Here is a 57,331-nt window from a genome sequence, read left to right on the forward strand (position 1 = left end):
GCCCTGGCCCTGGTCGGAGGGGCCGGTTTCTACCTGGTGACCAACGCGTCGAACCTCCTGGGGTTCGAGAACCCCTTCAGCGCCTCGGACTACGAGGGGCAGGGCACGGACCCGGTCGAGGTGACGATCGACCAGGGCTCGACCGGGACGGACATGGGTCAGGTGCTCCTCGACGCGGGGGTCGTGAAGTCGGTCAACGCGTTCGTCGAGGCCTACAAGGCGACTCCTGAGGCGAGCTCGATCCAGCCGGGAAACTACACGCTGCTCACCGAGATGAAGGCTTCGGCCGCGGTCTCGCTCCTGCTCTCCAAGGAGGCGAAGAACGAGCTCAAGCTGACGATCCCCGAGGGGTTCACCAAGGCGCAGGTCATCGACCGCGCCGTGTCGGTGACCGGCAAGCCCAAGGAAGAGTTCGACGCAGCGATGGCGGACCCTGCGGCGCTGGGCCTGCCGGCCGAGGCCGGAGGCAACTTCGAAGGCTGGCTCGCTCCGAGTACCTACATCCTCGAGCCGAGCGACACCGCGGAGACCATCCTGGCAAACATGGTGGTGACGACCATCAGCAACCTCGACTCGTTGGGCGTCGCACCGGCTGACCGTCAGACGGTCATCATCAAGGGGTCGCTGGTGGAGCGCGAGGGCATCTCGCTCGAGCAGTTCGGCAAGGTTGCCCGCGTGATCGAGAACCGCCTGGCGGTCGGCGAGCCACTGAGTCTCGACGCGATCGACTCCTACGGCCGGGGGAAGAAGTCCTCGGAGATCACGACCCAGGAGTTCCAGGACAAGTCCTTCCCGTACGCGTCTCGTGTCAACAAGGGGCTCCCGCCCACCCCGATCGGGAGCCCGGGGATCGCTGCGTTGACCGCGGTCGTCAGTCCCACCGAAGGTGACTGGCTGTGGTACGTCACCGTCAACCTCGACACGGGCGAGACGAAGTTCACGAACAACTACAACGAGTTCGTGAGGTTCAAGAGAGAGTTCAAGGCTTGGGAAGCGGAGCAGGACGGATGACGCCTCGGCGCGCCGCCGTCCTCGGCCACCCCGTGGCCCACTCGCTCTCACCCGTCCTGCACTCCGCGGCGTACCGCGCGCTGGGGCTGGACGGGTGGGAGTACACGGCGGTCGACGTGACCGAGGAGCAGCTGGGCGGCTTCGTCGAGGGCCTCGACGAGAGCTGGGCCGGGTTGAGCCTGACCATGCCGCTCAAGCAGGTCGTGCTCGACCTGCTCGACCACGTCGAGCCGCTCGCCGGCGTCGTGGGGGCGGTCAACACGGTCCTGCTCCAACCCACGGGCTCCGGACGGACCCTGGTCGGGGCCAACACGGACGTCCACGGTCTGGTCGCGGCGCTGCGCGAGGGACTGGGCAGCGGTCCGGGGGAGCGGCCCGTCGGGTCGGCGCTCGTGCTGGGAGCGGGTGCGACGGCGGCCTCGACCCTGGCCGCGCTCGCCGAGCTCGGCTGCGCCTCCCCGACCGTCCTGGTGCGTTCGCTCGCGCGCACGGGCGGCCTGCAGCGGGCCGCGCACCGCATGGGCGTCACCCCGCGCTTCGAGATCCTGGACCCGGCCTCGCCCCTCGTGGCGCAGGTCGACGTCGTCGTCTCGACCTTGCCGTCGCGGGCGGCGGACCCGGTCGCGGATGCGCTCGCCGGGCAGGCCGCGGCCGGGGCCGCGGCGCCCCGTGGTGTCCTGCTCGACGTGGTCTACGACCCGCGCCCCACCGCGTTGTCCCGTACCTGGTCGCAGGCAGGAGGGACGGTCGTGGGCGGTGAACGCATGCTGCTGCACCAGGCCGCCGAGCAGGTGCGCCTCATGACGGGGCAGGTCGCGCCCCTGGCGGCCATGGCCGAGGCCCTCGAGGCGGCCCTCCTGCCCAGCGTCACCCGGTCCTGAGCGCGGAGTGCCGAGGGCCCTGACCCGGGACGCACGTCGTCCCGGGTCAGCCCAGCAGCAGCGCCTCGCCGAGCACACCGGGCCCGTGCACGGCGCCGACCAGCGCCCCCACGAGCATGAACGGCCCGAACGGGATCGCCGTGCGGCGATCCGCCCGCCTCGTCGCGAGCAGCGCGACGGCGGCCGTCCCGCCGAGCACGAACGCCGCGAACGTCCCCACGGCGAGCTCTGGCCACCCGCACCACCCCAGGTAGGCACCCAGCAGCCCTGCGAGCTTGACGTCGCCGAACCCGAGACCGGCCGGGACGAGGGCCATCGCGAAGTACGCGCAGCAGAGCGTCAGCCCGCCGACCAGGGCACGGACGAGCGCGCCGGCGTCGGGTGCGAGGAAGCTCGCAGCGCCCAGCAGGAGCGCGAGGACCGGGTACGACGGCAGGACGAGCGCGTCGGGCAGGCGGTGCGTGCGCGCGTCGATCACCGCGAGCGCCGAACCCACGACCGCGAGGTGGACGGTCGCGGGCGCGAGGCCGACCGGCAGGCCCGCCGCCAGCGTCCCCGCGACCGCCACGGGCACGGCCACCGACGTCACGGCGAGGACTGTGCGTCGGTGCGGCCCGACCTCGGCCCGGGCGCGCGACCAGGCCCGTCCCGCGCGACCGCCCGACCGCCCGCCGGCACGCACACCGCGCGCCGCGTCCTCGTCCGCCGCCGTCCACCGGTCCCCGCCCCCTGCGCTCGTCACGGCGCGAACGTAGCGCAGCGGGCGCTGCGGCCGGGCGTCGTCCACAGAGCTGGACGGCCTGGAGGGGCGACGGGCTCGGTCACCGGCCCGCGGTGCCGGTCCGCACTGCGGTCGGGTTCGGGGACGCGCCGGGCGGCGTGGGAGGATTCTCCTCATGCTTCGTTGGTTGACATCGGGTGAGTCGCACGGTCCGGCGCTGGTCGGCATCCTGGAAGGGCTGCCCGCAGGGGTCGAGCTCGTGACGAAGGACGTGCAGGACGCGCTCGCGCGCCGCCGCCTCGGCTACGGGCGAGGCGCGCGCATGAAGTTCGAGCAGGACGAGGTCCGCATCCTCGCGGGTCTGCGCCTGGGCCTGACCCAGGGCGGCCCGCTCGCGATCGAGATCGGCAACACCGAGTGGCCCAAGTGGGTCGACGTCATGAGCGCGGACCCCGTGCCCGCCGAGGCGCTGCAGGTCGACGCCGGGACGGGGGACGTCCGCGAGATCGCCCGCAACCGCCCGCTCACGCGCCCACGTCCCGGGCACGCGGACCTGATCGGGATGCGCAAGTACGCGTTCGACGACGCCCGCCCCGTCCTGGAGCGTGCCTCGGCGCGCGAGACCGCGACCCGCGTCGCGCTCGGCGTGGCCGCGGCGAAGTTCCTCGAGCAGGCCGTCGGGATCCGCCTGGTCTCGCACGTCGTGGGCATCGGCACGGTCGACGTCCCCGAGGACGCGGCGCTCCCGGCGCCCGACGACGTCGCGCGCCTCGACGCGGACCCGGTGCGCTGCTTCGACCCCGCGAGCTCCGCGGCGATGGTCGCCGAGATCGACGAGTGCCACAAGGACGGCGACACCCTGGGCGGTGTGGTCGAGGTCCTGGCCTACGGAGTCCCGTCCGGGCTCGGCACCTACGTGCAGTCCGACCGCCGCCTCGACGCGCGGCTCGCGGCCGTGCTCATGGGGATCCAGGCCATCAAGGGCGTCGAGGTCGGCGACGGCTTCCGCACCGCGCGCCGCCGCGGCTCGCAGGCGCACGACGAGATCGTGCGCGGCGAGGACGGTCACCTGCACCGCCTGAGCAACCGTGCGGGCGGCATCGAGGGTGGCATGTCCAACGGCGAGGTGCTGCGCGTGCGCGCAGCCATGAAGCCCATCTCGACCGTGCCCCGCGCGCTCGCGACGGTCGACGTCGCGACGGGCGAGCCCGCCAAGGCCCAGCACCAGCGCTCGGACGTGTGCGCCGTTCCGCCCGCGGCCGTCGTCGCCGAGGCCATGGTCGCCCTGGTCCTCGCCGAGGCCGTCCTGGAGAAGTTCGGCGGCGACTCGGTCTCCGAGGTCCGCCGCAACGTCGAGGGCTACCTGGCCTCGGTGCCCGAGCTGCTGCGCTGAGATGACCACGAGCACCGGCCCCCGCGTCGTCCTCATCGGCCCTCCCGGCAGCGGCAAGTCCACCGTCGCGAGCGTCCTGTCCCACCGCCTCGGCCTGGTCGCCCGCGACACCGACACCGACGTGGAGGTCCTCGCGGGCAAGTCCGTCGCGGACGTCTTCCTCGAGGACGGCGAGCCGCACTTCCGGGACCTGGAGCGTGAGGCCGTGACGCAGGCGCTCGCGGTCCACGAGGGGGTGCTCGCCCTGGGAGGCGGCGCCGTCCTCGACGAGCACTCCCAGACCGCGCTGGAGGCGTACTCGGCCGCGGGGGGCGTCGTGGTGTTCCTCGACGTCTCCCTGGCGCACGCCGGCCCGCGGGTCGGGTTCAACCAGGCGCGTCCCCTCCTGCTGGGGAACCCCCGGGCCAAGTGGCAGGCGCTCATGGAGCAGCGCCGTCCCGTCTACGAGCGGCTCGCCACGGTGCGGGTCCTGACGGACGCGCGCACGCCCGGCCAGGTGGCGCACGAGATCGAAGCAGCACTCGGCGGCGCGTCCACGGACGTCCCGGCCGACCAGACGAGGAGCGAGCAGTGAACGACCAGCAGACGACCGCGACCGACGGGCCGTCGGCCGGCAGCGCCGGTGCCCACGGACCGGCGAAGGCCCGGCCCGCGACCCAGGCGCGGGTGCGTGTCGAGGGTGCGCAGCCCTACGACGTCCTGATCGGGCGCCACCTCCTCGGCGAGCTGCCGTCGCTGCTCGGCCCGGACGTGCGCCGGGTCCTCGTCATCCACCCGGCCGCGCTCGCAGCCTCGGCCGACACGGTCCGCGAGGACCTCCTCGCGGTCGGCTACGAGGCGTACATCGCGGAGGTCCCCGACGCCGAGGAGGCCAAGACCGCCCAGGTGGCCGCGTTCCTGTGGCAGGTCCTCGGGCAGGCGGACTTCACGCGCAGCGACGCGATCGTGTCGGTGGGCGGGGGCGCCACGACCGACCTCGCGGGCTTCGTCGCCGCGACGTGGCTGCGGGGCATCAAGGTCGTGCACGTCCCGACGACGCTGCTCGCCATGGTCGACGCCGCGGTGGGCGGCAAGACCGGCATCAACACGGCCGAGGGCAAGAACCTCGTGGGTGCGTTCCACCCGCCCGCGGGCGTGCTGTGCGACGTCGCGGCCCTCGAGTCGCTGCCCAGGTTCGACTTCGTCGCGGGGCTCGCGGAGATCGTCAAGACGGGCTTCATCGCGGACCCGCGCATCCTCGAGCTCGTCGAGGACAACACCGAGGAGCTCAAGAGCTGGGGCGGCGCGGAGGTCCCCGCGTCGACGTGGGCCGTGGTGGTCGAGCTCATCGAGCGCTCGGTCGCGGTCAAGGCACGCGTCGTGGGCGAGGACCTCAAGGAGGCCGGGCTGCGCGAGATCCTCAACTACGGCCACACCCTGGGCCACGCGGTCGAGCTCACCGAGCGGTACGCGTGGCGCCACGGTGCCGCCGTGTCCGTGGGGATGGTGTTCGCGGCCGAGCTCTCGCGCCTCGCGGGGCGCCTCGACGACGAGACCGTGGACCGGCACCGCGAGATCCTCGGCGGACTCGGCCTGCCGCTGACCTACCGCGGCGACCGCTGGGAGCAGCTCCTGTCCGCGATGCGTCGCGACAAGAAGTCGCGCGGCGACATGCTGCGTTTCGTGGTGCTCGACGGCCTGGCCAAGCCCGGCCGGCTCGAGGGCCCGGACCCGGCGCTGCTCGCGGCCGCGTACGCCGAGATCTCGATCGACGCGCCCCGTGGTGGGCCGATCGCGCTCTGACGCGCCGCCGTCGGGCATCCTGCGATGCCACGGCCCGCCCCCACCGACCGGTGAGGGCGGGCCGTCCGCGTGCGAGGGACGTGGGGCTCAGCCCCAGCGACCGCGCGCGACCAGGACGTCCCGCAGCAGGTCCGCACGGTCGGTCACGACCCCGTCGACGCCCAGGTCGAGCAGGCGGCCCATCTCCACCGGGTCGTTGATCGTCCACACGTGCACCTGCCGTCCCGCGGCGTGCGCGGCGGCGACGGTCCGGGCGTCCACGACCTGCACGCGCCCCTGGGCCACGGGCACCTGCAGGCAGTCCGCCCCGCGCAGCGCCCACGCCGCGAGCGCCCCGAACGGGGCGCGGGGCGCGCCCGCCCGGGCAGCGAGCAGGAACGCCGCGACCTCGCCCGTCCCCGTCGAGGTCGCCACGGGTCGGGTCAGGAGAGCGACCGTGCGCCGACGACGCGCCGGGGAGAAGGACGCGACGCACACCCGCTCGTGCGCGCGCGTCCGCTCGATCGCCTCCGCGACCGGCCCGACCGCGGAGTCCGCCTTGACGTCGACGTTGACCCGCAGGTCGGGCCAGGTGCCCAGGACGTCCTCGAGGAGCGGCACGGGCTCGACACCCCCGATCCGGGCGGCCCGCACCCGCTCCCACGGCTGGTCCGCGACCAGGCCCGTGCCGTCGGTCGTGCGGTCGAGGCTCGCGTCGTGCAGGGCGACCGCGACGCCGTCGGACGTCGCGTGCGCGTCGGTCTCGACGTACCGGAAGCCCAGGTCGCGGGCAGCGGCGAACGCCGCGAGCGAGTTCTCGAGGCCGTCGCGCGAGAACCCGCGGTGCGCGAGCGCCACGAACCCCGTGGGGGAGTCCAGGTACGGGTGCCGCCAGTCGCCGGGCCGCCCGCCGCGCGGGTCGGTGGCGCTCATCGGCCGGCCGCGGGCGACGTCGCGGGACGCCCGAGGCGCCCGTCGAGCCAGCCCAGGACCTCGTCCAGGTACGCCTGGCGCGGCCCGTCCGCGGACAGCGTCAGGTCGTGCACCCCGCCCTCGACCGCACGCACGCTCACCTCGGCGCCGATGCGCGGGGCCAGCCGCGCGATCTGCGCGACGTCCAGGACCGTGTCCTCCTCGTCGAGCAGCGGGTTCGCGGGGTCGTCGGGCCCCGAGCGCGCCGAGTGCGCGACCAGGATCGGGCACGCCACGGCGAGCCCGCGCGCCAGGCGCGCCTGTCCCTGGCGCACCGCTCGCAGCCACCCCGCCCGCACGGGCACCCCCTCGGGGCGCTTGAGCGTGGGGTCGAAGTCCCACCGCCCGCCGTTGGCGGCGAGCAGGTGCGCCGCGTACGCCGACGGGGCGGCGCTGAGCACCGCGAGAGGAGACCACGGCCCGACGGCGTCGAGCACCCGCGTCGCGATCGTCCGGTTGAGCCAGCTCGAGTTGAGGTCGAGGAACGGCGAGTCCAGCACGAGCGCGTCGACGAGCCGCTGGTGGCGGTGCGCGTGCGCCCACAGGGGAGCGACCAGACCACCTGTCGAGTGGGCGTGCACCACGAGCGGCAGACCCGGGTGCAGCCCTCGGACCGCCGCCACCGCGACCGACAGGTCCGTCGCCGGCTCCCGCAGGTCCTCGACGAAGTGCGGCACCTGCCCCGGGCGGAGCGAGCGGCCCGCCGCACGCAGGTCCACCGCGAAGAACGCGAACCCGGCGTCCTCGACCGCCCGCGCCAGGTGCTCCTGGAAGAAGTAGTCGTTGTACCCGTGGACGTGCAGGACGACGCCGCGCGGGTCGTCCTGCGGGGCGCTGCCGGGCGGCGTCCCCCGCTCCCGACGCACGAGGGTCGCCACGGGCGCGGGCACCGGCTCCGGGTCCGGGTCCGGTTCGAGACCAGGGTCCGCGTCGTGCGCCGACGCGGCGCTCGCGGCCCGGTGCGGCAGGGGAGGGACGAGGGCGAGCAGGCCGTTGCGGGCGGCGGGCGGCGGCCCGCCCGTGGCCAGGGTCGCGGCCTCGAAGCCCGGCAGGAGGCGGTCCGGCTCCCAGGAGAGGGTCGGCGCGCCGGGCAGGGGCGCCGAGGCGCCGCCCGCCGCTCGGGCTCGTGCCGCCGCGACCGGTTCCGTCATGCGCCGTCCTCCTTGCTCGTCGAGCCCGCAGCCCCCGCTCGGGCGGGCGCGAGGTCCTTGCTCCCGTCGATGCCCTCCCCGGTGGGGAAGCGCACGAACAGCATGAGCACGAGACCCACGAGGATCACGGCCACGAGCCCCAGGATGCCCCAGTACTGCTCGCCCGACACGGCGACCATGGTCGCGAACGCCATGGGGGCGAGGAAGCTGGCGGCGCGTCCCGTGGTCGCGTACAGGCCGAACGCCTCGGCCTCGCGCCCCTCGTCGCTGATCCGTCCGAGCAGCCCACGGCTCGCGGCCTGGGCCGGGCCGACGAACGCGCACAGCAGCAGCCCCCAGATCCAGAAGACGCTCGTGCCGCCGTCGTGCTGGACGAACACGGCCGTGCCCGCGACCACGAGCCCCACGAGCGACCCCACGATCACGCGACGCGGGCCGATCCTGTCGTCGAGCCAGCCGGCTGCGATCGTGGACAGGCCCGCGACGACGTTGGCCGCGATCGCGAACACGATGACCTCGCTCGCGCTGAACCCGAACGTGCCCGACGCGATCACGGCGCCGAACGTGAAGATGCCCGCGAGGCCGTCGCGGTAGACGGCGCTCGCGACGAGGTACCCGAGCGTCGAGCGGCGGGTGCGCCACAGGTGCACCAGGTCGCGGCCGAGCTTGCGGTACGCGCTCACCACGCCGATCGGTGCGGACCCGCCCGGGCGTGGCGACTCGGGGACCGCGAGGAGCACGGGGATCGCGAAGGCCGCGAACCACACGGCCGACAGCAGCACGCTGACACGGACGTCCATGCCGCCCTCGCCCGTGACCCCGAACCAGCCCACGTCGGGGTTGATGAAGCCCACGAACAGCACGAGCAGCAGCACGATCCCGCCCACGTACCCGGCACCCCACCCGATGCCGCTGATGCGCCCGATCGTCCGGGGCGTCGAGATGTCGAGGAGCAGGGCGTTGTACGCCACCGAGGCCAGCTCGAAGAAGACGTTGCCCGCCGAGAGGAGCACGACGCCCAGGATCACGGCGTCGGACAGCGAGCCGGGGGTCGGCTGCACGAAGAACATCGCGACCATCGCCCCGACGGTCGCGGCGGTGTTGACGCCGAGCCACACCTTGCGGCGCCCCGAGGCGTCCGCGAGCGCGCCGAGGGCGGGGGCGAGCAGTGCGATGAGGGCGCCGGCGATCGTCAGCCCCCACCCGAGCCACGCGGTGTGGTCGGCCATGACGGCCTGCGGATCTGCCGCGCCGGCCTCGACGAACGCGTCGCTCGTGATCCAGCGCGTGAAGACGAACGTCGTGACGACGGCGTTGAACGCGGCGGACCCCCAGTCCCACAGGGACCATGCGAGGACCTGGCGCCTGCCGACGGCGGGCGCGGAGACTCGCACGGTGCTGCCCTCCGGTCCCGCGTCGGGGGCGTAGGGGGAACGCCGGTCGGGTGTGGCGGGGGTCACGTCCTGGTGTTCTGGCACGCGCGCATCGTAGACCGCCTGGCGGGCGGGGTGGTGAACACGTGGCGACGTGCGTGCCGAGCGTGCAGCCCGGGCTGTCGTGCGGGGTGTGCCGACAGCCCGAACCGCACGCTGGGCGGGTGCCCGTGCCCCGGAGGTTCGCTCGTCCGGCCCGGACGGTCGCCGCGGGGCGGGCCGGGGCCCCGCTAGGCTCTGCGCATGACTCGCGTCCTCATCCTCAACGGTCCCAACCTCGGTCGCCTGGGCGTCCGCGAGCCCGACGTCTACGGGGCGGCGTCCTACGCCGACCTGGTCGCGGCGGGGGAGCGGTGGGGGGCGGAGAACGACCTCGAGGTGCAGGTGCGCCAGACGGACGACGAGTCGGAGCTCGTCGGGTGGTTGCACGGCGCGGTCGACGACGGCGCGCACGTGGTCCTCAACCCGGCGGCGTTCACGCACTACTCGTACGCGTTGCGGGACGCGGCGGCGCAGGTGACCAAGGCCGGCCTGCTGCTGGTCGAGGTCCACCTGAGCAACCCGGCGGCGCGCGAGGAGTTCCGGCACAACTCGGTCATCGGTGGTGTCGCGACGGGGACGGTGGCCGGGTTCGGGTTCGACTCGTACCGGCTGGCGGTCCTGGCGATCGTCGCGAAGCTCGCCGCCTAGATCCTCGGCACTCAAGGCACAGAGCTTGATTCTTTCTCATCAAGCCTGAGCCCTTGATGGTGCGCCATCAAGCGGCTACCCTGGACAGATGTTCGTCCTGACCGTGGACCAGAGGGCCAGCACCCGCCGGGGAGACCTCGTGCCGGAGCTGCTGGCCGACCTCGCGCCCTTCGGGGCGCGGGACGGGATCGTCATCGGCTTCGACCGCACGGTCGGTGACGAGGTCCAGGCCGTGCTCGACGACGCCGCGCTCGTCGTGGAGATCGTCCTCGCCATCGGGCGGTGGGGCGGCTGGAGCACGGGCCTGGGGATCGGGTCCGTGCTGACCGGCCCGGGCGGTCGGCTCCCGGCGGTCTCGCGGGAGGCGTCAGGTCCGGCGTTCGTGCACGCCCGGGAGGCCGTCGAGCGGGCCAAGACCCGGGGGGCGCCCGTCCCGTGCGCGGTCGACGGCCCGGACCCGGTGGCAGCAGGGGAGGTCGAGGCGCTCCTGCGGCTGCTGCTCGCGGTCGGCGGGCGGCGCACGCCCGCGGGGTGGGAGGTCGTGGACGCGCTGGCGCGTACCGGCGGTACCCAGAAGGATGTGGCCCGGGTCCTCGGGATCAGCGAGCAGGCGGTGAGCCAGCGGCTGCGCGCGAGCCTGTGGCCCGAGGAAGCGGCCGTCCGGCCGGTCGTGACGAGACTTCTCCAGGAGGCAGACGCGTGAGCTTCGCAACAGGGACGGCGGTCGCAGGGGTGGTGGTCGCGACGCTCGTGCTGAGCGTCCTGGGCGGCATGCTCGTGACACCGTGGGTCCTGCGGGCAGCCGCGCGCCGCTCGGCTGCCGAGGGGGAGGTGCCCCCCGTCCGGGACCCCGGTCCCGTCCCGCCGCCTCCCGGGCGGACCAGCCCCGCGACGGGGCCGGGAGCGGCGACCGCGACGCGGGTCCCGGTGCCGCCGCCGCCCGCACCCGACCCGGCTGCCGGTGCGGCGCCGTCGGGACCGGGCGACCCGCTCGCGACCGAGGCGGTCCAGACGCTGCGCGGCGGGACCTGGATCGGGATCCTCGAACGCCTCGCGATCACGGGCTGCCTGCTCGCGGGGTACCCCGCCGGGATCGCGTTCGTGGTGGCGATCAAGGGCCTCGGGCGCTACCCCGAGCTGCGGGAGCACCCGGTCGGCGCCGAGCGCTTCATGATCGGCACGCTCGCCTCGATGATCTGGGCCGGAGCGACCGGACTGCTGGGCGCAGCGATCCTGGGACTCCTCCGGTAGACTGGGCCGGGCCTTTCGCGGCCCCCGAGGACCTCGTCGCGCCCGAGCGTGCGCAGCGAGCCACGGGGAGCCCGCCAGGGAAGGCCGGCTACCGCCAGGGCGCGCACCCGAACGTGTGCGCATCAGTGGCTCACCCGTGGCTCCCACGGCGAGACACCCCGTCGGCAGCACCATGACAACGCGACAGGAAGACCGAACGTGGCGACGACCAACGACATCAAGAACGGCACCGTGCTCAAGCTCGACGGCCAGCTGTGGACCATCATCGAGTTCCAGCACGTCAAGCCCGGCAAGGGTGGCGCCTTCGTTCGCACCAAGATGAAGAACGTCCTGTCCGGCAAGACCGTCGACAAGACCTTCAACGCCGGCCTCAAGATCGAGACCGCGAACGTCGACAAGCGCGACATGCAGTACCTGTACAAGGACGGCGAGGACTTCGTCTTCATGGACACGTCCACGTACGACCAGATCACGGTCCCGGCCGCGACCGTCGGCGACGCCGCGGACTACATGCTCGAGAGCCAGAGCGCGCTCGTCGCGACCAACGAGGGTGTCCCGCTCTACGTCGAGCTGCCCCCGTCGGTCGTCCTCGAGATCACCTACACCGAGCCGGGCCTGCAGGGCGACCGCTCCACGGGCGGCACCAAGCCCGCCACCCTCGAGACCGGCGCCCAGATCCAGGTCCCGCTCTTCCTCGAGCAGGGCACCAAGGTCAAGGTCGACACCCGCGACGGCTCCTACCTGGGGCGCGTGAACGACTGACGTGGGTGCACGAACCAAGGCACGCAAGCGCGCGCTCGACGTCCTCTTCGAGGCCGAGCAGCGCCAGCTGGACCCGCAGACCCTCCTCGCCGACCGCATCGTCGACTCGGGCACGCAGACGCCCCTGCCGCAGTACTCCGTGGACCTCGTCGAGGGTGTCCTGACGCACCGCGAGCGGATCGACGAGCTGCTCGAGACCTACTCGCACGGGTGGACCCTCGAGCGCATGCCCGCGGTCGACCGCGCGCTCCTGCGCATCGGCAGCTGGGAGATCCTCTACAACGACGACGTCCCCGACGCCGTCGCGATCGACGAGGCCGTCGACCTGGCCCGGGAGCTGTCCACGGACGACTCGCCGAGCTTCGTCAACGGGCTGCTGGCCCGCATCGAGGAGATGAAGCCGACGATCCTGGCCTGAGCCAGGTCGTGCTCCACGGGCACTTCGCCCCGTGGAGCGATGCGTGCGTCGTGTGCCGGCCCCGCCCTCGTGGCGGGGCCGGCGCACGTGCTCCACGCCGCGTGCGGGACGTGCCGGCGCACTGTGACCAACGACGCCTGCCCAGCCCGTGAGAAGCCCCGGACCCCGGTCCGGGCGGGCGGTAGGGTGAGAACGTCCGATTTCCTTTAAGGCCCGTCCAGTGAGGCGGGGAAGGAGGTCACCAGAATGAGTTCTGGGCCTGCTGTGCCGTCTTCCGAACCACCCGTCACCCCCGAGGACCCCTCGGACGGCGTGACCACCGTTCTCGGTGAAGCCGAGATCGCGCGGGCACTGACCCGCATCGCCCACGAGGTCGTCGAGCGCAACAAGGGCGCGCACGACGTGGTCCTCCTGGGCATCCCGACCCGCGGCGTGCCCCTCGCGGCCCGTCTCGCGGAGCGTCTCGCGTCGATCGAGCCCGGCCTCGTGGCCGCCGACGTCGTCGGGGAGCTCGACGTCACGATGTACCGCGACGACCTCCACAAGCACCCCGTGCGGACCATCGGTGCCACGCACCTGCCCGCGTCCGGGATCGACGGCAAGGTCGTCGTGCTCGTCGACGACGTGCTGTTCTCCGGGCGCACGATCCGCGCCGCGCTCGACGCGATCAGCGACATCGGCCGCCCGCGCGCGGTCCAGCTCGCGGCCCTGGTCGACCGCGGCCACCGCGAGCTGCCGATCCGCCCCGACTACGTGGGCAAGAACCTTCCCACGTCCCTCTCGGAGCGCGTGAGCGTACGGCTCGTGGAGACCGACGGCGCCGCGTCGTCGGGCGAGCCCGTGACCGACGCGGTGCTCATCAGCCAGCGGCCCACCACCCCGAGCGAGGCCACCCGATGAAGCACCTGCTGTCCACCGCGGACCTCTCGCGCGCCGACGCGATCCGCATCCTCGACACGGCCGCCCAGATGGCCGCCACGCAGTCGCGCGAGATCAAGAAGCTCCCGACGCTGCGCGGGCGCACGGTCGTCAACCTGTTCTTCGAGGACTCGACGCGCACCCGCATCTCGTTCGAGACCGCGGCCAAGCGGCTGTCGGCCGACGTCATCAACTTCTCCGCCAAGGGGTCGAGCGTCTCCAAGGGCGAGTCGCTCAAGGACACCGCGCTCACGCTCCAGGCCATGGGTGCCGACGCGGTCGTGATCCGTCACCAGGCCTCGGGCGCGCCGCACACGCTCGCGCACGCCGGCTGGGTCGACTCCGCCGTCGTCAACGCGGGCGACGGCATGCACCAGCACCCGACGCAGGCCCTGCTCGACGCGTTCACGATGCGTCGCCACCTCGTGGCGCGCGGCGCGGCCGGGGCCGGGGGAACCCGGGTCGCGGGCGACCCGACGGGCCAGGACCTCGCGGGGCTCAAGGTCGCGGTCGTGGGCGACGTGCTGCACTCGCGCGTGGCCCGGTCCAACGTGCACCTGCTGCACACCCTCGGCGCGCACGTGACCCTCGTGGCGCCGCCCACGCTCGTGCCGGTGGGCGTCGAGACCTGGCCGTGCGACGTGTCGTACCACCTGGACGAGGTCCTCGCGGAGACCGCCCCCGACGCCGTGATGATGCTCCGCGTCCAGCGCGAGCGCATGAGCGGCTCGGGTGCGGGCGGGGGAGCGTTCTTCCCGAACCCGCTCGAGTACACGCGCAACTACGGGCTCGACGGGCGTCGTCTGGCGCTCCTGCCGGACCACACCATCGTCATGCACCCCGGCCCCATGAACCGCGGCCTGGAGATCTCCGCGGAGGCCGCCGACTCACCGCGCGCGGTCATCGTCGAGCAGGTCGCCAACGGTGTCGCGGTCCGCATGGCCGTCCTCTACCTGCTCCTCGCGGGCGAAGCATCCACGGAAAGGGCTGGACTCGAATGAGCGAGCAGACCACCACCCCCACCTACGTCCTGCGGGGCGCGGCACCGCTGGGCGCCGACCCGGTCGACCTGGTCCTCGCGGGCGGCGTCATCACCGAGGTCCGCGCGGCGAACAGCCCCGTGGCCGAGGACGAGACGGTCGTCGACGCGACGGGCCTGGTCGCCCTGCCGGGCCTCGTCGACCTGCACACGCACCTGCGCGAGCCGGGCCGCGAGGACGCCGAGACCATCGTCTCGGGGACGCGCGCAGCGGCCGTGGGCGGATTCACGGCCGTGCACGCCATGGCCAACACGACCCCGGTCGCGGACACCGCGGGCGTCGTCGAGCAGGTGTGGCGCATCGGGCGCGACGCGGGCTGGGTCGACGTCCACCCCGTGGGCGCGGTCAGCGTGGGTCTCGAGGGCACCCAGCTCGCGGAGATCGGCGCCATGGCCGCCTCGGCCGCTCGGGTGCGCGTCTTCTCGGACGACGGCAAGTGCGTCTGGGACCCCATCCTCATGCGCCGCGCCCTGGAGTACGTCAAGGCGTTCGACGGCGTCGTGGCCCAGCACGCGCAGGAGCCGCGCCTCACGGAGGGCGCCCAGATGAACGAGGGCGTCGTCTCGGCCGAGCTCGGCCTGGCGGGCTGGCCCGCGGTCGCCGAGGAGGCGATCATCGCGCGCGACGTGCTGCTCGCCGAGCACGTGGGCTCGCGCCTGCACGTGTGCCACCTGTCGACCGCGGGGTCGGTCGAGATCATCCGCTGGGCCAAGGGCCGGGGGATCGACGTCACGGCCGAGGTCACGCCGCACCACCTGGTCCTGACCGACGAGCTCGCGCGGGACTACGACCCGACGTTCAAGGTCAACCCGCCGCTGCGCACCGCGGCCGACGTCGAGGCCGTGCGCCAGGGCCTGGCCGACGGCACGATCGACATCGTCGCGACCGACCACGCCCCGCACACGCGCGAGGACAAGGACTGCGAGTGGGCCGCGGCCGCGTTCGGCATGACGGGCCTGGAGACGGCCCTGAGCGTCGTGCAGCAGACCATGGTCGACCCGGGCCGCATGACGTGGGCCGACGTGGCGCGCGTCCTGTCGGCCGCGCCCGCGCGCATCGGCCGCATCGACGAGGGCCCGACGGCGCAGGGTCGCCCGCTCGAGGTCGGCGAGCCCGCCAACGTGGTGCTCGTGGACCCGGCGGCCCGCCGCGTGGTCGACGGCCGCACGCAGTCCACCGCGAGCACCAACACGCCCTTCCACGGCCGCGAGCTGCCGGGCCGGGTCGTCGCGACGTTCCTGCGCGGGCGCGCGACGGTCCTGGACGGCGCACCCGTCGAGCAGGTCGCGGGGGTGCGCTCGTGAACCTCCCCCTTCCCGTCGCGGTCGGCATCTGGGTCGTCATCGGCCTCGTGCTGCTCACGGTCGTCTTCGTGGGCCTCAAGCGACTGACGACCCGCACGGCCCACACCGTCCCGGGCCCGCCGCCCGTCCCGGACGGGGACCTCGGTGAGGTCCTCGCCGGTCCCGTCACCGCGGTCTACGTGTCCAGCACGCTCGCGGGGGACTGGCTCGAGCGGGTCGGTGCGCACCGCCTCGGCTTCCGGTCCAACGCGGCCGTGACGGTCCACCGCTCGGGCGTCCTGATCGCCCGGCAGGGCGCTCCTGACCTCTTCGTGCCCGCGAGCGCCCTGGAGGCCGTCTCGCTGGCTCCGGGGATGGCGGGCAAGTTCGTCGGTCAGGACGGCCTGGTCGTCCTGACCTGGACGGTCCCCGCGGCCGGCGACGCCCCCGAGACCCGCTTGGACACCGGGCTGCGGACCCCGATCGCCCCGGACCGTGCCACCCTCCTGAACGCCGCGCGCGAGCTTCTTCCCGCCGCCGACGGCGCACCGAACGACGACTCGAAGGAGCCGCAGCAGTGAGCATCTCGACCCCCAGCACGGACGCCCTGGACACCGACCGGACCGCCGTCCTGGTCCTCGAGGACGGGACGACCCTCACGGGGCGCCCGTACGGGGCCCTGGGCACGACGTTCGGCGAGATCGTCTTCAACACCGGGATGACCGGCTACCAGGAGACGTTGACGGACCCGTCCTACCACCGGCAGATCGTCGTCATGACGGCGCCGCACATCGGGAACACCGGGGTCAACGACGACGACCCCGAGTCCCGCAAGATCTGGGTCAGCGGCTTCGTAGTGCGCGACCCTGCGCGGCGCGCGTCCAACTGGCGCTCGGTCGGCTCGCTGACGGACGAGCTCGTCGAGCAGGGCGTCGTCGGGATCAGCGACGTCGACACGCGTGCCCTGACGCGCCACCTGCGCGACCGTGGCGTGATGCGTGCGGGCGTGTTCTCGGGTGACGCGCTGGTGCGCGACGGCTACCCGCGCCCGACCGAGGAGCTCGTGGAGCTCGTGCGGTCGGCGCCCGCGATGGCGGGGGCGGACCTGGCCCGCGAGGTCAGCACGCCCACGGCCTACGTCGTGGAGCCCTCGGGGGACTTCGCGGGTCGTGAGCCCCTCAAGACGGTCGTGGCGGTGGACCTCGGCATCAAGTCGATGACCCCCCAGCGCCTGTCGGAGCGCGGGATCCGCGTGCACGTGGTGCCCTCGTGGTCGACCATCGAGGACATCCTGGCCCTCGACCCGGACGGCGTGTTCTTCTCGAACGGCCCGGGTGACCCGAGCGCCGCGACGCACGAGGTCGAGCTGCTGCGCGAGGTCCTGGACCGCCGCCTGCCGTACTTCGGCATCTGCTTCGGCAACCAGATCCTGGGCCGCGCGCTGGGCTTCGGCACGTACAAGCTCGCGTACGGTCACCGCGGCATCAACCAGCCCGTGATGGACCTCGCGACGCGCAAGGTCGAGATCACGTCCCAGAACCACGGCTTCGCGGTCGACGCCCCCATCGGGGAGCAGGCGACCGCCCCGCACGACGGCGGCCGCTACGGCCGTGTCGTCGTCTCGCACGTCGGGCTCAACGACGACGTGGTGGAGGGGCTCGAGTGCCTCGACATCCCCGCGTTCTCGGTCCAGTACCACCCGGAGGCAGCTGCCGGCCCGCACGACGCCGCCTACCTCTTCGACCGCTTCCTCGACCTCATGACGTCCGGCGCGGCCTCTGCCGCCGGCCTCTCGGCCGCCACGCCGTCGACGTCCGCAAAGGAGAACTGACCAGTGCCTCGCAGAACTGACATCAACAGCGTCCTGGTCATCGGGTCCGGCCCGATCGTCATCGGCCAGGCCTGCGAGTTCGACTACTCGGGCACCCAGGCCATCCGGGCACTCAAGGAGGAGGGCCTGCGGGTCGTCCTGGTGAACTCGAACCCGGCCACGATCATGACGGACCCGGAGTTCGCGGACGCGACGTACGTCGAGCCGCTGACGACCGAGGTCCTGACGACCATCATCGCGAAGGAGCGCCCGGACGCGGTGCTCGCGACCCTGGGCGGGCAGACGGCGCTGAACGCCGCGATCGCGCTCGACGAGGCCGGCGTGCTCGAGAAGTACGGCGTCGAGCTCATCGGGGCGAACATCGCCGCGATCGAGAAGGGTGAGGACCGCCAGCAGTTCAAGGACGTCGTCGAGAAGTGCGGCGGCGAGTCGGCACGCTCCGAGATCATCCACACGGTCGAGGAGGCCGTCGCGGCGGCCGAGTCCCTGGGCTACCCCATGGTCGTGCGCCCGTCGTTCACGATGGGCGGTCTCGGCAGCGGCATCGCGTACGACGAGCAGGACCTGCGCCGCATCGTCGGCCAGGGCCTGCACTACTCGCCCACGACCGAGGTCCTGCTCGAGGAGTCGATCCTGGGCTGGAAGGAGTACGAGCTCGAGCTCATGCGGGACACGGCGGACAACGTCGTCGTGATCTGCTCGATCGAGAACGTCGACCCGGTCGGGGTGCACACCGGTGACTCGATCACGGTCGCTCCCGCGCTCACGCTCACGGACCGCGAGTTCCAGAAGCTGCGCGACATCGGCATCGCGGTCATCCGCGAGGTCGGCGTCGACACGGGCGGCTGCAACATCCAGTACGCGGTGCACCCGGAGACCGGGCGCGTCATCGTCATCGAGATGAACCCGCGCGTGTCGCGCTCGTCGGCGCTGGCGTCCAAGGCCACGGGCTTCCCGATCGCGAAGATCGCCGCGAAGCTCGCGATCGGCTACACGCTCGACGAGATCCCCAACGACATCACGGGCTCGACGCCCGCGTCGTTCGAGCCGACGCTCGACTACGTCGTGGTCAAGGTCCCGCGCTTCGCGTTCGAGAAGTTCCCCGCGGCGGACGACACCCTCACGACGACCATGAAGTCGGTCGGCGAGGCCATGGCCATGGGCCGCAACTTCACCGAGGCCCTGGGCAAGGCGCTGCGCTCGATCGACAAGGGCGGGGCGGTCTTCCACTGGGACGGCGAGCCCGCCTCCGGTGAGGAGCTCGACGCGCTCCTGGCGGAGATCTCGCGCCCGACCGAGGGCCGCCTGGTCGCGACCCAGCAGGCGCTGCGCGCGGGGGCGAGCATCGAGCAGGTCTTCGAGGCGACCAAGATCGACCCGTGGTACCTCGACCAGATCCAGCTCGTCAACGAGGTCGCGGCCGCGGTCGCCGACGCCGACGCGCTGACGCGCGACGTGCTGGTCCAGGCCAAGCGCCACGGCCTGTCGGACGCGCAGATCGCGAAGCTGCGCGGCATGGGGGCGGCGGGGGAGTCGACGGTCCGCGAGGTCCGCTACGCCCTGGACGTGCGCCCGGTCTACAAGACGGTCGACACGTGCGCGGCCGAGTTCGAGGCCAAGACCCCGTACCACTACTCGACGTACGACCTCGAGACCGAGGTCTCGCCGCGCGAGCGCCCGGCCGTCCTCATCCTGGGCTCGGGCCCCAACCGCATCGGCCAGGGCATCGAGTTCGACTACTCGTGCGTGCACGCGACGCTCGCCCTCAAGGGCGAGTACGAGACCGTGATGGTCAACTGCAACCCGGAGACGGTCTCGACCGACTACGACACCTCGGACCGCCTGTACTTCGAGCCGCTCACGTTCGAGGACGTGCTCGAGGTCTACCAGGCCGAGCTCGCCGCGGGCCCGGTCGCGGGCGTGATCGTGCAGCTCGGCGGCCAGACGCCGCTGAGCCTCGCGCAGCGGCTCGCGGACGCGGGGCTGCCCATCCTGGGCACGTCGCCCGAGGCGATCGACGCCGCGGAGGACCGTGGGGTCTTCGGCCGCGTGCTGGCCGACGCGGGTCTGCCTGCCCCGGCGTTCGGCACGGCCACGTCGCTGGCCCAGGCCCGCGAGGTCGCCGAGGGCATCGGCTACCCGGTCCTGGTGCGCCCGTCGTACGTGCTCGGTGGGCGCGGCATGGAGATCGTGTACTCGGCCGAGCAGCTCACGGGGTACGTGGAGCGTGCGCTGCACGCCGCCGCGACGGACGACCGCACCACGACGGGCTCGCTGCCCGCGCCGTTGCTCATCGACCGCTTCCTCGACGACGCCATGGAGATCGACGTCGACGCGCTCTACGACGGCACCGAGCTGTACCTGGGTGGCGTCATGGAGCACATCGAGGAGGCCGGGATCCACTCGGGCGACTCGGCGTGCGTGCTGCCCCCCGTCTCGCTGAGCGAGGCCGAGATCGAGCGCATCCGCCGCTCGACCGAGGCCATCGCGAAGGGCGTGGGCGTGCGCGGCCTGCTCAACGTGCAGTACGCGCTGGTCTCGGACGTGCTGTACGTCCTCGAGGCGAACCCGCGCGCGTCGCGCACCGTGCCGTTCGTCTCGAAGGCGACGGGCGTGTCCCTGGCCAAGGCCGCGGCTCGCGTCATGGTGGGCGAGTCCATCGCGGACCTGCGTACGAGCGGCGTCCTGCCCGCCGAGGGTGACGGGGGTCTGCTGGACCTCGACTCGCCCATCGCGGTCAAGGAGGCGGTGCTGCCGTTCAAGCGCTTCCGCACGACGGACGGCGTCGTGGTGGACACGGTGCTCGGCCCGGAGATGCGCTCGACGGGCGAGGTCATGGGCTTCGACCGGGACTTCCCGCGCGCGTTCGCCAAGTCGCAGGCTGCGGCGTTCGGCGGACTGCCGACCTCGGGCTCGGTGTTCGTGTCGGTCGCGGACCGCGACAAGCGCTCGATCGTCTTCCCGATCAAGCGCCTCACGGAGCTCGGCTTCGAGATCCTCGCGACCCAGGGCACGGCCGGTGTCCTGCGCCGCAACGGCATCCCGGCCACGATCGTGCGCAAGTTCTCCTCGGGCCGCGGTGCGGACGGTGAGCCGACGATCGTCGACCTCATCACCGAGGGCAAGGTCGACATGGTGATCAACACGCCGTCGGGCCAGGGCGCGCGTGCCGACGGCTACGAGATCCGTGCGGCCACGACCGCCGCGGACAAGCCGATCGTCACGACGACCCAGCAGCTCGCGGCCGCGGTCCAGGGCATCGAGGCGGTCCTCGCGGGCCCGTTCGACGTGTGGAGCCTGCAGGAGCACACGGCCGCCTCGGCCGCGCGCAAGGCCGGGGCGGGCGCGTGAGCGCTGGGCCGGGCGCGGCGCGCCGCCCCTTCGGGGAGCGGCTCGCCGCGGCGATGGACGAGCACGGGCCGCTGTGCGTGGGCATCGACCCGCACCCGGGCCTGCTCGCGGCGTGGGGCCTGCCCGACGACGCCACGGGGCTCCGTGAGTTCGGCCTGCGGGTCGTGGACGCCGTGGGCGGGCAGGTCGCGGCGCTCAAGCCGCAGTCGGCCCTGTTCGAGCGGCACGGGTCGCGTGGTGTCGCGGCCCTCGAGGAGGTGCTCGCAGCCGCTGCTGCGGCGGGTCCTTCCGGGACGCTGACGATCGTCGACGCCAAGCGCGGGGACATCGGGTCGACCATGGCCGGGTACGCGGACGCCTACCTGCGGGACGGCTCGCCGCTCGCGGGCGACGCCCTGACGGTCTCGCCGTACCTGGGCTTCGGGTCCTTGACGCCCGCCGTGGACGCGGCGCTCGAGACGGGGCGCGGGCTGTTCGTGCTGTGCCTGACGTCCAACCCGGAGGGCGCGCAGGTCCAGCACGCCCGCACGGGTGCGGGGGTCGACGTCCGGTCGGTCGCCGCGCGCATCGCGGCCGAGGCCGCGGTGCTCAACGCGGGCGTGGCCCCGCTCGGGTCGATCGGCCTGGTCGTGGGCGCCACGATCGGTGACGCCGCGCGCAACACCGGGGTCGACCTCCCGGCCGTCAACGGGCCGCTCCTGGCACCCGGGGTCGGGGCGCAGGGTGCGGGCGCTGCCGAGCTCGCCGCGGTCTTCGGTGACGCGCGCCGTCAGGTGCTGGCGTCCTCGTCCCGGGGCGTCCTGGCGGCCGGGCCGGACGCCGGCGCTCTGCTCGCGGCGGCGCGTGCGGCCTCTCGCGAGGCCGTCGAGGCGCTGCGGGGCTGAGGCTCCGACCGACCACCCGCACGATGCCCTGGGGGCGTCCACCTGTCCGGTGGGCGCCCCCCCGTGGCGTCTGGGCGCGGCGTCTCGGCCCGGCGTCTCGACGCGGCGGCCGTCGGGCCGTGCACCGGGCGGCCTGCCAGACTCGACCCATGACTTCCTCTCTTGCCTCCGGTGAGCCGCAGGCCCCTGGCGTCCTCGACATCCCCGGCACCTGGAACGCACGCGACGTCGGGGGCCGGGCCGTGCCGGTCGGTGCGACCGAACCTCTCCGGACGGGGGTGCTCGTGCGCACCGCGAGCCTGTCGCAGCTGACCCCGGAGGGCGTGGCCGCCCTCGAGGCGCTCGGCGTGACCGTCGACCTCGACCTGCGCGGTCAGGACGAGGTCGAGCGCGACGGGCAGGACGTGGTCCCGGCAACCACGCGCGTGGTCGCCCGACGGATGGACCCGGGCGCCGGCGTCGGGCACGCGCTCCGGGCGGCGGGCACCGCCGACGGACCGGCCGGGACGCCCCGCGAGCCGCACGGCGAGGACGCCGACGAGGAGCGCTCGGCGGACACCGCGGCGATGATCGGGCGCCTGCTCGGTGCCGAGGACCCGCAGGGGCTCGCGCGGGCCATGATGCACGGCGTCTATGCGACGTTCGTCACGGACCCGACCATCCGCCGGACGGTCGGGGAGGCGCTCGGTGACGTCGCGGACGCCGACGGGGCGGTCGTCGTGCACTGCTCCGCGGGCAAGGACCGGACCGGGTGGATCGTCGCGCTCGTCCAGCACGTGTGCGGCGTGGGCGCGCAGGACAGGCTCGCCGAGTACCTCGCGAGCGGTGCGGCCGTCGAAGGGCTCGAGGCCCTGATCCCCCCGATCCCCGGCCTCGACAAGGACGCCCTCACGCCCCTGCTGGGCGTCGAGCCGGCGTACCTCCAGGACGCCTGGGCGCTGGCCGAGGAGGAGTTCGGGAGCATCGACGGGTACCTCGACGCGTGCGGCGCCGGGCCTGCGACCAGGGCGAAGATCGCGAGGAAGTTCGCTGCTCAGGGCGTGTGAACGTTGCCGGAGCTGCCAGGTGTGGCTAGTTTCGAGGGTGTCGAGGTCGCCATCGGGGGCAGCATTCCCGGTCGGCGACCCCGGTGCACGTGTGGGCCCATCCGTCTGAGGACAAGTAGGTGACTTGCGTGGCACTACCATCCCTGACCCCCGAGCAGCGCGCTGCGGCACTCGAGAAGGCCGCCGAGGCCCGTCGAGTGCGCGCGGAGATCAAGAACCGGTTGAAGCACTCCCAGGGCTCGCTCGCCGAGGTCATCGAGCAGGGTCGCACGGACGACGTGATCGGCAAGCTGCGCGTCGTCGCGCTGCTCGAGTCGCTCCCCGGCGTAGGTAAGGTGAAGGCCCGGGCGATCATGGAGGAGATCGGGATCGCCGAGACACGTCGTGTCCGCGGGCTGGGACCCCACCAGTCCGCGGCGCTCATCGAGAGGTTTGGCTGACATTTCCGCTTCGCCCGCCGAGCAGGCCGCCCCGGCGCCTGCCGCACCACCGACCCCTGCCCGCCTGACCGTCCTGGCGGGTCCCACCGCCGTCGGGAAGGGGACCGTGTCGGCGGACATCCGCGCACGCTACCCGCAGGTGTGGCTGTCCGTGTCCGCGACGACCCGCCCCGCGCGCCCCGGTGAGGTGGACGGTGTCCACTACCACTTCATCAGCGGCGAGGAGTTCGACCGCCTGGTCGAGGCGGGCGAGATGCTGGAGTGGGCCGTGGTGCACGGGCGCAACCGGTACGGGACCCCTCGCCGTCCGGTCGAGGAGAAGCTCGCGGCGGGGGTCCCCGCGCTCCTCGAGATCGACCTGCAGGGCGCGCGGCAGGTGCGCGAGTCCATGCCCGAGGCCCGGTTCGTCTTCCTCGCCCCGCCCAGCTGGGAGGAGCTCGAGCGCCGCCTCGTCGGGCGCGGGACCGAGGGACCCGAGGAGCGCGAGCGTCGGCTCGCCACCGCCCGGGTCGAGCTGGCCGCCGAGCCGGAGTTCGACGTCGTGATCGTCAACGACGAGGTGCACCGGGCGACCGACGCGCTCGTCGAGGCGATGGGGCTCACGCCCGTCGCGTGACGTCGTCCACGCCGACGCACCGGGGACCGGAACAGGGACGACTTGTCCCTGCCCGGTAGACTGGTCGTCAGGCGTGTGCGTCATGAGCGCGCGCAACCCCTCTGATCCAACCTGCGGACGGCCGTCCGAGCCGCTGCAGGCCCCCCTGACTCACGGAGTGAGACTGTGTCTGGAACCATCGCTGCCCCCGAGGGCATCACCGACCCGCCCATCGACGACCTGCTCGAGCGCGCGGACTCCAAGTACGCGCTCGTGATCTACGCGGCCAAGCGCGCCCGTCAGATCAACGCGTACTACTCGCAGCTCAACGAGGGCCTGCTGGAGAACGTGGGCCCGCTCGTCGAGACCCGCAACCAGGAGAAGCCGCTGTCGATCGCGATGCGCGAGATCAACCAGGGCCTGCTCACGATCGAGACCGTGGAGGCTCCGGCCTCCTGACCGCGAGGCCGCCTGCGGGCGGCTCCGCGGTCCTGGCGTGCCGGGCGGGGAGAGGGATCTCACGATGAGGATCCTGCTGGGGGTCAGCGGGGGAGTGGCGGCCTACAAGGCCGTGCTCCTGCTGCGGCTGCTGCGTGAGCAGGGGCACAGCGTGCGCGTGGTCCCCACGGAGTCGGCGCTCCGGTTCGTCGGGGCGCCGACGTTCGAGGCCCTCTCGGGCGAGAAGGTCAGCACCGAGGTCTTCGACGACGTCCCGCAGGTCGCGCACGTCGCGCTCGGCCAGGGCGCGGACCTCGTGATCGTCGCCCCCGCCACGGCGGACCTCCTCGCGCGCGCGGCCGCCGGTCGTGCGGACGACCTGCTCACCTCGACGCTCCTGACCGTGTCGTGCCCGGTCGTCATGGCACCGGCCATGCACACCGAGATGTGGCAGCACCCGGCGACCGTGGCGAACGTCGCGACCCTGCGCTCGCGCGGGGTGCACGTGATCGAGCCCGCGAGCGGACGGCTGACGGGCAAGGACTCGGGACCGGGCCGCCTGCCCGAGCCCGAGGACATCGCCCGGGTCGCGCTGGAGGTCGCCGCCCGGTCGGGCGAGCCGCAGGCCGCGCAGGACCTGACGGACCTGCGCGTGGTGGTCTCGGCAGGCGGCACGCGCGAGCCCATCGACCCGGTGCGGTTCATCGGCAACCGGTCGAGCGGCCGGCAGGGCATCGCCCTGGCCCGTGCGGCGCAGGACCGCGGCGCGCGCGTGACGCTCGTCGGGGCCAACCTGAGCGAGCCGCTCGACGGGCTCGAGGACGTCGTGACGGTCGGTTCCACGGCCGAGCTGCGCGAGGCCATGCTCTCGCTCGCGCCCGACGCGGACGTGGTGGTCATGACCGCCGCGGTCGCGGACTTCCGTCCCGCGCACACCCCCGCGTCCAAGATCAAGAAGGTCCCCGGCCAGGGGCCCGCCCCCATCGAGCTCGTCGAGAACCCCGACATCCTCGCGGAGCTGGCCCGCGACCGCGGCCGGCCCGGCCAGGTCGTCGTAGGCTTCGCGGCCGAGACGGGCGACGCGTCGGGCGACGTGTGGCACCACGGCCGCGCCAAGGCGCGGCGCAAGGGGGCCGACCTCCTGGTGATCAACCCGGTCGGCCACGGCAAGGGCTTCGGGACGGACACCAACGAGGTCACGATCGTCGACGCCCAGGGCGAGACGGTCGCCCAGGCCCAGGGCACCAAGCGCGAGGTCGCGGACGCGGTATGGGACGCGGTCCTCAAGGTCTCGCCCCCACCCGCGGCGCCCACCCACTGAGATCTCCTTCACGTCTCAGTGGTCGGATGCCGGGTATCACCTAGCGGGACAGTACGCTGGATCCCATGAGTTCTGACGACCTGCGCCTGTTCACGTCCGAGTCCGTGACGGAGGGCCACCCCGACAAGGTCTGCGACCAGATCTCCGACGCGATCCTCGACGCCCTCCTCGAGCAGGACCCGACGTCGCGTGTCGCGGTGGAGACCATGGTCACCACGGGTCTGGTCCACGTGGCGGGCGAGGTCACGACCAACGCGTACGTCGAGATCCCGCAGATCATCCGCGACGTCGTCCGGGGGATCGGCTACACGTCGTCCGCGATCGGGTTCGACGGCGACTCGTGCGGCGTCTCGGTCTCGATCGGACAGCAGTCCCCGGACATCGCCCAGGGCGTCGACAAGAGCCTCGAGGAGCGCGACGACTCGTCCGGCCCGAGCGTCTCGCGCGACCCGCTCGACGCGCAGGGGGCCGGCGACCAGGGCCTGATGTTCGGCTACGCGAGCGACGAGACGCCCACGCTCCTGCCCCTGCCGATCTTCCTCGCGCACCGCCTGGCCGAGCGCCTCGCGCTCGTCCGCAAGGACGGCTCGCTGCCCGGGCTGCGCCCCGACGGCAAGACGCAGGTCACCATCGGGTACGACGGCGACCGCGCGGTCCGCCTCGACACCGTGGTCCTGTCGACGCAGCACGACGAGGAGGTCCTCCAGGAGCGGCTGCGGGAGCAGGTCGCCGAGCTCGTCGTGGCGCCGGTCGTCGAGGCCCTCGACCTGGACATCTCGGACTACCGCCTGCTCGTGAACCCGACCGGCAAGTTCGTGATCGGCGGCCCCCAGGGCGACGCCGGGCTGACCGGCCGCAAGATCATCGTCGACACCTACGGCGGCATGGCCCGTCACGGCGGAGGCGCGTTCTCCGGCAAGGACCCGTCCAAGGTGGACCGCTCGGCCGCGTACGCGACCCGCTGGGTCGCCAAGAACGTCGTCGCAGCCGGCCTCGCACGGCGCTGCGAGGTCCAGGTCGCCTACGCGATCGGCAAGGCGCACCCCGTGGGCCTGTACGTCGAGACGTTCGGCACCGAGACGGTCCCGGTCGAGCGCATCCGTGCGGCCATCGACGAGGTCTTCGACCTGCGCCCCGCGGCGATCATCGCCGACCTCGACCTGCTGCGGCCCATCTACTCGCAGACCGCGGCCTACGGGCACTTCGGGCGCGAGCTGCCCGACTTCACGTGGGAGCGCACCGACCGCGTGGCAGCGCTGCAGGCTGCCGTCTGACGCGCGCGCGACGGGTTCGCCCGGCGTGGGTGGCGCGTGCTGAGATAGGTCCATGACCAGCCAGGACGCCGCCCCCGAGGACGCGGGGGAGCAGCTCACGCTGATCCCCGTCCCGCAGGCGCCGGCGCGCACGGGACGCGCGCCGGGCAGGACGGCCCGCCCCGTGGGGGCGCTCGAGATCGCCTCCGACCTCCCGGTGGCCCGGGTGGTGCTGGACCTGGTCCCGCACCACCTCGACCAGACGTTCGACTACCTGGTCCCGGCCTCGATGGCGGCCGGCGCACAGCCCGGGGTCCGGGTCAAGGCACGGTTCGGCCCGCAGGAGGTCGACGGGTACGTCCTGGCGCGGGCCGCCTCGAGCGACCACGACGGGCGCCTCGTGCCGCTCAAGCGGCTCGTGTCCGCCGAGCAGGTCCTCACGCCGCAGGTCGCGGCGCTGTGCCGCACCGTCGCCGACCACTACGCGGGCACGCTCTCGGACGTGCTGCGCCTCGCGATCCCGCCGCGGCACGCCCGGGCCGAGGCGGCGCCGTCGGGCGGGGAGGCCGACGCCCCCACCGAGGTGCAGGGCGCGGCCGACGCCGGCGCCCCCGGTGACGCGGCGCCTCCCGCGGCGGTCGCCGAGCACGCCCCCGCGCCGGACCCCGCCCGTCCCTCCGCGTGGGCCCCCTACCGCGGCGGTGCCGCGTTCCTGCACCACCTCGTGGGCGGGTCCGCGCCGCGCGCCGTCTGGACGGCCCTGCCGGGCCGGGTCGCGGAGGGCGTCCCCGCCCAGGCACCGCGCGCCGGCGCCGCGGACAAGGAGCCCGAGGACCCCGCGCAGGCGGTGCAGCACTGGGCCCTGGCACTGGCCGAGGCCGTGCGTGCGACGGTCACCGGCGGGCGGGGCGCGCTCGTGGTGCTGCCCGACGCGCGCGACGTCGACCAGATGGCGCGCGCCCTCGAGCTCGCCGGGTACGCCCCGCACACCGCGCGCCGCACCGGGCAGTTCGTGCGCCTGACCGCGGACGAGGGCCCCTCCCCGCGGTACCGCAGCTTCCTCGCGGCGCTGCGGGGCGAGGTACGGATCGTGATCGGCACCCGGGCGGCGGCGTTCGCGCCGGTCCAGGACCTGGGCCTGGTCGCGTGCTGGAACGACGGCGAGGAGACCCTCGCCGAGCCCCGGTCGCCCTACCCGCACGCCCGCGAGGTCCTCGCGCTGCGCAGCGAGCTGGAGGGGGCCGCGTTCCTGCTCGGCTCGGTCAGCCGCACCGTCCAGGCGCAGGCGCTGCTCGAGTCGGGCTGGGCCCGGGAGGTGGCCGCACCGCGCGAGGTGCTGCGCGCCCGCGCCCCCCGGGTGCGGGCCCTGACGTCGGTCGAGCTCGCGGCGGAGGGCGCGGCGGCCGCGGCCCGCCTGCCGAGCGCCGCGTGGCGGGCCGTGCGCGACGCCCTGGTGTCCGGGCCGGTGCTGGTGCAGGTCCCGCGCGCGGGCTACCTGCCCGTCGTGGCGTGCGCGCGCTGCCGGACGGCAGCGCACTGCGGCACGTGCCACGGGCCGCTCATGCTTCCCGGGCCGGGCGCACCGCCGCAGTGCGCGTGGTGCGGGGCCCTGGCCGGGGCGTGGTCCTGCGACGAGTGCCACTGGACGGGCCTGCGCTCGGTGCGGGTCGGGTCGGGGCGCACGGCCGAGGAGCTGGGCCGGGCGTTCCCGGGCGTCGCGGTGCGCGTGTCGGGGGCGAGCGCACCGGGCGGGGTGATCTCCGTCGTCGGGCCGCGTCCTGCCGTGATCGTCGCGACCCCGGGCGCGGAGCCCGTCGCGGAGGGCGGCTACGCCGCCGCCCTGCTGCTCGACGCCGCGCTGAGCACCGCGCACGTGGGCCTCGCCGTGGCCCAGGACGCCCTGCACCGCTGGCTCGCGGCCGCAGGCCTGGTGCGCTCGGCCCGCGAGGGCGGGCAGGTGCTCCTCGTGGGGGACGCGGCGCCCGGGCCCACCAACGCCCTGGTGCGCTGGGACCCGGCCGGGTTCGCGGACCGTGAGCTCGCCGAGCGTCGCGAGCTCGACCTGCCGCCCGCGGTGCGGGTCGCGGCCGTCACGGGCGACCGCCAGGCCGTGGAGGCCGTCGTGGCCCGGGTGGGCCTCGCAGACGCCTCGACGACCCTGGGACCCGTCGAGGTCCCCGAGGCCGCCGGCCGGCCCGCACGCGGCGGTGCCGGCCGCGACCCGTCGCTGCAACCTCCCGTGCGCACGATCGTGCGCGTGCCGCTGCGCGAGGGACGCCTCCTCGCGCGCGAGCTCTCGGCCTCCCTGGCGGTACGGTCCGCGAAGCGCGAGGGTGGGAGCGTCCGCGTCCAGCTCGACCCCAAGGAGATGCTGTGAGCACCGTCCCGTCCCCGACCCCTCCCGCGAGCCCGGTGGTCGACACCGTGCTGTTCGACTTCGGCAACGTCCTGGTGGCCTGGGACCCGTACGCCGCGTACGCGGGACGCATGGACCGTACCGACGTCGAGGCCTTCTTCGAGGCGGTCGACTTCCCGACGTTCAACGCGCGCCAGGACGCGGGTCGGTCCTGGGCCGACGCACGCCGCGAGGTCGCCGAGCACCACCCCGAGCACGTGAGCACGCTCGACGTGTACACCGAGAACTTCGCGGCGAGCCTCGTGGGCCCCGTGCCCGGCACCGAGGAGGTCGTGCGCGAGCTGCGCGACCTCGGGGTGCGGCTGTACGGGCTGACGAACTGGTCCGCGGAGATGTTCCACGAGGCCGAGCCAGCGGCCCCGGCGGTCGGGCTCATGGAGGACGTGCTGGTCTCCGGGCGCGTGGGACTCGTCAAGCCGGACCCGCGCATCTTCGAGGTCGCGACCGGACGCTTCGACCTGGACCCGGCGCGCACCCTCTTCGTCGACGACTCCGTGGCGAACGTCACCGCCGCGCAGGCCCTGGGTTTCCGGACGCTGCGCTTCGAGGACGCCGCGGGCCTGCGCGCGCGGCTGCGGGAGCTGGGCGTCGGGGTCCGCGAGGCCTGAGCGGGCGCCGGTCGCCGCCCGCCCGGGGGAGCGCCGCAGGCCCGGCCCGGCGCGGGCCGGGAGGGGCGCACCACCTAGACTCGCCTCATGCGTGTGCTCTTCGCCGGAACCCCGGACGTGGCCGTCCCGGCCCTCGATGCCCTGATCGACTCCCGGCACGAGGTGGTCGCCGTCCTCACCCGCGCCGACGCGCCCTCGGGCCGCGGCCGGAGGCTGACCCCGAGCCCCGTGCGCGTGCGTGCGGAGGAGGCCGGGATCCCGGTCATCACCGACCGCCCGCGCGGCGAGGAGTTCGTGGCCCGGCTGCGCGCGCTCGAGATCGACTGCGCGCCCGTCGTGGCGTACGGCGAGATCCTGCGCCGCGAGGTCCTCGACGTGCCGCGTCTCGGCTGGGTCAACCTGCACTTCTCGGTCCTGCCCGCCTGGCGCGGCGCGGCCCCCGTGCAGCGCGCGATCATCGCGGGCGACGAGGTCACGGGCGCCACGACGTTCCTCATCGAGGAGGGCCTGGACTCGGGGCCGGTGCTGGGCACGATGACCGAGACCATCCGTCCCCGCGACACGGCAGGTGACCTCCTGGGGCGCCTCGCGACCTCGGGGGCCGGGCTGCTCGTCGCGACCCTGGACGCGATCGAGGACGGCGCCGCGTCCCCCGTCCTCCAGCCCGCCGAGGGCGTCAGCACGGCCGCGAAGCTCACGCCCGAGGACGCGCACGTGCGCTGGGCCCGCCCCGCGCTCGCGATCGACCGTCAGGTGCGCGGCTGCACGCCCGCCCCCGGTGCCTGGACCACGCTGCCCGACGGTGCCCGGCTGGGTCTGGGCCCCGTGGTCCCGCGCCCCGACGTGACCGACCTGGCCCCGGGTGAGCTGCGCGCCGCGAAGCGCGAGGTCCTCGTGGGCACGGGCACGCACGCCGTCGCGCTGGGCGAGGTGGCCCCCGTGGGCAAGAAGCACATGGCCGCGACCGACTGGGCCCGCGGCGCCCGCCTGGGCGAGCACGTCGTCCTGGGCACCCCTGACGAGACGAAGGACCAGGCATGAGCGGCGACGCACGCACCGGCGGCACCCCCGGGCAGGACGGCACGCACGGCGGGCACGGTGGCGGTGACCGCCGTGACGCGCGCGGACGTGAGCGTGGGGCGGCCCGCGCCCGGGGGGCCGGCCAGCGCTCCGAGGCGGCGCCCTCCCAGCGCGCCAAGGGCGCCGACCCGGCGCGCAACGTCGCGTTCGACGTCCTGCAGGAGGTCGCCGGCTCCGACGCCTACGCGAACCTCGTCCTGCCCCCGCTGCTGCGCGCCCGCGGCATCCGTGGGCGCGACGCGGCGTTCGCGACCGAGCTCGCGTACGGCACGCTGCGCCTGCGCGGACGCTACGACGCGATCATCGCCCGGTGCGTCGACCGCCCCCTGGACCAGGTCGACCCGAACGTGCTCGACCTGCTGCGCCTGGGCGCCCACCAGCTCCTGGGCATGCGCGTGGCCCAGCACGCCGCGGTCTCGGAGACCGTGGGCCTGGCCCGCGCCCGTGCCGGGGCCGGCAGCGCCCAGTTCGTCAACGCGGTCCTGCGCAAGATCTCCCGCTCGACCCTCGAGGAGTGGCTCGAGGTCATCACCGAGGACGCGCCCGACGACGTCACGCGCCTCGCGACCACCCAGTCCCACCCGGTGTGGATCGCGCGCGCGATGCGTGAGGCCCTGGTCGGCACGGGACGCTCGGCCGACGACCTCGCCGAGCTCCTCGAGGCGGACAACACCGCGCCGCGCGTGACCCTGGTCGCCCGTCCGGGCCTGGTCAGCCGCGAGCGCCTCGCCGGGGAGGTCGCGCACGACGTGCGCGGCGACGCCACGACCACGCCGGGACGGTGGGCGCCCACGGCGCTGGTCCTGTCCGGCTCCGACCCGGCGGCGATCCCCGCGGTCCGGTACGGCGCCGCCGGGGTCCAGGACGAGGGCAGCCAGCTCGTGACGCTCGCGTTCGCGGCCACGCCCACCATGCCCGCAGCGCCCGCAGCGCCCGCAGGGGACGCCACCACCGCCGGGCAGAACCCCGACGAGCGCTGGCTCGACCTGTGCGCGGGCCCGGGCGGCAAGGCCGCGCTCCTGGCGTCCCTCGCGGGCGAGCAGGGCGCGCGCATCGTCGCGAACGAGGTCGCCCCCCACCGGGCACGACTGGTCGAGCAGGCGCTCGCGGCCGTGCCCGCGGACGCCGTGGAGCGCGTCCAGGTGGGCGACGGACGCCGGGTCGGGGTCGAGGAGCCCGGCGCGTACGACCGTGTGCTCGTCGACGCGCCCTGCACCGGCCTGGGGGCCCTGCGCCGGCGCCCCGAGTCGCGCTGGCGCCGCACCCCCGGGGACATCGCGACCCTCACGACGCTGCAGCGCGAGCTCCTGGGCTCGGCCCTGGACGCCGTGCGCCCCGGCGGCGTCGTCGGGTACGTCACGTGCTCCCCGCACCTGGCGGAGACCCAGCTCGTCGTCAAGGACGTCCTGGCCGGGCGCGACGACGTCGAGGTCCTCGACGCGGCCGCGGCCGTGCGGCAGGTCGCCGGGGACGACATCCCCCTCGCGGACCGCACCGACGTGCAGCTGTGGCCCCACGTCCACGGGACGGACGCGATGCACCTGACGCTGCTGCGCCGTCGGGCCTGAGACGCCTCGGCCAGGGGCCGGGCCGGGTGGTGAAGGCCACCCCGCCCGGCCCTCCTCGCGTCTGCGCACGGGCCGGGGGCGCCCTCTAGGCTGGTGACCATGTCCGCACTCATCGCCCCCAGCATCCTGTCCGCCGACTTCGCGAACCTCGAGCGCGACCTGGGCGCGATCTCGAGCGCCGACTACGCGCACGTCGACGTGATGGACAACCACTTCGTGCCCAACCTGACCCTTGGGCTGCCGATCTTCGAGCGCCTGGCCCAGGTGTCCCCGGTGCCGCTCGACGCGCACCTCATGATCGCCGACCCCGACCGCTGGGCCCCCGGCTACGCAGAGGCGGGCGCCGCGTCCGTGACGTTCCACGCCGAGGCCGCCACAGCCCCCGTGCGCCTGGCGCGCGAGCTGCGCCGCCAGGGCTCGCGCGCGGGCCTCGCGCTGCGCCCCGCGACGTCGGTCGAGCCCTTCCTGGACCTGCTGCCCGAGTTCGACATGCTCCTGGTCATGACGGTCGAGCCCGGGTTCGGCGGTCAGTCCTTCCTCGAGGGCACGCTGCCCAAGATCCGCCGCATCCGCGACGCCGTGTCCGAGGCCGGGCTCGACGTCTGGGTCCAGGTCGACGGCGGCATCTCGCGCGCCACGATCGAGCGCGCGGCCGAGGCCGGAGCCAACGTGTTCGTCGCGGGCTCCGCCGTGTACGGGGCGGAGAACGTCCCCGAGGAGATCGCGGCCCTGCGGGCGCTCGCGGACCAGCACGCGCACTGACCCGTTCACGTCGTCCCAGCCCGCGGGCGGCCCGCACGGTGCGCACCGCCCCGTGTGGCATGCTGGGAAGGACGAGAACCCGGGCGCGACGCGCACCCTCGGTGGGCGAGGCCCGGGCTCGACGACAGAGATCGAGCAGTACGCACACACGTGCTCCGGGGTCGGTGCAATTCCGAGCCGGCGGTGACAGTCCGCGACCCACGCCTCGGCGTGGTTGACCTGGTGGAACTCCAGGACCGACGGTGAAAGTCCGGATGGGAGGAAGTACGTGGCGGCGCGGGGCGGAGCCCTGTGCCGTGGTGTCGTGACGTCCGTGGACCCTCGGGTCCCGTGACGTCGCCCACCCCTCACCCCGGAGCATCGTGCTCACCGGGAGGAGGACCCATGGGCGCCAGGCCCACACTGACGGTCGACGCCGCGATGGTGCGCGCGCTCGAGCTGGGCGCTCGCGGCCCCGCGCACGGCCCCAACCCGCGCGTGGGCTGCGTCCTGCTGGCCCCGCGGCCGCGCCCGCTGGACTCCCTGCCCGACGGCGCCGCCCCCGGCCCCGTGGACGCCTCGCCCCGGGCCGTGCTCGCCGAGGGCTTCCACCGTGGTGCCGGGACGGCGCACGCCGAGGCCGCGGCACTGGCCGACGCCCGTGGGCGCGGCGTGGACGTGCGCGGCGCGACGGCCGTGGTGACGCTCGAACCCTGCGACCACACGGGGCGCACCGGGCCGTGCACGCAGGCGCTGCTGGACGCGGGCGTGACCGAGGTCGTCTACGCCGTGGCCGACCCCGACCCCGTGGCCCGCGGGGGAGGCGAGCGCCTGCGCCGTGCGGGGGTGCGCGTCGCCGCAGGGCTGCGCGAGGCCGAGGGGGAGGCCCTCCTGGGCCCCTGGCTGGTCGCCGTGCGCCGCGGGAGCCCGTACGTGACCCTCAAGCTCGCCTCGACCCTCGACGGGCGCGTGGCGGCCCCGGACGGCACCTCGCAGTGGATCACCGGGCCCGCGGCGCGCGAGCACGCCCACCGGGTGCGGGCACAGGTCGACGCGATCGTCGTGGGCACGGGCACGGTCGTCGCGGACGACCCCTCGCTCACGGCCCGCACGGGTGACGTGGCCGGGCCGGGACCCGGGCTCGCCGAGCACCAGCCGGTGCGGGTCGTCGTCGGGCTGCGCGACCTCCCCCCGCACGTGCGGCTCGCGCCCGCGGGCGCATGGACCTCCGACGGCGGCGGGCCCGTGCTGCACCTGCGCACGCGTGACGTCCACGCGGTCCTGGCCGACCTCGCCGCGCGCGAGGTGCGCCACGTCCTGGTCGAGGGCGGCCCGGACCTGGCGACCGCGTTCCTGGCGGCCGGCGTCGTCGACGAGGTCCACGCCTACCTCGCCCCCGTGCTGCTCGGGGCGGGCCGGGGCGCCGTGGGCGACCTGGGCGTGACCACCCTCGCGGACGCGCCGCGCCTCGTCACGCACGACGTGCGCCGCCTGGGCGAGGACGTCCTGGTCGTGGCCCGCACCGCCCCCGGCTCCCTGCGCCCCACCCACCGCACCACCCCCGAACAGGAGAAGTGATGTTCACCGGAATCGTCGAAGAGATCGGCACCGTCCGCGAGGTCGCGTTCCCAGGGGGTGAGGAGTCCGACGCCGTGCTGACCGTGCACGGGCCCCTCGCCACCTCGGACGCCCACCCGGGGGACTCGATCGCGGTCGACGGCGTGTGCCTGACCGTCACGGCCCTCGGCCCGGACGGGACGTTCACGGCCGACGTCATGCCCGAGTCCCTGCGCCGCACCGCGCTGGGCGACCTGCGGGCCGGGTCCGCCGTGAACCTCGAACGGGCCGTGCGGGCCGACACCCGCCTGGGCGGGCACATCGTGCAGGGCCACGTCGACGGCGTCGGCACCCTGGTCAGCCGCACGCCCGGGGACCGGTGGGACGACCTGGTCCTGTCCGCCCCCCCGGCCCTGACCCGCTACGTCGCCGAGAAGGGCTCGATCACGGTCAGCGGCGTCTCCCTCACGGTGACGCACGTGCACGACGCCACGTTCGGCGTCTCCCTCGTCCCGACCACGCTCGCCGCGACGACCCTCGGCTCCCTGGTCCCCGGCGACCGCGTCAACCTCGAGGTCGACGTCATCGCGAAGTACGTCGAACGGCTCCTCCTGGCAGGGATCGCCCCCGGGGGTGCGACCGGCGAGCCCGCACCCCCCGCCGCGGCGCTCGCGGCCACCACCGGCCCGGACGACGCCCACGGCACGGGCACGACCCAGGAACGAGGCCAGCGATGACCATCCTGCCCGGCGCCGAGCACCCCCAGGGCGCCTCCCACGACGCGCCCGAGCACCCGGGGCACGTGCGCACCGGCACCGTCGAGGAAGCCCTCGACGCGATCCGCGCGGGCCGCCCCGTCCTCGTCGCGGACTCCCCGGACCGCGAGAACGAGGCCGACGTGGTCTTCGCGGCCCGCACCGTGACCCCCGAGTGGGTGGCCTGGACCATCCGGCACTCCTCGGGCTACCTGTGCGCCCCCATGCCGGCCGCCCGCGCCGACGCCCTGGACCTGCCGCTCATGGTCCCGCACAGCCAGGACCCGCGGCGCACCGCCTACACCGTGACCGTGGACGCCGCCACGGGCGTGACCACGGGCATCTCCGCCGCCGACCGCGCCCGCACCCTGCGCGTCCTGGCCGACCCCGCCTCGGGTGCGGGCGACCTCATCCGCCCCGGGCACGTCCTGCCCCTGCGCGCCGTCCCGGGCGGGGTCCTGCACCGCGCCGGGCACACCGAGGCCGCGGTCGACCTGGTCCGCCTGGCCGGCGCGGGCGAGGTCGGGGGCATCGCCGAGCTCGTCAACGACGACGGCACCATGATGCGGCTCGACGACGCCGCGCACGCCGCCGCGGAGGCCGGCCTGGTCCTGATCACCATCGCGGACCTCATCGCCTGGCGCCGCGAGCATGACCCCGTCGTGCCCGAGCAGACCGCAGAGCCCACGACCGCGCCCCGCGTGCAGGCCACGAGCGTCGCCGACCTGCCCACCGCGCACGGACACTTCCGCGTCCACGGCTACCGCGACCTGCGCACCGGCGCCGAGCACGTGGCCCTGGTCCCCCTGGCCGTGCCCGCCGGGCGAGGGGGCGCCGTCGACCCCGGGCCCGACGCCCCGGCCGCACCGCTCGTGCGCGTCCACTCCGAGTGCCTGACCGGTGACGCGTTCGGGTCGCTGCGCTGCGACTGCGGCCCCCAGCTCCAGGCCTCCATGGAACGCGTCGCCGCCCAGGGAGGAGCCGTCGTCTACCTGCGCGGGCACGAGGGGCGGGGCATCGGCCTGCTCGCCAAGATCGGCGCCTACGAGCTCCAGGACGCCGGGTTCGACACCGTCCAGGCCAACCTCGAGCTCGGGTGGCCCGTGGACCGGCGCGAGTACGGCGCCGCGGCCGCGATCCTGCACGACCTCGGCCTCGAACGCATCACCCTGCTCACGAACAACCCCGCCAAGGTCACCGGGCTCGCAGCCCACGGCATCGACGTCGTCGACGCCCACCGGCTCGAGGTCGGGCACGGCGAGCACAACCACGGATACCTCATGACCAAGAAGGTCGCCATGGGCCACCTCCTGGACACCGTCGAGGTCACCCCCGAGCGCACCATCACCCCAGAACACCCCACCACCACCGAGGAGAGCGACCGATGAGCGGCGCAGGAGCACCCCAGATCACCGTCGACGGCACCGGGCTGCGGGTCACCGTGGTCGCCGCCAGCTGGCACACCGAGGTCATGGACGGCCTCCTCGCCGGGGCCCACCGGGCGCTCGCGGCCGCGAACGTCACGCACGTGCGGGTGGTCCGGGTCCCCGGCTCGTTCGAGCTGCCCGTCGCGGCGGTGCGGGCGGCCGAGCACGGCGCGGACGCGGTCGTCGCGCTCGGCGTCGTGATCCGCGGGGGGACCCCGCACTTCGAGTACGTGTGCTCGGCCGCGACCACGGGGCTGACCGACGTCTCGGTGCGCACCGGGGTCCCGGTCGGGTTCGGGGTCCTCACGTGCGACGACGAGCAGCAGGCCCTGGACCGTGCCGGGCTGCCCGGCTCGCGCGAGGACAAGGGCGCGGAGGCCGTCGAGGCCGCCATCGCGACCGTCGTGGCGCTGCGCGACCTGTAGGGGCCGCAGGGAGCCCGGGGGCCCGGGGGGGGGGCGGGTGGGGCCCCCCGGGCCCGGGGGGCGGGGACGGTTCGGCCCACCGGTCACCGGGCGACTACCCTTGTCGGGTGAAGACGTTCGAAGGGCTGTTCGCCGAGCTCACCGAGAAGGCCACCACCCGACCCGCCGGTTCCGGCACGGTCGCGGAGCTGGATGCCGGTGTCCATGCGATCGGGAAGAAGATCGTCGAGGAGGCCGCCGAGGTGTGGATGGCGGCCGAGTACGAGGGCGACGACAAGACGGCCGAGGAGATCTCCCAGCTCCTGTACCACGTACAGGTGCTGCTCCTGGCCAAGGGCCTGACCCTGCAGGACGTGTACAAGCATCTGTGAACCCGGCCAGGTCCGGGTCCAGGGGGAGGCGCACGGGAGCCCAGGCACCCGGGTCGCTTCCCTCACGCTTGTCCGCCGTCCCCCGCAGTCCCGCTCGTCCGCCGGCCGCGCTCGTCGTGGTCGACGACCCAGATCATTCCCCCTGAACCCTCCAGAAACGCGAGGATCTCGTGCTCCGCATCGCCGTCCCCAACAAGGGCTCCCTGTCCGAGCCCGCCGTCGACATGCTCCGTGAGGCCGGCTACCGCCAGCGCCGCGACACCCGCGAGCTCGTGCTCGCGGACCCGGACAACGACGTCGAGTTCTTCTTCCTGCGCCCCCGCGACATCGCGGTGTACGTCGGCACCGGCACGGTCGACGCCGGCATCACCGGCCGCGACCTGCTGCTCGACTCCGGCGCAGCGGCCGTCGAGCACATGCAGCTCGGCTTCGCCGGCTCCACGTTCCGGTACGCGGCCCCCGTGGGCACCATCACGTCCCTCGACCAGGTCGAGGGACTGCGCGTGGCCACCTCCTACGAGGTCCTGGTGGAGAACCACCTGCGCGCCCACGGCGTCACGGCCTCCGTGGTGCACCTGGACGGTGCGGTCGAGTCCGCCGTCCAGCTCGGCATCGCCGACGTCGTCGCGGACGTCGTGTCCACGGGCACGACCCTGCGCGGGGCCGGCCTGGAGGTCTTCGGCGACCCCATCCTGAAGTCCGAGGCCGTCCTCATCCGCCCCGCCTCGGTGACCGACGACGCCGTCTCCACGGGCCTCGAGACCCTCACCCGCCGCCTCCTGGGCGTCCTCACGGCCCGCCAGTACGTCCTCATGGACTACGACGTACCCGCGCACCTGGTGGAGGCTGCCGTCGCCCTCACGCCCGGCCTGGAGTCCCCGACCGTGTCCCCGCTGCACGACCGCGACTGGGCGGCCGTGCGCGCCATGGTGCGCCGCGACCAGACGAACAAGCTCATGGACGCCCTCTACGAGGTCGGTGCCCGCGCGATCCTGGTCACCTCGATCCACGCCTGCCGCCTCTGAGGCCCCCCAGCCCCTCCACCCGGTGACGCTGCCCGGTGACCCTCCGCCCGGCGCGCAGGGTCACCGGGCAGCGTCGTCCCCGGGCACCCAGCAGCCCGCGCGCAGCACCGGGACGGGACGAGCCGCGGCCACACCCCCCGCAGACCACGCCGTCGACCCGGCACCACGCACGGGGGAGGATGAAGACGTGAGCAGCTACGTCGCACCACCACCCGGGGAACTGCCCGGCGACCCCTACGCCCCCTTCCGGCCCCGCTGGGGCACCGCCGTCGCCTACACCGCCGCCGTCGTGATCCTCGCCGGGTGCACCTTCGTCGCCCTCGTCGCGACCGGCCCCGGGACCGACTCCGGATGGAACAAGGCCGCCACCATCGGCGTCGGGGCCTTCTGCGCACTCGTCCTGTGGCGCCTGGGACAGGTCCGGGCCACCGTCACCCCAGAGCACCTCACGGTCCACAACATCCTCTTCACCCGCCACCTCGAATGGGCAGAGGTCGTCTCGGTGCGCTTCGGCCCCGGCGACCCCTGGGTGCGCCTGGACCTCTCGGACGGCAAGGCGCTCGCGGTCATGGGCATCCAGCGGGCGGACGGGGCGCGACGCAGCGAGCGCGAGGCGGCCCGCCTGGCGGCCCTGGTCGCGGCCCTGGGCGAGGCGCACGAGGACTGACGCGACGCCGTCGGGCCCCGGGGACCCGCTCGCGGCCGTCTGGGAGCGCTGCGTGGGCGCCTACCTCGGCGACGCCGTCGTCGAGCGGCTCCTCGCGAGCCCGCTGGGCGGGTCCACCCCGCAGCAACGGGCCGCGTGGCTCGACCAGGCTCGGCACCTGGCCGCACCACCGTCACGGGGCGCGCCCGCCAGGACGCCGTCGTGAGACGCGTGAGGGCCCCCGGAACCTGACGGTTCCGGGGGCCCTCACGTCGTGCTCAGCGGCCTGAGATCAGGCCCGCGAAGCGATCAGCGCTCACCCGTGCGGTAACGGGGAGCCTTGCGCTCGCCGCTGCGCTCGGAGCGCTCGTCGTAGCGACCGGCCGGGCCGTGACCCGAGTGACCGCCGGCGTAACCGCCCGAGCGAGGCGCCGAACCACCGGTACGGGGAGCACGGGCACCCTGCGGGGCACCCTGGTCGACCTGGATGCGCAGCGACTTGCCCGCGACACGGGCCCGCGAGATGCGGTCGATCGTCGCGGAGTCGAGCGGGGTCGCGATGTCCACGAGGGAGAAGCTCGGGAAGATGTCGATCTTGCCCAGGTCCTTGCCGTTGAGGCCACCCTCGTTCGTCAGGGCGCCGACGATCCCGGACGGCTGGGCGCCGTGCGTGTGCCCGACCGCCAGACGGTAGCGGGTCCCCACGGCGTCACGACGGATACCGCGCTCGCCGCCACGGCCACCCTCACGGGGACCACGCGAGTCACGCTCGCCGTACGGACGCGACTCGCGCTCACGGCGGGCGTTCTTGGCCTCGGCGCGCTGCGCCTCGAAGAGCTCCTGCTCCTCGCGGGCCTTGGGGCCGTCGTCACCGACCGACAGGGCGACCAGGGTCGCTGCCAGGTCGATCGGGTCCACGTCCGACTCGGCGACGTACGCCGCGACCAGGTCGCGGTACATCGACAGACGACCGGCAGCCTGACGCTCCGCGACCTGACCGAGGATGCGACGCGCCTTGTGCGCGGAGACGTCCGCGGGGGAGGGCACGTCGACCTCTTCGAGGCTCGCACGGATCGTCTTCTCGATGAACTTCAGGCGGTTGCGCTCGCCCGGCGTCACGAAGCTCAGGGCCTCGCCCGTACGACCGGCACGGCCCGTACGGCCGATGCGGTGCACGTAGGCCTCGGGCTCACCCGGCAGGTCGAAGTTCACGACCAGACCGATACGGTCCACGTCCAGGCCACGCGCCGCGACGTCCGTCGCGACCAGCACGTCCAGGGCGCCCGAGCGCAGACGCTCGACGATCTTCTCGCGGTCCTTCTGCGCCACGTCACCCGAGATCGTCGCCGCCGAGATGCCACGCTCGACGAGAGCCGAACCGACCTCCTCGGCCGCGCCACGCGTCCGGGTGAAGACGATCGCCGCGTCGGCGTCCGACGTCGCGAGCACGCGCACCAGGGCACCGGTCTTGTGACGGAACGGCACCACCGAGTACGTCTGGCGCACCGACGTCACCGTCGAGGACTGACGGGTGACCGCGATCTCGACCGGGTCGTTCAGGTGCTGGGCAGCCACGCGACGGATCGGGGCCGGCATGGTCGCGGAGAACAGCGCGACCTGACGCTCGCGCGGAGCCTGACCGAAGATCTTCTCGACGTCCTCCGCGAAGCCCATGCGCAGCATCTCGTCGGCCTCGTCCAGGACCAGGTAACGGATGTCGTCGAGCACGAGGCTGCGACGCTCCAGGTGGTCCATCACACGGCCGGGGGTCCCGACGACGATCTGGGCACCACGCTGCAGGGCGCGCTGCTGAGGCTGGTAGGGGGAACCGCCGTAGACCGCGACGACCTCGATGCCCGGCACGTGCTTGGCGAAGGTCTCGATGGCCTCGGCCACCTGCATCGCGAGCTCACGCGTCGGGGCGAGGACCAGACCCTGGACACGGCCCAGGTTCGGGTCGATCGCCGCGAGCATCGGCAGACCGAACGCAGCGGTCTTGCCCGTACCCGTCTGGGCGACACCCGTGATGTCACGCCCGGAGAGCAGTGCAGGGATCGCACGCTCCTGGATGGCGGAGGGGATCGTGAAGCCGAGGTCCGTCACGGCCTTGAGGATGTTCGTCGGCAGACCCAGGTCCGCGAACGTGGGGCCAGACTGCTCGGCAGGAGCCGGCGTCTGGGCGGTCTCGACCTGGTCGAGGGCGTGCGTGGGCGCAGAGGTGTCAAGAGACATAGAGATGTGTTCAACCGTTTCGCTGAGGGTGGGAGTTACGCGTGGTTGCCAAGTCGGCTCTCCACTGGCCGCACTCCCGAACACACACCGGTGACTCGCCCGCGCAGAAACAGCGGCAGGCCACACTCACACGAACACGCGGGAACAGCGACGAACTCCAGATTGTGCCCCTACTCTACGCGACACCCACCCAGGGCGGAGAACCGGGACCCGGTGACGTCCAACACAAGGCCCGGCGCACCCCACCCCGCCCGACGACGTCACCCGCCCCAGCAGACACGTCACCACCCGACACGGGCACCATCCCGCCCACGACGCCCCGCCCAGCCCTAGGATGGCCCACCGTAGGATGAAGACGGACAGGACACACAGGACGCAGTGAGCAACGGGCGGTGGGCGTGACAGCAGATCAAGAGGTCAGCTCACGAATCCTCACGATCCCCAACACCATCAGCCTCCTCCGGCTCGCCCTCGTCCCCGTCTTCGCCGTCCTCATCGTCCAGGGACAGGACGAGTGGGCGCTCGCGGTCCTCGCGGTCTCGGGAGCCTCCGATTGGCTCGACGGCGTGCTCGCCCGGCGTCTCGACCAGGTCACCAAGCTCGGGCAGATGCTCGACCCCGCAGCCGACCGGCTCTTCATCCTCGTGACGCTGGTCGGCCTCGCGTGGCGAGACGTCGTCCCCCTGTGGGTCCTCGTCGTCATCCTGCTGCGTGACCTCACGCTCCTGTGCCTTCTTCCCGTCCTGACCCGCCACGGGTACGGCCCGCTCCCGGTGAGCTTCGTGGGCAAGGCCGCCACGTTCGCCCTGCTCTACGCGTTCCCCCTCCTTCTCCTGGCGGAGGCCCCCGGCGCCCTCGGGGCGGCCGCCTCCATCATCGGCTGGGCCTTCACCGGCTGGGGCATCGGCCTCTACTGGCTCGCCGGGATCCAGTACATCCGTCAGACCCGCCAGCTCGTCTCCGGTCACGCCGTCCCCACGGACGACCGGGCGAACCGCCCCGACACCCAGGACACGGCCGCAGGATGACCCACGACACCCGCAACGAGGCGCCCTCCGCATCCCGGCACAGGAGACCGCCTCTCGACGCCTCCATGACCCTGCTCACCGAGGTCATGGACCGGCCCCTGGACCCGGGCTACGCGGAAGCCGCCGCACGACGCACCACGGGCCAGGAGCCGCCTCGCCGGACCGGGACGTGGGTCTTCGTCGCGGTGCTGGCGGTCGCCCTCGGGTTCGTCACCGCGGCGGCGACGATCGACCTGCGTGCACCTCAGGGCGCGGCGATCGAGGCGCGCAAGGTCCTCGAGAAGGAGATCCTCGACCGGCGCGAGCAGGTCGACGCGCTGTCGGCGCAGGCCACCGCCGTGAGCGACGAGATCGAGACCCTGCAGACCGAGGCTCTCGCCGACGTGGACCCCGCGCTCCTGGAGACTCTCCAGATCGACGGCGTCGCGAGCGGGTCCCTTGCCGTCACGGGGCCCGGCCTGGTCCTCACGCTCCAGGACGCCCCGGCGGGCGTGGGGGCGGACGACCAGTCGCTCAACGAGAAGGTCCAGGACAGCGACCTCCAGCGGGTGGTCAACGCCCTGTGGGCGTCGGGTGCGGAGGCCATCGCGATCAACGGGCAGCGGCTGACGCCGCTCAGCGCGATCCGTAGCGCGGGCGAGGCGATCCTCGTGGACCTGCAGCCCTTGATCGGGCCGTACCGCGTCGAGGCGATCGGAGACCCGGCGACGCTCGAGACCGAGTTCGCCCGCTCCGACGCCCCGGGATACCTCAGCATCCTCAGCTCGAAGTGGGGGATCCAGTCCAGCCGGATCTCCCAGGGCAAGCTCTCCCTGCCAGGGGACGGAATCCAACGACTCTTCTACGCGCAAGCCGTAGACTCCACGGCAACCACAGGTGACGAGCCTGGGGTGCCGACCGGTCAGGACAGCCCGTCGACGCAGGGGAGCGAGAGCCTTCGGTCGTCGACCGGTCCCGCCGGAGCCGACAGTTCACTCGCAGGGCAGGAGAGCACGGAATGATCGCAGTCGTCGGACTGGTCCTCGGAGTCGTGGCGGGCCTCGTGCTCCAACCCACGGTCCCCGTCGCCCTGCAGCCCTACCTGCCCATCGCGGTCGTCGCGGCGCTCGACGCGCTCTTCGGCGGGCTGCGGGCCATGCTCGACGGCCTCTTCGACGACAAGGTCTTCCTCGTGTCGTTCCTCTCGAACGTCGTCGTCGCGGCGCTCATCGTCTTCCTCGGCGACCAGCTCGGCGTGGGCACGCAGCTCTCGACCGGCGTCGTCGTGGTCCTCGGGATCCGCATCTTCTCCAACGCGGCCGCGATCCGTCGGCACCTGTTCAAGGCCTAGGCCCGCGATGACGACGAGGTCGACGCCCGACGGCACCCCTCCCGTGAACCCCGAGCGCCCCGAGGACGACGACGCGGTCCCGTCCCCGGCGGACGAGACGCGCCCGGTCGACGAGGGTGCGACCCCCGACGACCCGCCCGCAGCCTCGGCCGAGGACGTCCCCGGCGAGGAGCCGGTCGACGCAGCGCAGGACGCCCCCGCCGGCACGACGCCGGAGGCCAGCGAAGCCGCGACCGGGACCGCGCCGGACGAGGAACCCGCCGACGCTCCCGTCGTGGCCGAGGGCGAGCCCTCCGTGCCCCTCGGTACGGCGGAGACCGCGGCCCCGCACCCCCTCGAGCGGTGGACCGCTGCCGAGGTCCCGTGGGACGTCGCCGCAGAGCTGGGCGACGACGCCCCGTACGTCCCGATCCAGGCGGCGCCCGACGTGACGCCCGCGCCCTCCGCCGAGCCGACGACGCACGAGGCAGCCGCCGGCGTCGACCGTTACCGTCCGACGGGCCACGCCCCAGACGCACGGGCCGCGGGCGCGCAAACCGCAGCCGGGTCGGCCACGGGCAGTCCGGGCAGCCGACCTGACGCCGCCGAGGAGAACGTCGCACCGGCCGCGACCCCGTCACCGGCACCGGCACCGGCACCGGCACCGGCACCGAAGGCTACGGCAGGGACAGAGGCGCGGACCTCGGGCTGGTCGAAGCTCGCTCGTGCGATGCGGCCGACGGCGAACCGTTCACAGCTCCTCGCGGGGCTGCTGTGCGCCCTGCTCGGGTTCGCGCTGGCCGTCCAGGTGAGCCAGACCCAGGAGGAGCAGCTGTCCTCGCTGCGTCAGACGGACCTCGTGCGGCTCCTGGACGACGTCACCCAGCGGGCGAACGAGCTCGAGGCTCGTGTGTCGAGCCTGCAGGAGACCCGTGACGAGCTCAGCTCGGGCTCGGGCCAGCAGCGGGCGGCCCTCGAGCTCGCCCAGCGTCAGGCCGAGTCCCAGGGGATCCTGTCCGGCCGGCTGCCTGCCGAGGGGCCGGGGATCGAGCTCACGATCACGGAGGGCGACCGGAGCATCCCGGCCAGCAAGCTGTTCAACATCCTCGAGGAGCTCCGCAACGCGGGCGTGGAGGTCGTCGAGGTCAACGGTGTCCGTCTGGTCACGAGCAGCTACTTCGAGGAGACCAGCCGGGGGATGGTCGTGGACGGGCAGGTGATCTCCTCGCCCTACCGGTGGAAGGCGATCGGCGACCCCTCGACGCTCGAGACCGCGCTCGAGATCCCCGGGGGCGCGATGGCCTCGGTCCGCAACGAAGGTGCGGACCCTGTCATCACGCAGCAGGACCTGGTGACCATCACGTCCACACGGGAGCCGCAGGCCCCGCAGTTCGCGACACCGGTCCCTGCGGAGAGCGGCGACTGAGTGCTTCCGGCGGTCGTGACGTGGGCGGATACTTTTCTCCGGACCGTCCGGCGGGGTAGGTTGGACGGGTTGGACGGGTATTGCCCGCATCACCGTGCCTCCTGTCGGGAAGTGCGCAGAGGGGTGTAGTACCTTTCCGCCCAAGGCATTTTGCTCTGAATGCGTCAAAACTCCCGAGGAGGCGAGATGACCACTCCAGGTGAATCTGCGGAGCCACGCCGGGGAGGCAGCGATACGACCGTCACGTTCGGACGCATCGAGCTGCCGATCGAGGAGGGCACCCAGCCCGGCGGACTCTCCGCCGAGGAACAGGCCGCCATCTCCGCGCTGCCCCGGCACTCTGCTCTTCTCGTGATGCAGCGTGGCCCGGCGGTCGGCTCCCGCTTCCTGCTCGACGCCGAGCGGACGGTCGCCGGTCGCAGCGAGCACGCCGACATCTTTCTCGACGACGTCACGGTCTCGCGCAAGCACGCGGAGTTCGTCCGTGAGAACGACGAGTTCGTCGTCCGGGACATCGGCTCCCTCAACGGCACCTACGTCAACCGCAACCGGGTCGACGCCGTGGCGCTGGTCTCCGGCGACGAGGTGCAGATCGGCAAGTACCGCCTCACGTTCTACACCAGCCCGGTCCTCGGCCAGCCCGCGGAGTCGGCGGAAGGCGCGGCAGGGCACCCGTGAACCAGCCGGCACGCTCCCCCTGGGGGCACGAGAACCGGTTCGACGGCACCGGTGCGCTGACCTCGGGGTCCGCGGACGCCGACGAGGACCTCGAGGGGGCGCGCGAACCCTGGCCGCAGGGGATCTCCCGGCGTGCCACGATGCGCATCTCGGACGTCCTGCGCGCCCTGCGCACGGAGTTCCCCGCCGTCAGCCACTCGAAGCTCCGGTTCCTCGAGGAGCAAGGGCTGATCGACCCCGAGCGCACCCCGTCCGGCTACCGGCAGTACAGTGCGGCCGACGTCGAGCGGCTGCGCTACGTCCTGCTCGAGCAGCGCGACCGCTACCTGCCGCTCAAGGTGATCAAGGAGAACCTGGCTGCGCTCGACGCCGGAGAGACCGCGGAGAACCCGGCCCTGCGGCTGGCAGCCAGCGATGGCGAGACCGAGGTCACGGCCGTCCGTCAGCGGTACACCGTCGGCTCGCTCGCGACGACGGTGGGCGTGGACGTCTCGCTCGTCGAAGGCCTGATCTCGGCAGGTGTCCTGCGGCAGGCCCCTGGCGGTCAGCTCGACGCCTGGTCGCTCGAGGTCGTGCAGCTCGCCGCAGCACTCGGCGAGTACGGCATCGAGCCGCGGCACCTGCGTCTGCTGCGCACGTCCGCCGACCGCCACGTCGGATTGGTCGAGCAGGTCGTCGCGCCGTGGCGCAGCCAGCAGTCCGCCTCGGCACGAGCGCACGCAGGTGCGCTGGCGGGCGAGGTCGGCGAGCTCTTCGCGAAGCTGCACACGGTGTGGCTCCGGCAGGGCGTGGGCGACCTCACGACCTGAGCGTCGTGCCCTGGACGGGCCGGCGTCCGGCGGTCCCGCGAGCGGTCACGGTGGTCGTGCGTCCCTCCTTCTGACGGACAGCGTCTGCCGTCGTACGGTGGACGAGTGAGCAACGAGGTGCCGATGGTCCCGGTGGAGGTCCTCGGCGTGCGCCAGCAGCAGGGGGCAGGGCAGGAGATCGTGGTGCTCCTGCTCGACCCCGCTGCGGAGCTGGTGGTCCCGATCATCATCGGGCCGCGGGAGGCGAGCGCGATCGCGATGGCGCAGGCGCACCTGACCGCCCCTCGACCGATGACCCATGACCTGCTGCGGGACGTCCTGGAGGCGGTGCACGTCGGCCTGCTGCGGGTGGAGATCGTCGCGCTGGACGACGGGATCTTCTTCGCCGAGATGGTGCTCAGCACGGGGGTCAGGGTGGATGCTCGCGCCTCGGACGCGATCGCGGTGGCGGTCCGTACGGGCAGCCCGGTCATGTGCTCGGCGGAGATCGTCGCACTGGCCGGGGTGGAGATCGTCGACCCGGAGCAGCAGCGGGAGGTCGCCGAGTTCCGAGACTTCCTCGAGCACGTTTCACCCGACGACTTCGGTTCACCCGGCCGCGGCGGGGAGTCGGACGATCCATGAGGCCGGTGTCGGTCGGGGCCCGCGCCACGGGCGGCGTCGCACGGGAGGAAAGTCCGACAAACCACGCCTTTCGTTCACGACAAAACGCATACATCGTCTGGTCCTTCGCAATGCCGCTCTCCTGCCGACGGTGACCGCCTCACCCGCCGGGGAGGGGCGTCGCAGGGGGAGTGGCGGCTGCGACACGCGCAGCTCTCAGCGGCTCAGTCGTTGACGCTCCCCGGCACCGGGCCTAGCGTGGAGTCCACATCATCCTTGGAGGCACAGTGAACAGCAGCGGCAGAGCTGGTGCGGAGCCGGGGGCTCCTGTTCCCCACGCGGCCCAGGGCCTGCTGTTCGGCGAGGACATCACCGAGCTCGACACCAGCATCGGGTACCGCGGGCCGACGGCCTGCAGGGTGGCCGGCATCACCTATCGGCAGCTGGACTACTGGGCCCGCACGGGCCTGGTCGAACCGACCGTCCGTCCCGCGTCCGGGTCGGGGACGCATCGTCTCTACGGTTTCCGGGACATCCTCGTCCTCAAGATCGTCAAGCGGCTCCTCGACACGGGGGTGTCCCTCCAGCAGATCCGCACCGCGGTCGAGCACCTGCGGGAGCGCGGCGTCAACGACCTCGCGCAGATCACGCTCATGAGCGACGGCGCGAGCGTGTACGAGTGCACGTCCCCCGACGAGGTCGTGGACCTGGTGCAGGGTGGCCAGGGAGTGTTCGGCATCGCCGTCGGACGCGTCTGGCGCGAGGTCGAGGGGACGCTGAGCGACATGCCGGCCGAGTCCCTCGGCGAGGACGAGACGCCCAGCCCGCCCTCCGAGGACGAGCTCGAGCTCCGTCGTCGGGCACGCTCGGCCGGCTGAGGGACCGCCGCCGGACTGCCTGGCGGGGACCGCGCGCCGCCCAGGACGTGGCGATCGCCACCTTTTTCGACCGTTCGCCCCCTTCCGGTGCCCTCCCGCCCGGACGGCCGTGGCAAGATCGCCTGTGGGCGTCCCCGGCTCGTGCCGGGAGGACCGCCCGTGACGAGCGAGCACACGGCCCTCTTCTCGCGAGGGTGCGCGTGCTCGACCCACGATGACGGATGGGGTACTTGGTGTTCTCGAAGGTTCTGGTCGCCAACCGCGCGGAGATCGCGGTTCGGGCGTTTCGCGCGGCGTACGAGCTCGGCTCCCGGACGGTGGCGGTCTTCCCCTACGAGGACCGGAACTCCGAGCACCGCCTGAAGGCGGACGAGGCGTACCGGATCGGCGAGGAGGGGCACCCGGTCCGGGCGTACCTCGACATCGAGGAGATCGTGCGCGTCGCCAAGGACGCCGGCGCGGACGCGATCTACCCCGGCTACGGCTTCCTGTCGGAGAACCCCGACCTCGCACGGGCCTGCCAGCAGGCGGGCATCACGTTCGTCGGGCCGCCTCCCGAGGTCCTCGAGCTCGCCGGGAACAAGGTGCGCGCCCTCAAGGCCGCGAAGGAGGCCGGCATCCCGGTCCTCGCGTCGAGCGAGCCGTCGTCGGACATCGACGAGCTCATCGCGGCAGCCGACGAGATCGGTTTCCCGATCTTCGCCAAGGCCGTCGCGGGTGGTGGCGGGCGCGGCATGCGCCGCGTCGACCGGCGGGAGGACCTGCCCGAGGCGCTGGCCGCCGCGATGCGCGAGGCCGACGGCGCGTTCGGCGACCCGACCATGTTCCTCGAGCAGGCCGTCCTGCGACCGCGTCACATCGAGGTGCAGATCCTCGCCGACGGGCAGGGCAACGTCGTGCACCTGTACGAGCGCGACTGCTCGGTCCAGCGGCGCCACCAGAAGGTCATCGAGATCGCGCCCGCGCCCAACCTCGACCCCGCGGTCCGGGAGGCACTGTGCGCCGACGCCGTGAAGTTCGCGCGGTCGATCGGGTACCAGAACGCCGGGACCGTCGAGTTCCTGCTCGACACCGTGGGGGAGCGGGCCGGGCAGCACGTGTTCATCGAGATGAACCCGCGCATCCAGGTCGAGCACACCGTGACCGAGGAGGTCACCGACATCGACCTCGTCTCGTCGCAGATGCGCATCGCCGCGGGGGAGTCGCTCGAGGACCTGGGCATCCGCCAGGAGGACGTGCACGTCAACGGCGCGGCCCTGCAGTCGCGCATCACGACGGAGGACCCCTCCAACGGCTTCCGCCCGGACACGGGCCGCATCGTGGCCTACCGTTCCCCGGGCGGCGCGGGAGTCCGCCTCGACGGCGCGACGGCGACCGCCGGGTCGGAGATCTCGGGCCACTTCGACTCGATGCTGGTCAAGCTCACGTGCCGCGGCAGGGACTACCCGACGGCCGTACGCCGGGCCCGCCGTGCCCTGGCCGAGTTCCGCATCCGCGGCATCCGGACGAACATCCCGTTCCTGCAGGCGGTGCTCTCGGACGCCGAGTTCATCGCCGGGAACCTGTCGACGTCCTTCATCGACGAGCGCCCCGAGCTGCTGGCCGCACGCGAGAGCGCAGACCGCGGCACCCGGCTCCTGAGCTACCTGGGCGACGTGACGGTCAACCGCCCGCACGGACCCGGCCAGGGGGCGATCGACCCCGTCGCCAAGCTCCCCGAGGTCGACCTGTCGCTGGCCCCCGTGCCGGGCAGCCGTCAGCAGCTGCTCGAGCTGGGTCCGGAGGGCTTCGCCCGCGCGCTGCGCGCCGAGACCGCGGTCAAGGTCACGGACACCACGTTCCGCGACGCCCACCAGTCCCTGCTCGCGACCCGGGTGCGCACCCACGACCTGCTCGCGGTCGCCCCGTACGTCGCGCGCCTGACGCCGCAGCTGCTCTCGGTCGAGGCATGGGGCGGCGCGACGTACGACGTCGCGCTCCGCTTCCTCGGCGAGGACCCGTGGGCCCGCCTGGCGGCGCTGCGCGAGGCCATGCCGAACGTCGCGCTCCAGATGCTCCTGCGCGGCCGCAACACCGTCGGGTACACCCCGTACCCCACCGAGGTCACCGAGGCCTTCGTCCGTGAGGCCGCGGCCACGGGCGTGGACATCTTCCGCATCTTCGACGCGCTCAACGACGTCGAGCAGATGCGCCCGGCGATCGACGCCGTCCGGGCGACCGGCACCGCGGTCGCCGAGGTCGCGCTGTGCTACACGGGCAACCTGCTCGACCCGGCCGAGTCCCTGTACACGCTCGACTACTACCTCGAGCTCGCCGACCGCATCGTCGACGCGGGGGCGCACGTCCTCGCGATCAAGGACATGGCCGGCCTGCTGCGTCCTGCGGCCGCGGCGCGCCTCGTCACGGCCCTGCGCGAGCGCTTCGACCTGCCCGTCCACCTGCACACGCACGACACGTCGGGCGGGCAGATGGCCACCCTCATGGCGGCCGTCGCGGCAGGGGTCGACGCAGTCGACGTCGCGAGCGCGGCGATGGCCGGAACGACGAGCCAGCCGTCGATGTCCGCCCTGGTCGCAGGGCTCGAGCACACCGAGCGCGACACGGGCCTGTCGCTGCGCGCGGTGTGCGACCTGGAGCCCTACTGGGAGGCCGTGCGGCGCCTGTACGCCCCGTTCGAGTCGGGCCTGTCGAGCCCCACGGGTCGCGTCTACGAGCACGAGATCCCGGGCGGCCAGCTCTCCAACCTGCGCCAGCAGGCCATCGCGCTCGGCCTGGGCGACCGGTTCGAGCAGATCGAGGCCACGTACGCCGCGGCCGACCGCATCCTCGGGCGCCTGGTCAAGGTGACCCCGTCCTCGAAGGTGGTCGGAGACCTGGCCCTCCAGCTCGTGGCGCGCCAGGCCGACCCGGCGGACTTCGCCGAGAACCCGCAGGACTACGACATCCCCGACTCGGTCATCGCGTTCCTCGGCGGCGAGCTCGGCGATCCTCCCGGCGGCTGGCCCGAGCCCTTCCGCAGCAAGGCCCTTGCAGGCCGCGTCGTGCGTACGCCCGTGACGCCGCTCACCGCGGAGGACCAGGCGGACCTCGACGGGGACTCGGCCGCACGGCGCAACCGGCTCAACCACCTGCTGTTCGCCGGCCCGACCAAGGACTACGAGACGACGCGGGCGGCGTTCGGCGACGTCTCGGTGCTCGACACCCAGGCGTACCTCTACGGGCTCACGCCCGGCGAGGAGGTCGAGGTCTCGCTCGAGCGCGGGGTCAAGCTCCTCGTGGGGCTCGAGGCCGTGGGCGTCCCGGATGAGCGCGGCATGCGCACGGTCATGTTCACGCTCAACGGCCAGCTCCGCCCGCTCCAGGTCCGCGACCGGTCGATCGAGGTCGACTCGTCGCTCGCCGAGAAGGCCGACCCGGCCGCACCGGGCCAGATCGCGGCGCCGTTCGCGGGGGCCGTGACGCCGGTGGTCCAGGAGGGCGAGGTCGTCGAGGCCGGGCAGACCGTCGCGACGGTCGAGGCCATGAAGATGGAGGCCGCGATCACGACCCCCGTCGGCGGGACCGTGCAGCGCGTCGCGATCGGCGCGGTCCAGCAGCTCGAGGGCGGGGACCTGGTGCTCGTCGTCGTCTAGTCCGGTGCGGACGGTCCTCGGGCCGGGCCGGGAGCGTCGCGCTCCCTGCCCGGCCCGTCGTCGTCCGGGTCGGGGCGCCGGTCAGTCCGCTACGAGGCGTCGTGAGAGCGCCAGCCCGACGCCGAAGCTCCCGCCGATCACGAGGGCCGCGGTCCAGCGTGGGCCGGGGGAGGCGCGCCGGGTTGCGGACGGTTCCGGAAGCGATGCCGTAACGCCCGTTACGCTCACAGCCGTCTACGTAGGCTGGGTGGCTCCGCCCGTCAACCCCTCCGGGAGCACCCGTGCCACGCACCCCCGACGAAGAACGCCGAGCCCGGCTCGTCGCCGACGCGCTCGACCACCTGCAGGGGGCGGGCCTGAGCACCTTCACCCTGCGATCGCTCGCACCCCACCTCGGCACGAGCGCGCGGATGCTCGTGCACTACTTCGGGACCAGGGACGCGCTCCTCGACGCGGTCCTCACGGAGCACCGTCGGCGCATGATCGCGGGCCTCGACGCCGTCGCGACCACCGACCCTCGCGCCACGGCGCAGGCAGCCTGGGCGGCGATGACCGACCCGGCGCGCACCGGGCACTTCACCCTCATGCTCCAGGTCCTCACGGCCTCCCTCGAGGACGGGCACCCGCACCACGCGATCGCCCAGGACGCGATCGGCGCGTGGGTCGAGCACGTCGAGAAGCTCCTCGTCGGCACCGGCAGCCCGCCGGACGTCGCGCGAACCGACGCCACGCTCCTCACCTCGGGGTTCAAGGGCCTCCTGCTCGACCGGCTCGTCACGGGCGACCTGCAGAGGACCGACGCCGCGGCGCAGCGGCTCGTCGACCTGCTGCTCGCCCCCTGACCCGACGCGACGTCCAGGGCGCCTCACGGCAGACTGGAACCTCCCGCCCCCCACCGAAGGCACCCGATGCGCATCACGTCTCACGGCCACTCGTGCGTGGCCCTCGACCACGCAGGCACCACGCTCACCCTCGACCCCGGGACGTTCGCCGACACCGCGACGGCACTCGACGCCCCCGGCACGCTGCTCGTGACCCACGCGCACCCCGACCACCTCGACGTCGAGGCCGTGCAGGCCGCCCTGGACCGGGACCCGGAGGTCCGGGTGATCGGCCCGCAGGCCGTGTTCGACCGGCTGGGACGGACGCCCGACGACGCCCGGTTCGTGCTGGTCGAACCCGGTGACGTCCTGACGGTCGGATCGTTCTCCGTGCTGGTCGGGGGAGGGCAGCACGCCCTGATCCACCCGGACGTGCCGCGGGTGGCGAACCTCACCTACCTCGTGGCGGCAGGCGGCGTGCGGGTCTACCACCCGGGCGACTCGTTCAGCCCGCCGCTGACCGACGACCGCCTCGACGTCCTGTTCGCGCCCGTGTCGGCCCCCTGGATGAAGGTCGCAGAAGGCATCGACTTCGTCCGCTCGCTCGACCCGTGGACGGTGGTCCCGATCCACGAAGCAATCCTCTCCCAGGCCGGCCTCGGCCTCGTCCACCGGCTGTTCGGTGAGGCACGCACCGGCGGCACCTACGACTTTCGCCCGCTCGGCGTGGGCGAGCGGTACGACGCGACCCCCCAGCACCTCACGGAGGAGACGGCCATGGGCGAGGACCCGACGCCGGACGGACCCCTGCACCGAGACCCCGAGGCCGTCGCCGAGGCTATCCTGCGCGAGCACCCCGAGTTCGATCAGGTCCCTGCCATCGAGATCGACGAGACCGTGCCGCCCCGCCCGGAGGAGGAGGCCGCGGATGCCGCACGGGAGGAGGGGGCCACAGGCGCCGGCGTGGCGCCGTGAACCCGTCGGAAGCGACACCGGCGGGCGCCCGGGGTGCGCGACGAGCACGACGACGCGCTCTGAGCAGGCCCTGCACGGCGTGCGGCCATCCGTGGGGCGAACATCCCGGGACCCCGTACGACGCCGCCGTCGCCGGGAACGACCGGTGCGGCGAGTGCGTCCACGAGCAGGACCACGGGTTCACCGCGCGACCGGCGTGCCGGCTGCAGGTTCCCGCGGACGTGCTGGGCGCGACCTGACGCACGTCGGGCGGCGTCGTCCTCTGCCTACAGCAGCGGTCGCAGGGGAGCGAGCGCGACCTCGCCGAGCTTGGCCGCGAGGGACCGCCCGGACCACTCCTCGAGCGTGAGCTCGCGGCAGTTGCTGAGGTCGACGTCGTACACCTTCTCCATCTGGGCCGCGATGCCGGCGTCGACGATCTCCAGGTTGACCTCGTAGTTGCCCGTGAGGCTGAGGCGGTCGATGTTCGCCGTGCCGATCGTGGTCCAGCGCCCGTCGATCGTCGCGGTCTTGGCGTGGACCATCGCGTCCTTGTAGAGCCAGATGGTCACGCCACCGCGCAGCAGGGTCGTGTAGAGGCCCTTGGAGAGCCAGTCCGCCACGACGTGGTTGGAGCGCTCGGGCACGAGGACCCTGACGTCGACGCCACGCAGTGCCGCCATGAGGAGCGCGTCGAGGATCTCGCGGTCGGGGATGAAGTAGGCCTGCGTGATGTAGATGTGGTCCGACGCGCGGTCGATCGCATCGAGGTAGATGCCGCGGATCGGGAAGACGAGGTGGGCGGGGGCATTGCGCGCCGCGCGGAGCTCGGGGAGCCACAGCCGGGACCCCGGGTCCTCGAGGTGCGGCTGGCCGGGCTTCCTGTTCGAGTTCCAGAAGTCGACGAACGCGTTGCGCAGCTCCCACGTGGAGGGGCCCGCGAGCCGGATGTGCGTGTCACGCCACTGCGTCGCGTACATGGCCCCGATGTTGTACCCGCCCACGAAGCCGATCTCGTCGTCGACCACCAGGATCTTGCGGTGGTCCCGTCCGGACTTGCGGACGTTGAGCATCAGGACGCCCGGGCGGAAGACCGGGTAGCGGATGACGTGGATGGGTGCCGGGAAGGTCAGGAAGTCGCGAGGGACCACGAGGTTCGCGAAACCGTCGTAGATCACGAAGACCTCGACGCCGCGCTCGGTGGCCTCGATCAGCGCGTCCTTGAACTCCTGGCCCAGCTCGTCACCCTTCCAGATGTACGTCTCGAGCATGATGCGTCGCGTCGCGCCCCGGATCGCGGCCAGCATCTCGCGGTAGAGGTCGTCACCGTAGGTGAAGATCGTCGTCGAGGTCTCACCGACGCTGCCCTCGGCAGGGGCCGAGCGGGGAAACCTGCTGGGGTCCGTGACGCGACGCTTGCGGATGGCGTCCGCGATCACGAGGCCGGTCGCGACGGTCATGGGGACGGCGACCGCGAGTACTGCCGCGCGGGCCATCACCGTTCGGGCGAGCTGGACGGGGGAGGTCTTCGAGGGGCGCACCTGCTCACCGTAGCCTCAGGACGCCGAGCACACCCGGAGAAAACGCGTGACGTTGGTCGTTGCGGCCGCGACGGCCTCCGGTCACCCGGCCGAGGGTGTGGTTTCCTTCTCTTTGTCCGTTTCGGCCGGCGGCTCGCTGCCCATCTCCGCGGGCAACCCGGTCGACAACGGGTGGGACCGGATCGCGGCCGCGAGCTCACCCTCGATCCGGTCGAGGTAGACACCGGTCGTCGCGATCGACGCGTGGCCGAGCAGCTCGGCGATGACCTTGACGTCCCAGCCCTGGGCGACGAGGAGGGTCGCGGTCGTGTGGCGCAGCGCGTGGGGGGTGGCTGCTCGGCGGTACTCCTCGGGCATCCGGGCGATGCACCGGTTGAGGAGGGCCCGGATCGCCTGCGCGTCGATGCGTCGACCTCGCCAGGTCAGCAGGAGAGCGCGCGCGGCGTCGGGGTCGCCTGGTCGGCGCGCGAGCAGCGAGGGACGCAGCGTCGCGAGGTACTCGTCGAGGGCACGTGACAGGGGCTCGGACAGGCTGACCGTCCGCACCGCGCCTCCCTTGCCCTTGATGCGCCAGCGGGTCTGGTCCGGCTCACGCACGAAGTCGTCGACGTCCGCGCGGGCGACCTCCGAGACCCGCGGCCCCAGGATGAGCAGGAGCGCGATGATGAACCGGTCCCGAAGAGCGAGGTCGTGGTCCGGTCGGGGGGTGGGGGTGCTGGGCGACGCGGCCGGGGACAGCGAGTCGGTCGCGCGCGGCTTGGTGCTCGCGGTCACGAGGAGAGCCTGCGCAGCCGTTGCCGAGAGCGCGGTACGAGCGACCCGCAGGCCGCCGCGGAGCCGGGCCGGGGGAGCGGCCCACTGCATGGGGTCGGCCTGCACCCACCCGTCGCGCGCGGCGTGCGTGAAGAAGCGCGAGATCGACTGGCGGAAGCGGTTGACGGTCGCAGCCGATCGCCCCGGGCCGTCGGGCTTGGTCCGCGGGTCCGCGTAGCGACCGTCGGGGGTGACCTGGTAGCGCAGGAGGAAGTCGTCGACGTCGGCGCCGGTGATGTCGTCGAGGACCGTGTCAGGTCCGGCGAGCGAGGAGAACTCTCGCAGGTCGCGCTCGTAGTTCCGCTGGGTCGTGGGGGAGAGGACGCCCCTGAGGGTCTCCGCAGACACGGAAGAGAGGTACGTGGCGACGGCCTCCGCGACGGTGACGCGGTTGAGGCGGGGAGGGGCGACCACCGAGAGGCTCCTGGGGACGGGACGGGACGAGACCGGACATCCGGAGCATAGGGGGCGCCACTGACAGCGACGGGGGTGAGGGGCCCGACGGGCGACCGTCTCTGACCACGGTGTTGTGCTAAACACAATGGTTTGTCTTGTATGTCCCAATTCGGCGACCCTACCGCAGCGCGCCACGAGATGGAAGGGAATGCGCCTCGTGTCGCATCACCCGCCCGACGGCGCCGTCACGCCGGGCCGCCTTCGCACCTCGGCCATGGAGCGAGAAGGTGACCGCGCTGCACGGGGGGACCGGTTCCCGGCGGGGGCGGACGTGAGTCGGTAGATCCACCACGGCGACGCCACCGCGACGGTGACGACCGTCAGGACGGCCGCAAGCGCGGCGAGACCGACCAGCACCACCAGGAGCGCTGCGGAGAAGATCGCGCGCACCGACCGGTCGATCGTCGAGCTGCCAGATGCCCGCAGGATGCGTCCGGACGAACTGGCGCCCAGATCCACGGGCGCCGCGCTGGCGCGGATGCTCTCGAACGGTCCTGAGCTCATGTCCCGACTCCTGGTGCACCTCGGGCGTGCTGTCGACGCCGTCACAGCAGAGGGAGCACGTCGCAGCGCCGTCTGATGCGACGGCGGGCCCGAGCTCGCGCAGGGTGACGGAGGCTTGTGTCGGCGCCACCTCGTGGGCGCAAGGAACCGGGCGACCCGCGACCGAGAGGGGCGTGGTCAGATC

At 73.4% G+C, this 57,331-nt stretch carries 55 protein-coding genes and 1 riboswitch (1 of these 56 only partly in view); of the genes, 47 read left to right on the forward strand and 8 right to left on the reverse strand.

Annotation, left to right across the window (positions count from 1 at the left end):
• Together mltG and H9623_RS11645 are read left to right on the forward strand one after the other, a co-directional pair.
• Window positions 1-1,011, forward strand: the 3' portion of a protein-coding gene (gene mltG / locus H9623_RS11640) for an endolytic transglycosylase MltG (RefSeq protein ID WP_193720206.1). It extends 135 nt beyond the left edge of the window; 1,011 of the gene's 1,146 nt are visible here — the last part of the coding sequence; the start codon falls outside the window, past its left edge; the stop codon is at window positions 1,009-1,011.
• Window positions 1,008-1,892 carry a shikimate dehydrogenase gene (locus tag H9623_RS11645; protein ID WP_193720207.1) on the forward strand — a complete coding sequence of 295 codons (885 nt, stop codon included), beginning with the start codon at window positions 1,008-1,010 and terminating at the stop codon, window positions 1,890-1,892. Before mltG ends, H9623_RS11645 begins: the two co-directional genes overlap by 4 nt.
• Before the next feature lie 46 nt (window positions 1,893-1,938).
• Here H9623_RS11645 and H9623_RS11650 read toward each other — a convergent pair whose 3' ends face one another.
• Window positions 1,939-2,634, reverse strand: a complete 696-nt coding sequence (locus H9623_RS11650) for a prepilin peptidase (protein ID WP_193720208.1) — start codon at window positions 2,632-2,634, stop codon at window positions 1,939-1,941.
• Between the two features lie 154 nt (window positions 2,635-2,788).
• Between H9623_RS11650 and aroC the strand changes: the two genes are divergently transcribed.
• From aroC to aroB, 3 genes are read left to right on the forward strand one after another with little or no spacing between them, the layout of a single operon-like run.
• Window positions 2,789-4,006, forward strand: coding sequence for a chorismate synthase (aroC, locus tag H9623_RS11655; protein WP_193720209.1), 1,218 nt, complete (start codon window positions 2,789-2,791; stop codon window positions 4,004-4,006).
• A gap of 1 nt (window position 4,007) precedes the next feature.
• Window positions 4,008-4,580, forward strand: coding sequence for a shikimate kinase (locus H9623_RS11660; protein ID WP_193720210.1), 573 nt, complete (start codon window positions 4,008-4,010; stop codon window positions 4,578-4,580).
• Entirely contained in the window at window positions 4,577-5,788 is a 1,212-nt protein-coding gene (gene aroB / locus H9623_RS11665) for a 3-dehydroquinate synthase (protein WP_407671902.1), read from the forward strand. The genes H9623_RS11660 and aroB overlap by 4 nt, the downstream gene beginning before the upstream one ends.
• Window positions 5,789-5,875: 87 nt before the next feature.
• Here aroB and H9623_RS11670 read toward each other — a convergent pair whose 3' ends face one another.
• From H9623_RS11670 to H9623_RS11680, 3 genes are read right to left on the reverse strand one after another with little or no spacing between them, the layout of a single operon-like run.
• Window positions 5,876-6,700, reverse strand: coding sequence for a glycerophosphodiester phosphodiesterase (locus H9623_RS11670; protein WP_193720211.1), 825 nt, complete (start codon window positions 6,698-6,700; stop codon window positions 5,876-5,878).
• Entirely contained in the window at window positions 6,697-7,890 is a 1,194-nt protein-coding gene (locus tag H9623_RS11675; protein WP_193720212.1) for an alpha/beta hydrolase, read from the reverse strand. The genes H9623_RS11670 and H9623_RS11675 overlap by 4 nt, the downstream gene beginning before the upstream one ends.
• Window positions 7,887-9,368: an MFS transporter gene (locus H9623_RS11680; protein ID WP_321575419.1), complete on the reverse strand. Its 1,482-nt coding sequence runs from the start codon at window positions 9,366-9,368 to the stop codon at window positions 7,887-7,889. Before H9623_RS11680 ends, H9623_RS11675 begins: the two co-directional genes overlap by 4 nt.
• Before the next feature lie 198 nt (window positions 9,369-9,566).
• Here H9623_RS11680 and H9623_RS11685 point away from each other — a divergent pair, with 198 nt between their 5' ends.
• From H9623_RS11685 to H9623_RS11835, 31 genes are all read left to right on the forward strand, one after another.
• Entirely contained in the window at window positions 9,567-10,013 is a 447-nt protein-coding gene (locus tag H9623_RS11685) for a type II 3-dehydroquinate dehydratase (RefSeq protein ID WP_193720213.1), read from the forward strand.
• An 88-nt stretch (window positions 10,014-10,101) separates the two neighbouring features.
• A complete protein-coding gene (locus tag H9623_RS11690; RefSeq protein WP_193720214.1) occupies window positions 10,102-10,716 on the forward strand; it encodes a helix-turn-helix domain-containing protein in 615 nt (204 codons plus the stop codon).
• Window positions 10,713-11,264, forward strand: a complete 552-nt coding sequence (locus tag H9623_RS11695; RefSeq protein ID WP_193720215.1) for a hypothetical protein — start codon at window positions 10,713-10,715, stop codon at window positions 11,262-11,264. Before H9623_RS11690 ends, H9623_RS11695 begins: the two co-directional genes overlap by 4 nt.
• Before the next feature lie 198 nt (window positions 11,265-11,462).
• The gene (efp, locus tag H9623_RS11700) at window positions 11,463-12,026 is read left to right on the forward strand and encodes an elongation factor P (protein WP_056652011.1); all 564 of its coding nucleotides are present in this window, start codon (window positions 11,463-11,465) and stop codon (window positions 12,024-12,026) included.
• Between the two features lies 1 nt (window position 12,027).
• On the forward strand, window positions 12,028-12,444 hold the full coding sequence (gene nusB, locus H9623_RS11705; protein WP_193720216.1) for a transcription antitermination factor NusB: 417 nt from the start codon (window positions 12,028-12,030) through the stop codon (window positions 12,442-12,444).
• Between the two features lie 246 nt (window positions 12,445-12,690).
• Window positions 12,691-13,344: a bifunctional pyr operon transcriptional regulator/uracil phosphoribosyltransferase PyrR gene (gene pyrR, locus H9623_RS11710; RefSeq protein WP_193720217.1), complete on the forward strand. Its 654-nt coding sequence runs from the start codon at window positions 12,691-12,693 to the stop codon at window positions 13,342-13,344.
• Window positions 13,341-14,363: an aspartate carbamoyltransferase catalytic subunit gene (locus tag H9623_RS11715; protein ID WP_193720218.1), complete on the forward strand. Its 1,023-nt coding sequence runs from the start codon at window positions 13,341-13,343 to the stop codon at window positions 14,361-14,363. Before pyrR ends, H9623_RS11715 begins: the two co-directional genes overlap by 4 nt.
• Window positions 14,360-15,706 carry a dihydroorotase gene (locus tag H9623_RS11720; protein WP_193720219.1) on the forward strand — a complete coding sequence of 449 codons (1,347 nt, stop codon included), beginning with the start codon at window positions 14,360-14,362 and terminating at the stop codon, window positions 15,704-15,706. The genes H9623_RS11715 and H9623_RS11720 overlap by 4 nt, the downstream gene beginning before the upstream one ends.
• On the forward strand, window positions 15,703-16,266 hold the full coding sequence (locus H9623_RS11725) for a PH-like domain-containing protein (protein WP_193720220.1): 564 nt from the start codon (window positions 15,703-15,705) through the stop codon (window positions 16,264-16,266). The genes H9623_RS11720 and H9623_RS11725 overlap by 4 nt, the downstream gene beginning before the upstream one ends.
• On the forward strand, window positions 16,263-17,516 hold the full coding sequence (carA, locus tag H9623_RS11730; RefSeq protein ID WP_193720221.1) for a glutamine-hydrolyzing carbamoyl-phosphate synthase small subunit: 1,254 nt from the start codon (window positions 16,263-16,265) through the stop codon (window positions 17,514-17,516). Before H9623_RS11725 ends, carA begins: the two co-directional genes overlap by 4 nt.
• A gap of 3 nt (window positions 17,517-17,519) precedes the next feature.
• Window positions 17,520-20,867 carry a carbamoyl-phosphate synthase large subunit gene (gene carB, locus H9623_RS11735; protein WP_193720222.1) on the forward strand — a complete coding sequence of 1,116 codons (3,348 nt, stop codon included), beginning with the start codon at window positions 17,520-17,522 and terminating at the stop codon, window positions 20,865-20,867.
• On the forward strand, window positions 20,864-21,751 hold the full coding sequence (pyrF, locus tag H9623_RS11740; protein WP_193720223.1) for an orotidine-5'-phosphate decarboxylase: 888 nt from the start codon (window positions 20,864-20,866) through the stop codon (window positions 21,749-21,751). The genes carB and pyrF overlap by 4 nt, the downstream gene beginning before the upstream one ends.
• Before the next feature lie 149 nt (window positions 21,752-21,900).
• Entirely contained in the window at window positions 21,901-22,797 is an 897-nt protein-coding gene (locus H9623_RS11745) for a tyrosine-protein phosphatase (protein WP_193720224.1), read from the forward strand.
• A 128-nt stretch (window positions 22,798-22,925) separates the two neighbouring features.
• Window positions 22,926-23,237 carry an integration host factor, actinobacterial type gene (mihF, locus tag H9623_RS11750; protein ID WP_193720225.1) on the forward strand — a complete coding sequence of 104 codons (312 nt, stop codon included), beginning with the start codon at window positions 22,926-22,928 and terminating at the stop codon, window positions 23,235-23,237.
• A gap of 1 nt (window position 23,238) precedes the next feature.
• A complete protein-coding gene (gene gmk / locus H9623_RS11755; protein ID WP_193720260.1) occupies window positions 23,239-23,853 on the forward strand; it encodes a guanylate kinase in 615 nt (204 codons plus the stop codon).
• Between the two features lie 165 nt (window positions 23,854-24,018).
• Window positions 24,019-24,291: a DNA-directed RNA polymerase subunit omega gene (gene rpoZ / locus H9623_RS11760; protein ID WP_193720226.1), complete on the forward strand. Its 273-nt coding sequence runs from the start codon at window positions 24,019-24,021 to the stop codon at window positions 24,289-24,291.
• Window positions 24,292-24,355: 64 nt separating this feature from the next.
• Window positions 24,356-25,591, forward strand: coding sequence for a bifunctional phosphopantothenoylcysteine decarboxylase/phosphopantothenate--cysteine ligase CoaBC (coaBC, locus tag H9623_RS11765; protein ID WP_193720227.1), 1,236 nt, complete (start codon window positions 24,356-24,358; stop codon window positions 25,589-25,591).
• Between the two features lie 65 nt (window positions 25,592-25,656).
• The gene (gene metK, locus H9623_RS11770; protein WP_193720228.1) at window positions 25,657-26,865 is read left to right on the forward strand and encodes a methionine adenosyltransferase; all 1,209 of its coding nucleotides are present in this window, start codon (window positions 25,657-25,659) and stop codon (window positions 26,863-26,865) included.
• Between the two features lie 52 nt (window positions 26,866-26,917).
• Entirely contained in the window at window positions 26,918-29,221 is a 2,304-nt protein-coding gene (locus tag H9623_RS11775; protein WP_193720229.1) for a primosomal protein N', read from the forward strand.
• Window positions 29,218-29,868 (forward strand): HAD family hydrolase, encoded by a 651-nt coding sequence (locus H9623_RS11780; protein WP_321575420.1) that lies wholly within the window; start codon window positions 29,218-29,220, stop codon window positions 29,866-29,868. The genes H9623_RS11775 and H9623_RS11780 overlap by 4 nt, the downstream gene beginning before the upstream one ends.
• A gap of 87 nt (window positions 29,869-29,955) precedes the next feature.
• Window positions 29,956-30,909 carry a methionyl-tRNA formyltransferase gene (fmt, locus tag H9623_RS11785; RefSeq protein ID WP_193720230.1) on the forward strand — a complete coding sequence of 318 codons (954 nt, stop codon included), beginning with the start codon at window positions 29,956-29,958 and terminating at the stop codon, window positions 30,907-30,909.
• A complete protein-coding gene (locus H9623_RS11790) occupies window positions 30,906-32,516 on the forward strand; it encodes an RsmB/NOP family class I SAM-dependent RNA methyltransferase (protein ID WP_193720231.1) in 1,611 nt (536 codons plus the stop codon). Before fmt ends, H9623_RS11790 begins: the two co-directional genes overlap by 4 nt.
• 99 nt (window positions 32,517-32,615) lie before the next feature.
• Complete coding sequence (gene rpe, locus H9623_RS11795) at window positions 32,616-33,278, forward strand: ribulose-phosphate 3-epimerase (protein ID WP_193720232.1); 663 nt, start codon at window positions 32,616-32,618, stop codon at window positions 33,276-33,278.
• Window positions 33,279-33,424: 146 nt separating this feature from the next.
• A riboswitch (FMN riboswitch) is annotated at window positions 33,425-33,550 on the forward strand.
• A gap of 112 nt (window positions 33,551-33,662) precedes the next feature.
• Window positions 33,663-34,835 (forward strand): bifunctional diaminohydroxyphosphoribosylaminopyrimidine deaminase/5-amino-6-(5-phosphoribosylamino)uracil reductase RibD, encoded by a 1,173-nt coding sequence (gene ribD / locus H9623_RS11800; protein ID WP_227748549.1) that lies wholly within the window; start codon window positions 33,663-33,665, stop codon window positions 34,833-34,835.
• Window positions 34,835-35,551, forward strand: coding sequence for a riboflavin synthase (locus H9623_RS11805; RefSeq protein ID WP_193720233.1), 717 nt, complete (start codon window positions 34,835-34,837; stop codon window positions 35,549-35,551). Before ribD ends, H9623_RS11805 begins: the two co-directional genes overlap by 1 nt.
• Window positions 35,548-36,957: a 3,4-dihydroxy-2-butanone-4-phosphate synthase gene (ribB, locus tag H9623_RS11810; protein WP_193720234.1), complete on the forward strand. Its 1,410-nt coding sequence runs from the start codon at window positions 35,548-35,550 to the stop codon at window positions 36,955-36,957. Before H9623_RS11805 ends, ribB begins: the two co-directional genes overlap by 4 nt.
• Window positions 36,954-37,421, forward strand: a complete 468-nt coding sequence (gene ribH / locus H9623_RS11815; protein ID WP_193720235.1) for a 6,7-dimethyl-8-ribityllumazine synthase — start codon at window positions 36,954-36,956, stop codon at window positions 37,419-37,421. Before ribB ends, ribH begins: the two co-directional genes overlap by 4 nt.
• Before the next feature lie 107 nt (window positions 37,422-37,528).
• Entirely contained in the window at window positions 37,529-37,792 is a 264-nt protein-coding gene (locus H9623_RS11820; RefSeq protein ID WP_030151355.1) for a phosphoribosyl-ATP diphosphatase, read from the forward strand.
• Window positions 37,793-37,962: 170 nt separating this feature from the next.
• The gene (gene hisG, locus H9623_RS11825; protein WP_193720236.1) at window positions 37,963-38,817 is read left to right on the forward strand and encodes an ATP phosphoribosyltransferase; all 855 of its coding nucleotides are present in this window, start codon (window positions 37,963-37,965) and stop codon (window positions 38,815-38,817) included.
• A gap of 187 nt (window positions 38,818-39,004) precedes the next feature.
• The gene (locus H9623_RS11830; protein WP_321575421.1) at window positions 39,005-39,484 is read left to right on the forward strand and encodes a PH domain-containing protein; all 480 of its coding nucleotides are present in this window, start codon (window positions 39,005-39,007) and stop codon (window positions 39,482-39,484) included.
• Window positions 39,485-39,536: 52 nt separating this feature from the next.
• Window positions 39,537-39,689: a hypothetical protein gene (locus H9623_RS11835; RefSeq protein ID WP_193720237.1), complete on the forward strand. Its 153-nt coding sequence runs from the start codon at window positions 39,537-39,539 to the stop codon at window positions 39,687-39,689.
• A gap of 83 nt (window positions 39,690-39,772) precedes the next feature.
• On the opposite strand, the gene H9623_RS11840 is transcribed toward H9623_RS11835, so the two are convergent.
• Window positions 39,773-41,695 (reverse strand): DEAD/DEAH box helicase, encoded by a 1,923-nt coding sequence (locus H9623_RS11840; RefSeq protein ID WP_193720238.1) that lies wholly within the window; start codon window positions 41,693-41,695, stop codon window positions 39,773-39,775.
• A 398-nt stretch (window positions 41,696-42,093) separates the two neighbouring features.
• On the opposite strand from H9623_RS11840, the gene H9623_RS11845 reads away from it, so the two are divergent.
• From H9623_RS11845 to H9623_RS11895, 11 genes are all read left to right on the forward strand, one after another.
• Window positions 42,094-42,723: a CDP-alcohol phosphatidyltransferase family protein gene (locus tag H9623_RS11845; protein ID WP_193720239.1), complete on the forward strand. Its 630-nt coding sequence runs from the start codon at window positions 42,094-42,096 to the stop codon at window positions 42,721-42,723.
• Between the two features lie 65 nt (window positions 42,724-42,788).
• Window positions 42,789-43,724 carry a DUF881 domain-containing protein gene (locus tag H9623_RS11850; RefSeq protein ID WP_227748550.1) on the forward strand — a complete coding sequence of 312 codons (936 nt, stop codon included), beginning with the start codon at window positions 42,789-42,791 and terminating at the stop codon, window positions 43,722-43,724.
• Window positions 43,721-44,053: a small basic family protein gene (locus H9623_RS11855; protein WP_056651935.1), complete on the forward strand. Its 333-nt coding sequence runs from the start codon at window positions 43,721-43,723 to the stop codon at window positions 44,051-44,053. Before H9623_RS11850 ends, H9623_RS11855 begins: the two co-directional genes overlap by 4 nt.
• A gap of 7 nt (window positions 44,054-44,060) precedes the next feature.
• Window positions 44,061-45,458, forward strand: coding sequence for a DUF881 domain-containing protein (locus H9623_RS11860; RefSeq protein WP_193720241.1), 1,398 nt, complete (start codon window positions 44,061-44,063; stop codon window positions 45,456-45,458).
• 186 nt (window positions 45,459-45,644) lie between these two features.
• Complete coding sequence (locus H9623_RS11865; RefSeq protein ID WP_193720242.1) at window positions 45,645-46,136, forward strand: FHA domain-containing protein; 492 nt, start codon at window positions 45,645-45,647, stop codon at window positions 46,134-46,136.
• Window positions 46,133-46,945: a transcriptional regulator FtsR gene (gene ftsR, locus H9623_RS11870; protein ID WP_321575422.1), complete on the forward strand. Its 813-nt coding sequence runs from the start codon at window positions 46,133-46,135 to the stop codon at window positions 46,943-46,945. Before H9623_RS11865 ends, ftsR begins: the two co-directional genes overlap by 4 nt.
• Before the next feature lie 123 nt (window positions 46,946-47,068).
• Complete coding sequence (locus H9623_RS11875; protein WP_193720265.1) at window positions 47,069-47,569, forward strand: bifunctional nuclease family protein; 501 nt, start codon at window positions 47,069-47,071, stop codon at window positions 47,567-47,569.
• 266 nt (window positions 47,570-47,835) lie between these two features.
• Window positions 47,836-48,426, forward strand: coding sequence for a MerR family transcriptional regulator (locus H9623_RS11880; RefSeq protein WP_193720243.1), 591 nt, complete (start codon window positions 47,836-47,838; stop codon window positions 48,424-48,426).
• A 233-nt stretch (window positions 48,427-48,659) separates the two neighbouring features.
• Window positions 48,660-52,058 carry a pyruvate carboxylase gene (locus H9623_RS11885; protein WP_193720244.1) on the forward strand — a complete coding sequence of 1,133 codons (3,399 nt, stop codon included), beginning with the start codon at window positions 48,660-48,662 and terminating at the stop codon, window positions 52,056-52,058.
• A 281-nt stretch (window positions 52,059-52,339) separates the two neighbouring features.
• Window positions 52,340-52,900, forward strand: coding sequence for a TetR family transcriptional regulator (locus H9623_RS11890; RefSeq protein ID WP_193720245.1), 561 nt, complete (start codon window positions 52,340-52,342; stop codon window positions 52,898-52,900).
• Window positions 52,901-52,966: 66 nt separating this feature from the next.
• A complete protein-coding gene (locus H9623_RS11895; protein WP_193720246.1) occupies window positions 52,967-53,854 on the forward strand; it encodes an MBL fold metallo-hydrolase in 888 nt (295 codons plus the stop codon).
• A 266-nt stretch (window positions 53,855-54,120) separates the two neighbouring features.
• On the opposite strand, the gene H9623_RS11900 is transcribed toward H9623_RS11895, so the two are convergent.
• From H9623_RS11900 to H9623_RS11910, 3 genes are all read right to left on the reverse strand, one after another.
• Entirely contained in the window at window positions 54,121-55,374 is a 1,254-nt protein-coding gene (locus tag H9623_RS11900; protein ID WP_321575423.1) for a phospholipase D-like domain-containing protein, read from the reverse strand.
• An 81-nt stretch (window positions 55,375-55,455) separates the two neighbouring features.
• Entirely contained in the window at window positions 55,456-56,601 is a 1,146-nt protein-coding gene (locus tag H9623_RS11905; protein WP_193720247.1) for a tyrosine-type recombinase/integrase, read from the reverse strand.
• 207 nt (window positions 56,602-56,808) lie between these two features.
• Window positions 56,809-57,147 (reverse strand): hypothetical protein, encoded by a 339-nt coding sequence (locus H9623_RS11910; RefSeq protein WP_193720248.1) that lies wholly within the window; start codon window positions 57,145-57,147, stop codon window positions 56,809-56,811.
• Between the last annotated feature and the right edge of the window lie 184 nt (window positions 57,148-57,331).

The organism is Oerskovia douganii (assembly GCF_015142735.1).
Taxonomy (GTDB): domain Bacteria; phylum Actinomycetota; class Actinomycetes; order Actinomycetales; family Cellulomonadaceae; genus Oerskovia; species Oerskovia douganii.

Coding starts and splice junctions, on each gene's coding strand:
- H9623_RS11645 (WP_193720207.1), top strand. CDS start 1,008: ATGACGCCTCGGCGCGCCGCCGTCCTCGGCCACCCCGTGGCCCACTCG.
- aroC (WP_193720209.1), top strand. CDS start 2,789: ATGCTTCGTTGGTTGACATCGGGTGAGTCGCACGGTCCGGCGCTGGTC.
- H9623_RS11660 (WP_193720210.1), top strand. CDS start 4,008: ATGACCACGAGCACCGGCCCCCGCGTCGTCCTCATCGGCCCTCCCGGC.
- H9623_RS11670 (WP_193720211.1), bottom strand. CDS start 6,700: ATGAGCGCCACCGACCCGCGCGGCGGGCGGCCCGGCGACTGGCGGCAC.
- H9623_RS11675 (WP_193720212.1), bottom strand. CDS start 7,890: ATGACGGAACCGGTCGCGGCGGCACGAGCCCGAGCGGCGGGCGGCGCC.
- H9623_RS11685 (WP_193720213.1), top strand. CDS start 9,567: ATGACTCGCGTCCTCATCCTCAACGGTCCCAACCTCGGTCGCCTGGGC.
- H9623_RS11690 (WP_193720214.1), top strand. CDS start 10,102: ATGTTCGTCCTGACCGTGGACCAGAGGGCCAGCACCCGCCGGGGAGAC.
- pyrR (WP_193720217.1), top strand. CDS start 12,691: ATGAGTTCTGGGCCTGCTGTGCCGTCTTCCGAACCACCCGTCACCCCC.
- H9623_RS11715 (WP_193720218.1), top strand. CDS start 13,341: ATGAAGCACCTGCTGTCCACCGCGGACCTCTCGCGCGCCGACGCGATC.
- H9623_RS11720 (WP_193720219.1), top strand. CDS start 14,360: ATGAGCGAGCAGACCACCACCCCCACCTACGTCCTGCGGGGCGCGGCA.
- H9623_RS11745 (WP_193720224.1), top strand. CDS start 21,901: ATGACTTCCTCTCTTGCCTCCGGTGAGCCGCAGGCCCCTGGCGTCCTC.
- coaBC (WP_193720227.1), top strand. CDS start 24,356: ATGAGGATCCTGCTGGGGGTCAGCGGGGGAGTGGCGGCCTACAAGGCC.
- metK (WP_193720228.1), top strand. CDS start 25,657: ATGAGTTCTGACGACCTGCGCCTGTTCACGTCCGAGTCCGTGACGGAG.
- H9623_RS11775 (WP_193720229.1), top strand. CDS start 26,918: ATGACCAGCCAGGACGCCGCCCCCGAGGACGCGGGGGAGCAGCTCACG.
- fmt (WP_193720230.1), top strand. CDS start 29,956: ATGCGTGTGCTCTTCGCCGGAACCCCGGACGTGGCCGTCCCGGCCCTC.
- H9623_RS11790 (WP_193720231.1), top strand. CDS start 30,906: ATGAGCGGCGACGCACGCACCGGCGGCACCCCCGGGCAGGACGGCACG.
- rpe (WP_193720232.1), top strand. CDS start 32,616: ATGTCCGCACTCATCGCCCCCAGCATCCTGTCCGCCGACTTCGCGAAC.
- ribD (WP_227748549.1), top strand. CDS start 33,663: ATGGGCGCCAGGCCCACACTGACGGTCGACGCCGCGATGGTGCGCGCG.
- H9623_RS11805 (WP_193720233.1), top strand. CDS start 34,835: ATGTTCACCGGAATCGTCGAAGAGATCGGCACCGTCCGCGAGGTCGCG.
- ribB (WP_193720234.1), top strand. CDS start 35,548: ATGACCATCCTGCCCGGCGCCGAGCACCCCCAGGGCGCCTCCCACGAC.
- ribH (WP_193720235.1), top strand. CDS start 36,954: ATGAGCGGCGCAGGAGCACCCCAGATCACCGTCGACGGCACCGGGCTG.
- H9623_RS11840 (WP_193720238.1), bottom strand. CDS start 41,695: ATGTCTCTTGACACCTCTGCGCCCACGCACGCCCTCGACCAGGTCGAG.
- H9623_RS11850 (WP_227748550.1), top strand. CDS start 42,789: ATGACCCTGCTCACCGAGGTCATGGACCGGCCCCTGGACCCGGGCTAC.
- H9623_RS11855 (WP_056651935.1), top strand. CDS start 43,721: ATGATCGCAGTCGTCGGACTGGTCCTCGGAGTCGTGGCGGGCCTCGTG.
- H9623_RS11860 (WP_193720241.1), top strand. CDS start 44,061: ATGACGACGAGGTCGACGCCCGACGGCACCCCTCCCGTGAACCCCGAG.
- H9623_RS11865 (WP_193720242.1), top strand. CDS start 45,645: ATGACCACTCCAGGTGAATCTGCGGAGCCACGCCGGGGAGGCAGCGAT.
- H9623_RS11875 (WP_193720265.1), top strand. CDS start 47,069: ATGGTCCCGGTGGAGGTCCTCGGCGTGCGCCAGCAGCAGGGGGCAGGG.
- H9623_RS11895 (WP_193720246.1), top strand. CDS start 52,967: ATGCGCATCACGTCTCACGGCCACTCGTGCGTGGCCCTCGACCACGCA.
- H9623_RS11910 (WP_193720248.1), bottom strand. CDS start 57,147: ATGAGCTCAGGACCGTTCGAGAGCATCCGCGCCAGCGCGGCGCCCGTG.